The following is a 55,078-nucleotide window of genomic DNA, read 5'->3' as shown; positions in this document are numbered from 1 at the left end:
TGCCGAGGTGGTCGTCGAGGAATTTCTGGACGGCGAAGAAGCAAGCTTCTTCTGCATTTGCGATGGCAAGACGGCATTGCCGCTTGGCTCGGCGCAGGATCACAAGCGCGTGGGCGACGGTGACACCGGCCCCAATACAGGCGGCATGGGTGCCTATGCACCTGCCCCGGTCATGACGCAGGAAATCGTTGAACGCACGATGCGTGAACTGATCGAACCGACCATGCGCGGCATGGCGGAAATCGGCGCGCCGTTCTCCGGCATCCTGTTCCTCGGTCTGATGATCGGCAAGGACGGCCCAAAGCTGATCGAGTACAACACCCGTTTCGGTGATCCGGAATGCCAGGTACTGATGATGCGCCTCAACAGCGACCTTCTCGCGCTCATCAATGCTGCCGTGGACGGCAAGCTGGATGAAGTTTCGCTCGGCTGGAAGGATCAGCCAGCGCTGACGGTGGTGATGGCTGCGGAAGGCTATCCCTCCAATGTGAAGAAGGGCAGCGTCATCCGTGGCCTCGACAAGCTCGAAGGCATCGATGGCGTCAAGGTTTTCCATGCTGGAACGGCGCAGAAGGACGGCAACATTATTGCCAATGGCGGGCGCGTGCTGAATGTCACGGCCATCGCCGGCACGGTCGCCGAAGCGCAAGCACGCGCATATGAAGCCGTGAAGCGCATCGACTGGCCGGAAGGCTTCTACCGCTCCGATATCGGCTGGCGTGCCGTGGAGCGGGAGCGTTCAGGCAAATAAGCAGCCCGGCACGACTGAGGCCCGCGAGGTATCGCGGGCGCAGGTGGGTCTTTTTCTTCATCTAATATGTCGTGGCGGTTGGAAATCCGTGAAACGAGACACCGCCGATTATTCATCCTCTCTCGAAATAACGTCCGTCACCTCAATGATACGATACATTGCTGGCTTGCCGCCAACGGACCTTATTTCCACATTTACTTGAAAAATACATTGAAGTGGATTGGTTTCTAAATCTAATACAGCTCGTTTTGCAGGTTCTTGTGCAAACTGTAATTTCACTGGCCTCGGGGATATTGTTTCTACAATCCCTCTATCGCCCGATTTAGATGAAACATCATTCTTAACCTGCTCCAACACCATCAGTTGATCAGTTAGGATTTGGGATGATGGAAGCTGTGGACCAAGATACTTAGCAACTCCGTTTTGTACGGCATTAGCTTCAAGCCCCCCAATATTGAAGCTTTGATAGACGTTTACAACTCCGCCTTCCATCACGGTCATATTTAGTTGCGATCCAAAATCCTTTGCGACCGGCTCAACAAACTGCGCGATTTGTTTCGCTTGCTTTATACTTGGATCAAATTTTGTTTTACTTTCATCCTTACCTAAAAAATACCCTACCAAATCATTTGCATTAGCCACAAATCCAGCCAAAACTGCTTTGTGCTCTAATATCCATTCGGCCTGCTCTGCCAGAGCAACCATATCAGCGATTAGACTGCCAGACTTAATTTCTTTTACGTAAAGTTTTAGATTATCTCGCTGTGGATCACCCGTGGTTTGATTAGCGTAGTCTTTAAAATAATCTCCTAATGCCATAAAACTGGCAGTCAAATCCAAAAGTTCAACTGGCTTCGAATTGCGAAATTCAATTCTCAATATTGTTTCATCTTTTTCCATTGCAGTCCCCTAAGCTTAGAATCAAAGAAGCTTACTTTTCTTATTCTGCCAAGCTTCATTCTTCGTCCGTTCGAGGTTGCACCTTCAATATTGACGTTTACGTAATAAGCCGGTAGCTCTTATATGGGACAGCCGTTTGGCGCCTGCCGGAATGCGAACAGCGCCGATGCAGGAGGCTTCTGAGGAGAAGCCAACAAATCATATTTGGAGGAAAGATGTATCGCGCGCCGGTTTCTGAAATTTCCCATACGCTGATGAAGGTTGCAGGGCTGGAAAAAGCCCTCGATGACAACCGCTTCCCTGAATTTTCCGCCGATCTTGCCGCTGCCATTCTGGAAGAAGCCGGCAAGTTTGCCGCAGAGCGCGTCGAGCCTTTGCGCATCACCGGCGACAAGCACGGCGCGACCGTCAAGGACGGCGTTGTCACGACCGCGCCGGGCTGGAAAGAGCTTTACCGCGACTGGATCGAAGGCGGCTGGAACTCGCTGACCGGCACGCCGGAATATGGCGGCCAGGGCCTGCCTATGACGATGTCGGTGGCTGTCAGCGAAATGTGGAACTCCGGCACGCTGGCCTTCGCCATCGCCCCGACACTGACCATGGGCGCGGTCGAAGCGCTCGAAAAGCATGCCTCGAAGGAATTGAAGGACGTCTATCTCGAAAAGCTCATCAGCGGCGAGTGGATGGGCACGATGAACCTGACCGAGCCGCAGGCCGGTTCCGATCTCGGCGCACTTCGCACCCGTGCCGAACGCGCCGGCGATGGCACTTACCGCATTTTCGGCCAGAAGATTTTCATCACCTATGGCGAGCATGACCTGACCGACAATATCGTGCATCTGGTGCTGGCACGCCTGCCCGATGCCCCGGCTGGCACCAAGGGCATTTCGCTGTTCCTCGTGCCGAAATTCCTCGTCAACGCAGACGGTTCGCTCGGACGCCGCAACGATCTGTTCTGCTCCGGCCTCGAACACAAGATGGGCATCCATGCCTCGCCAACCTGCACCATGATCTATGGGGACGGTTTCGTTAAAGGTGAGGAACAGGGTGCCGTCGGCTATCTGATCGGCGAGGAAAATCGTGGACTGGCCTGCATGTTCACCATGATGAACAATGCCCGCCTTCTGGTTGGCATTCAGGGCGTCGGCGTTGCCGAAGCGGCTTACCAGCAGGCGCTCAGCTATGCCAAGGAGCGCAAACAGGGCCGCGCCATCGGCGCTGATCCGAAGCAAGGCATGACCCCGATCATCGAGCATCCCGATGTGAGCCGCATGTTGCTCACCATGAAGGCGCTGACGCAGATTGCCCGCTCCATCACCTATTCCTGCGCCCATGCCATCGACATGAGCCATGCGACGGATGGCGCAGACCAGCAGTTCTGGTCAGACCGCGCGGGGCTGCTGACGCCGCTCGCCAAGAGTTTTGCCACCGATGCAGGTGTGGATGTCGCTTCGCTGGGCGTCCAGATTCATGGCGGCATGGGCTTCATCGAAGAGACGGGCGCAGCACAGTTGCTGCGCGATGCCCGCATCACCCCGATCTATGAAGGCACCAACGGGATCCAGGCCATCGACCTTGTGGTGCGCAAGCTGCCGCTTGGGCAAGGTGAACACATCAAGGGCTTTCTTGAAGAATTGCAGGCAGATGCCGACAAGGCCAGTGCATCCAATCGCCCGGAACTAGGCGAAACCGGCGCGCGTCTCTCCAAGGCGATCGCGCAGGCCCGCGAGGCCACCGAATGGTTGCAGAAGGCCGTGGCGGATGGTCAGCTTGAGGCAGCCCTTGCCGGGGCCACGCCTTACCAGCGCCTCTTGTCGCTCGTTTCAGGCGGTGCCTATCTGGCGCGGGCAGCGCTTGCCGGTGACGACAGCGGACGTGCGGTCCTGAGCCGCTTCTTCGCGGAAAACATGCTCGCCGAAGTTTCCTCCCTGAAGGATACCGTCATAACCGGCGCCGCCAGCCTTGCCGCCGCCAAATCTGCGCTGGAGGCGTAAGCATGAGCGAACATATCCTGATCGAGCGCACAGGCGCGATCCAGATCATCCGTCTCAACCGGGCCGACAAGAAGAACGCCATCACGCGCGCCATGTATGCGACCATGGCAAAAGCGCTCAAGGATGGCGACGCCGATGACGCGGTGCGTGTGCATGTGTTTCTTGGCGTGCCGGGTGCGTTCTCGTCCGGCAACGACATGCAGGATTTCATGGTTGCGGCATCGGGCGGCGACCTTGGCAACGAGGTTCTGGATTTTCTGAACGCTCTTGCCAGCGCGAAGAAGCCAATCGTTTCCGGCGTCGACGGACTTGCCATCGGCATCGGCACGACCATCCACCTGCATTGTGACCTGACATTTGCAACACCGCACGCCTTGTTCCGCACGCCATTCGTCGATCTCGGCCTTGTGCCGGAAGCTGCGTCCAGCCTGCTCGCCCCACCGCTGATGGGACACCAGAAGGCTTTTGCGTTGTTGGCGCTTGGCCATGGTTTCACTGCGGAAGCCGCACAGGAAGCCGGTATCGTCTATCGGGTCGTAGCCGACGATGCGCTGGAAGCGGAAGTGATGAAGGCGGCGGAAGAAATAGCCGCCAAGCCTCCGCAGGCCATGCAGATTGCCCGCGCGCTGATACGCATGCCCGCCGAAAAAGTTTCCGAGCGCATCGCGCGCGAGGCCAGACATTTTGCCGAACGGCTTACCTCGGATGAGGCTCGCGAGGCTGTCATGGCATTTCTGAGCCGGAAAAAATAAACCCGGACGTTTCTTTTACGGGCGCATCTTTTCCGAAAAGGGTTCCACCTTTCGGGATGCGCCCCAAGAACATCCGGGGGCTTCTTGGAGGTCAGCCAAAGTTATTAGCTTGCCGCATTTGCCTCACGCAAAACCGCTTCACACTTTTGCTGGAAATGCTCTATTTCAGTTCCGCGCAATGATTTCCTTGCCCGAGATCACCAGACGGACGCCAAGCGTGCCCGTCTTGCGGCGAGCGAGAAAACGCGGGCGGCGACGGCGCGGCTCCTGTCCCTGGCGGCGCGCCTGCGGCTGGCCGGTGCGAACAGCGCCGGTGCTTTCATAAAGCGGGCGGGCAACACCGTCTTCCTCAACCAGCATCATCGGCAGATTGAAGCTTGCGGCCCATGCGCGCCAGTCGGCGGCAACGTCGGTCAGGTCATGCGCGACAAGCAGGGGAACGGAAAGCTGCGGATCTTCGTGCATCAGCTCCAGCGTCACCGTGATTTCGCCGAACTCATCTTCCACTGCGCGGGCGGCAACGCCCAGAAATGCGTTGGCAGGAAGCGCGATCGACATTGGCAGGCCACTTGAAGGCAGAACCTGCCGGATCACCGCGCCGCGCTCGTTGATGGTGAAGGTAACGTCGCTGCTGCCGTCGCGGGTCGCATAGGTCACGACCTGCGGAAAATGAAACGGATCGAGCCGCAATTCCCGTCCTGCCCAATCGGGCTTCAGTCCCTTGCTCATCATTTTCGACGCCTCTGTCTCTCTGTCTTATGTCCGGTTTCCCGGTTGGGCTTTTGCCCTTGTTGAGACGGAGAATAGGCGCGGTTTATTACCGATGGGCTTAATGAGTTAAGTTAACTTTTCCTTGGCTTCGGCTTTGGTTATCAGAATGCAACCATGTGTAAGAATTCGGAAATTCTTCTGAATAAGCGTTTACTAAAAGAAACGGGCGGTTAACACCGCCCGTCTTGTTTCCGTAATAATGCGGACCTTACAGAACCTTGCCGGGGTTCATGATGCCTGCCGGATCGAAGGCCGCCTTGATGCGGCGCATCAGGTCGAGCGCAACATCCTGCTTGAAGAAGGCGAGTTCCTCACGCTTGAGCTGGCCAATGCCGTGTTCCGCCGAGATCGACCCCGTATAGCTCGCAACGATTGTGTGAATACGATGGTTCAGTTCGTGCCAGCGCGCCAGGAAGGCTTCCTTGTCGGCATCCACCGGCTGCGAAACATTGTAATGCAAATTGCCGTCGCCGATATGCCCGAAACAGACGATGCGCGCACCGGGGATCATTTTCAGCGTCGCGGCATTGGCCTCATGGATGAAGGCGGGGATGGAAGCGACCGGCACGGAAATATCGTGCTTGATCGAGCCGCCCTCGGGCTTCTGCGCCCAGGACATTTCCTCGCGCATCTTCCAGAAGGATTGCGCCTGCGCCACGCTTTCACCGATGGCGGCATCCTGAATGATGTCGTTCTCGAAAGCTTCGGTGAGGATCGTTTCCAGCGTCGCACGCGCATCCTCTTCCGAGCGGGAAGAGGAAATATCGATCAGCACATACCAGTCATGCGGGCTTTCAAGCGGATCGCGCACGCCATCGACATGACGCACGGTAAATTCCACGCCGACGCGCGGCATCAATTCGAAGCCGGTCAGCGAGGGGCCCGCATGTTCGGTGGCAAGCTGGAACAGGCGCAGCACGTCTTCCGGGCTGCGCAGGCCCGCATAAGCCACGCCCTTGCCCTTCGGCTGGGGGAAGATTTTCAGAACCGCCGCCGTGATGACGCCGAGCGTGCCTTCCGAGCCCACGAACAGGTCTTTCAGGTCGTAGCCGGTATTGTCCTTCTTGACGTAGCGGAGATCATTCAAAACCTCGCCGGTCGGCAGCACGACTTCGAGGCCGAGGCAAAGCTCGCGCATATTGCCATAGGCAAGCACTGCCGTGCCGCCAGCATTGGAGCCAAGATTGCCGCCAATCTGGCACGAGCCTTCCGCACCCAGCGACAGCGGAAACAGGCGACCGGCTTTTTCCACGGCGTCCTGAAGGTTTTTCAGGATCACGCCCGCTTCGAGCGTTACCAGATTGCCAACCGTATCAAGATTGCGGATGCGGTTCATGCGGCCCAGCGAAAGAATGATGGCCGTGCCGCTTTCATCGGGCTGCTGCCCGCCCACGAGACCGGTATTTCCGCCCTGCGGCACCACCGGTGTCTTCGTTTCGCTGGCAAGCTTCATGATGGCTGCGACTTCTTCCGTCGAGCCCGGGCGAAGGACCAGCGGTGTGCGGCCATGATAGAGATCGCGCTGCTCGATGAGATAAGCGGCGAGATCTTCCGGCGCGGTCAGCGCATTCTTTTCGCCCACGATGGCGGAGAAACGTTCGATCAGAGCGGTGTCCAGCATAGTCTGTCTCTTGAATTCAAAGGGAGGATTAACGCGGGGCCGCCGCGCGTTTCAAACGGTCGTTGATGGCCTCGCCGAGACCGTCAAAAGGGATGGGTTCGACAGCGATGGTGGCGGCACCTGTCGCGTCCAGCCTGCGCATGAAATCGAACAGATTGGCCGCTGCCTCGCGCAAATTGCCATCGGCGCTCAGGTTCAAGATCGTTGCCGCGCCTTCTGCACCAGCCACGCGCTGCGGGCCGAAGGCAAGCAGCACCTCACCCGGCTGCACCGAACCAACATCGAGCCGCATCGCCGCGTCAGGCGCATAATGCGATGCCATCATGCCCGGTGCCTGAATTGCGGAAGTGTGGTCGGCACGGACCAGCTTTTCGCCAATCACAGCCTCGATTTCTTCCGCAGCCAGCCCGCCCGGACGCAGCAGATGCACCCTGTTGCCGTCAACCTTGACGATGGTGGATTCAACCCCGACGCCACAAGGACCTGCATCAAGGATAAGGTCCAGCCTGTTGCCGAGATCGCCCGCGACTGCGCTCGCGCTCGTCGGGCTGATGCGGCCCGAGGTGTTGGCGCTTGGCGCAGCCACCGGGCTGTCGAGCCCCTCGATGATATCGCGTACGCGGCCAAGCGGCATACGGATGGCGAGGGTTTGCAGCCCTGCGGTCACGAGAGGATGAATTGGCCGACCCGCATCCTGCCGGTCTTTCAGGGGCAGCACGATGGTGAGCGGCCCCGGCCAGAACATTTCGGCAAGCTTGCGTGACAGAGCGTCGAAAGTGACATAGCGCTCGGCCATGGCAATGCCGCTTACATGGGCAATCAGCGGATTGAACTGCGGGCGTCCCTTGGCCGCGAAGATGCCGGCCACGCCCTCGCCGTTGGACGCGTCTGCGGCAAGGCCATAGACTGTCTCGGTCGGAATGGCGACGAGACCACCGCGCCGCAGCACTTCCACTGCGCGCAGGACCGCCTCATCATCGAATTTGACTATATCGGACACTGGTTTTCCGCCTCTCGGGCGTCCCAAGTTAAGCCCGTTCTGCCTACACAAGCTGAGGCCCCTGCGCAAGCAAGCTCCGCCTCTCTCCGGGCACAATCACGGGAAGACGATCATGATTGCGCATGAAAAATTCCGTTTTGTTAGGTTTTTCAGGGCATGGTGCGTTTATTCATGCGTGAGGTGAATAATGTTATCGCGATTTATCGCTATTTCGCTAATGGCCGTCGGACTGCCCGCAATTGCGTTCGCCAACGGAAGCGAAGGCGCGCCGTCGACCTATCAGGTCGGCTCCATCGACTATATCGGCTATGACACGATCGGGGCCAACGGCCTGCCGGTCTGTGGCCCCTGCGCGGAAAAACACGCCGCCGAACTCGACGCACAGAAGGCAATCGAGGCACGCCGCAAGCGCGCCCGCGCCTATATGGCCCGCATGCAAGGCCAGCCCGTCCCGGATGACCTGCTAGAGCCCGCCGCCACGCCAGCGGAGGATTTCGACCCCGCCAAACCGGTGCGGGTGGTTGGCGACGCCTGGGCAGCGGCATCGGGTGAAACCGATCTCGGTTCCCTCGAACTCAGACCCGGTTTGAAATAAGCAGGACGCACGACGGGCGTTGTACGTTTTCCCTCAGCCCTTCGAGACGCCTCCCTTCGACAAGCTCAGGGAGGCTCCTCAGGATGAGGGAAAATGGAGCCGCACGTGGCTGATTATCAGCCAGCGATTTTCGAGAAATCCGCCACCTTGCCGGTTGCCGCACGGATCTGGTCGAGCAATGCCAGACGATTGGCGCGGACATTTTCGTCCTCGTCGTTCACCAGCACCTTTTCAAAGAACGTATCGACAGGACCGCGCAGCTTGGCGAGCGCCAGCATCGCGCCGTTGAAATCTTCACGGGAAATGGCAGCTTCGGCATCCTTCGAAGCCAGAGTGACGGCTTCAAACAGTGCCTTTTCTTCCGCCTCACGCAACAGAGCCGGGTCAACGTGGTCGGCGACCTTCGTACCCTTCTTTTCCTCGGCAGCGAGAATGTTGGCGGCGCGCTTGGTGCCTGCCAGCAGGTTCTTGCCGTCTTCCTCGTTGATGAAGACGATCAGCGCTCCCAGACGGCGGGCGACCAGCAGCAGATTGTCGGCTTCCGGCGACAGCACCGCGTCGATGGCGTCGTAACGCGCGCCTTCTTCCTTCAGATGCACCTTGAAACGGTCGTGGAAGAAGGACAGAAGATCGGCCAGCACTGGTTCGGAAGATGCTTCCGCCTCGGCACGAGCCTGCTTTTCATAGCTGGCCAATGCGTTGTCCACGTCCTGCTCGCCGTCGACATCGCCGGAATTTTCCGCAGCGAGCCTGGCTTCAAATTCACGAAGCTTACGCTGCACCTGACCTTCTTTCAGCGCGGCAAAGGCCGAACGGAAGAGCGGTAGCAGCGGGAATTTCCATTCCTGCGACAGCAGGAGACGGATCACGCCCAGTGCTGCACGGCGAAGCGCGTAAGGGTCTTTCGAGCCGGTGGGCTTTTCATCAATCGCCCAGAAGCCGACCAACGTATCGAGCTTGTCGGCAAGCGCGACGGCGACCGAAACCGGGTTCTTCGGCACAACATCAGACGGGCCTTGCGGCTTGTAATGTTCTTCAATGGCTGCGGCAACGGCCTCGTTTTCGCCCTGAAGAGCCGCATATTTGCGGCCCATCGCGCCCTGAAGCTCAGGGAATTCGCCGACAACTTCCGTCTGGAGATCGGCCTTGGCGAGCACGGCTGCGCGAGTGGCAAGCTTTGGATCGGCACCCACCAGCGGCGCAATCTGGGCAGCCAGTTCGCGAATGCGTTCGACGCGCTGCCCTTGCGTGCCAAGCTTGGCATGGAAGGTCACATTCAGGCTATCCAGACGCGCCATGCGCTGATCAAGCGGCTTCTTCAGGTCGAGACCGAACTTCTGTGCTGAAGCGGCCAGCTTGTCGAGGTCGGGCAGATCATGCTGGTCGGTGTGCCAGAAATAGAGCGCATCCGATAGGCGCGCGCGCACCACCTTGCCGTTGCCATAGGCGATTTCCGTGCCGCCGTCGCGGGCTGCGATGTTCGACACCAGAATGAATTTGTTGGAAAGGGCTTCCGTTTCGCCCTGCTTGCGGGTGACGAAGCATTTCTGGTTGGCGCGGATGGTGAGGCGGATGACTTCCGGCGGGATGGCCAGAAATTCTTCCTCGAACTCGCCCATCAGCACGACCGGCCATTCGACGAGACCAGACACTTCTTCCAGAAGTCCCTCGTCTTCGACCAGCTCAAGGCCGGAAGCGAAGGCGAGATTATGCGCGTCCTGCGAAATGATTTCCTTGCGGCGTTCGGCATCGAGAACCACGAAAGCCTTTTCGAGCTTTTCGACATAATCCTCGAAACGGCGCACCTTGATCCCCTGACCATCGCTCAGGAAACGATGACCGTAGGTGACATTGCCCGACCTGATGCCATCGACATCGAAATCGATAACCACGGTTTCCTCTGTTTCAGGGCCGAAAGTGCAAAGGATCGACTGCAGCGGACGCACCCAACGAAGCGAACCGGGCTTGGCAGAAGCCGCACCCCAGCGCATGGATTTCGGCCATGGGAAATTGCGGATCGTGTGCGGCACCAGTTCGGCGACGATTTCTTCCGCAGCACGGCCCGGCTTCGTCAGATGGGCGACGTAGAAATCGCCCTTCTTCGGGTCGGAATGCACGTGCGCCTGCGATACATCGCTCAGGCCTGCCTTGCGCAGAAAGCCCTGAATGGCCTGTTCGGGTGCTGTGACCGACGGGCCCTTGATGTCCTCGTGCACGTCCTTGGAACGCACGGTAAGGCCACGAATATCAAGCGCCAGACGGCGCGGCGTCCAGTAGGCGGTCGCCGCTTCGTAAGTTAAACCAGCTTCCACCAGACCATCGGTAATCATCTTTTTCAGATCACCGGCAGCCTTGCGCTGCATGCGGGCCGGAATTTCCTCGGAAAAGAGTTCGAGCAGTAGATCAGGCATCACAGAGCCTCATTCTTGTAATTAAAGCCGCCTGCATCGGTGAGCAGAAATGCCTCGCCGCACTGACGCGCAAGATTGCGCACGCGCAAGATGTAGCTCTGGCGCTCGGTGACCGAGATCACGCCGCGCGCATCCATCAGATTGAAGACGTGGGATGCCTTGATGCACTGATCGTAGGCCGGGAAAACGCTCTTGTGCATTTTATGATTGGCGTCAGGTGCCGGAGCACCAGCCTTCAGAATGGCCTCGCACTCGCGCTCCGCATCGATAAAATGCTGATGCAAGGCCTCGGTATTGGCCATTTCGAAATTGTAGCGGGAATATTCCTGCTCGGCTTGCAGGAACACTTCGCCATAGGTGACCTTCTCGTCGCCTTCGAGACCATTGAAGTTGAGGTCGTAGACATTGTCCACGCCCTGCACATACATGGCGAGGCGTTCGAGACCATAGGTCAGCTCACCGGAAACCGGCGAGCATTCAATGCCGCAGACCTGCTGAAAGTAAGTGAACTGCGACACTTCCATGCCGTCGCACCAGCATTCCCAGCCAAGGCCCCATGCGCCAAGCGTCGGGCTTTCCCAGTCGTCCTCCACGAAGCGCACGTCATGCAGCGTCGGGTCGAGACCGATCGCGCGCAACGAACCGAGATAAAGATCCTGGAGGTTCGGCGGCGACGGCTTGATGATCACCTGATACTGGTAATAGTGCTGGAGACGGTTGGGATTTTCACCATAGCGTCCGTCCTTCGGACGGCGCGACGGCTGCACATAGGCAGCCCTCCACGGCTTCGGCCCCAGCGAGCGCAGCGTCGTTGCCGGGTGGAACGTACCCGCGCCCACTTCCATGTCGTATGGCTGCAGAATGGCGCAACCGTGTTCCGCCCAATAGTTATGGAGCGTCAGGATCAAACCCTGAAAGGAACGGGTGGGATGCATATGTGCTGGCAACGTACTGGACACGGGGTCGGGCCTCGTAATTGAAATGATGGCCCGGTCTAATTTGTCAGCACGGCAGGGTCAAGCATGACATTTGATCGCTGAAAGCGCCAGACAGGCAAACATTGCGGCACCGGGCCAGACCGGACATATGCAATCGCCCAAACATAATAACGTTCTTTATCATTAAAACGGAAATTAAATATACAAAATAACATACTAATAGTTGCTTATTTAAATCGCACATGAATCTTGATAAACGGCACTTGCAATTTTGGAATCAACAGGTTTTCATGTGACTTGGAATAAGCCAGTAGTAGTAAAATCGAATAATTTATTATATAATATTGCATCTGCACGCAATGCAGAATGGTTTCTGCTTAAGCACTGGCCTTTGTTTGAGCCTTCGGATTTGGACGAGGTATTGTTGTCATGCCTGTTGAGCTGGCCGGAGAATGCCGCAGCAGAGCAGCGCGCCAGAGTAAAATTCATCCGGGCTTGCGCCAATGCCGGCATTCTGGCTGCTGGTATTGCGAATGGTGGCGACGTCCCTCAACACATCGTCGCCACGAAAATGAGACCCGCTGCTAGCGGTCAGCCCGACGTCTGTCTCCCGCTTTCCGCTTTGAAACGCGCGCCTAAGAACAGGAAGCGATTTCGATCAAGACGCGCCTCGCAACGAAGAGTGAAAGCGCTGTGCACCGCCGCCTATGCGACGGCGCAGCAATTCTCAATCCGCAGCAGGCTTGTCTTCGGCAGGCTTTTCCGTCTTGGCCGATGATTGGCCCGCGACATCGGGCAGCCCCTTCTTGAGCTTTTCCTCAATCTTGACCAGTTCTTCGGGTTCGGGCTTGCCTGCAATTGCATGGTTCCACTGGAACGTCGCTTCCAGAAGCCGCCCGACGCGCCAGTAAGCGTCACCCATGTGATCATTGATCGTCGGATCTTCCGGGCGAAGCTTGACCGCCTTTTCCAGTTCGATCACCGCTTCCGGATAGCGTCCGAGCATGTAGTAGGCCCAGCCGAGCGAGTCGACGATATAACCGTCCTGCGGTCGCAGTTCGACCGCCTTCTTGATCATGCCCAGCGCTTCATCGAGATTCTCGCCGCGGTCGACCCAGGAATAACCGAGATAATTCAGGACCTGCGGCTGGTCGGGATAAAGCTCAAGCGCCTTGCGGAAATTGGGCTCCGCCTTGTCCCATTCCTTCAGGCGTTCATAGGCAATGCCGCGCTGATAAAAGACCGGCCAGTCCTTGCGTTCCGGCGTCTTTATCTGTTGGACGGCAGCATCATAAATTTTCGCCGCGTCGGCGAAATTCTTGTCCTGCGCATAGACGCCGCCGAGCGCCAGATAGGTGCGCATGTCGGTCTTGTCGCGTTCCAGCAGTATCTTGAGCTGCTTGATGGCTTCCGCCGACTGGCTGTTTTCGGCCAGATTGAGCGCGCGCTGCATTTCGGCATCGCGGCGGTAAGGCGATTTTTCCGGCACGCGGCCATAATATTCGATGGCCTTTTCCGGCTGGCGCAATTTCGCGGAAATATCGCCCAGCTGATAAAGGGTCGCATCATTATCCGGGCGCAGCGGCAGCGACATCTGCAGATACAGCTTGGCGAACGCTTCCGCGCCGCTGCGGTTGATCGCGGTTCCAAGCGTATAGAGCGCCTCGGCGGCACCTTCCTGCGCGGTCTTGATCAGGCGTCCGTATTTCTCGCCAGCCTCGATCTTTTCGCGCATTTCGGTGATCGTCATGCGACCGTTCAGAAGCTCTTCGGCATCTTTCAAAATCTTGATCGCGCCTTCCTTGTCGCCCTGGCGGAGCTTGAAGGAGGCATAGGCCATGACGATGCGCTCATATGTATCGGGCGCAGCACTTCCGCCCGGCCGGTCGTCGACTGCCTGTTGGTAGAAATCACGCGCTTCCTGCTTCTGACCGGCAAGATCGGCTATCAGCGCGGAATTATAGGTGCGGAACAAGCCGTACCATTCCGGCCCCTGCATCTTCTGGATATCGGCGAGCGCCTGTTTCGGATTGCCCTGCCCGACCTTCACCCATGCGCTCATGAAGCCGGTCGAAAGACGATCCATATCGGATTGCAGGGACAGCATCAGAAGCGGACCGACCTTGCGATATTGCTTGCGATTGATCGCATCGATGGCCAGCGCCACGCGGGAAAACCGCTCTATGTCGGGAACATTCTTCAGTTCTTCCGCCAGAGGCAGCGCGTCGTTGAACCGGCCTTCGGTCAGCAAAACCAGCAGCAGGTCCTGCTTGATCTGCGCATTGCCCGGATCGAAGGCCATGGCCTGACGGTAGAAATCCACGGCAGCGGCGAGATTGTTGTCGGATTCGGCCGTGCGTGCGGCAAGATATGCCCCGGCGAACGAACCGGCGCGGACAGGGGGCGATGCAGGATCGGTTGTCGCCTTGGCCAAAGCGCCGCTTGTCGGGATTGCAATTCCCGCCAGAAGCGAGAGCAGCAAACCATAAAGCGGGCGGTATTTCGATCCTTGCCGCATAAAGCCCTATCCTCTTCTCAAATCCCTGTGACAGATACCGGCAAGCAAACCACAAAAGCTCCGAAGTGCCGGGCACGCTGTCTCCTTGCCGGAAAAGGCACCCCAAGCATGGCCTTTTTGGGATGGCGGGGCAAGAAAAGCATCCGTGATAGAATGCTTTTCCGAGTATTCTTGGCCTGCAAGGATGCTGGCCGGTCAGTTCACGCGGCTGATGCAGAAATCGATGACTTCGATCAGCGCGTCCTTCTGCGGCGTCGCTTTCAAAGGCGCCAGGGCGTCGCGGGCGATCTCGCCGAAATGGCGCGCGCGCTGCACCGTGTCGGCAATCGCGCCGTGCTTCGTCATCAGGCCGATGGCCTTCTGCAAGGATGCGTCGTCGCTTGCGCCCTCTTCGATCGCGTGTTTCCAGAAAGCGCGCTCATCGTCGGTGCCGCGGCGATAGCTCAATATAACCGGAAGCGTAATCTTGCCTTCGCGGAAATCGTCGCCGGTATTCTTGCCGAGATCGGCTGCTGAACCGCCGTAATCGAGCGCGTCATCGACGAGCTGGAAGGCAAGGCCGAGATTGAGGCCGTAGTCGCGCAAGGCTGCGCGATCCGCCGGCCGCGCGCCAGCGATGATCGGGCCGACTTCACCCGCAGCCGAAAACAGCGCCGCAGTCTTGGCCTTGATGACCGCCAGATATTCGTCCTCGGTTGTTTCCATGTTCTTGGCGGCGGCAAGCTGCATCACTTCGCCTTCGGCGATCACCGAGGCCGAGGTCGCCAGAACGTCCAGCGCGTCGAGCGAGCCGACATCGACCATCATCTTGAAGGCCTGACCCAGAAGGAAATCGCCGACGAGAACGCTCGCCTGATTGCCCCAGATCATGCGCGCCGTGCTTTTGCCGCGACGCAGATCGCTTTCATCGACCACATCGTCATGCAGAAGCGTTGCGGTGTGCATGAACTCCACGGCAGTGGCGAGACGCACATGGCCGTCGCCTTCATAGCCGAACATGCGGGCGGCTGCGAGCGTCATCATGGGACGCAGGCGCTTGCCGCCGGAGGAAATCAGATGATTGGCAACTTCCGGTATCATTTCGACATCGGACCCGGCGCGGGAAAGGATCATCTCGTTCACCCGCGCCATATCGGCTTTCGTCAGATCGACGAGCGGCTGAACCGATCCTTCCTGTTTCTTTTTACCGTCCAGATTCAGAACCAAACCCAATGCCATTTCTCCTAGCTGCCCGGCCACATTATTGAAACGGACCGGATTGCTCAAGTCGCAACTGGCCCCACAGCGCCCCCAAAGCGCTCCCGAGCGTTACTATTCCGACGCCTGTTCACCATTGAAGGAAGCTGTTGTCAATGCGGTGCATTCGCTACAAAGTGTTCACATGATCGAACTTATCCGTACGAATGATTCCGTTCTGCTGTCCTTTGCCGAAGCCTTGATGAAAGAGGCCGGCATCGCTTATTTCATCGCAGACACGAATATGAGCATCATTGAAGGTTCTCTCGGCGTTTTGCCGCGCCGCCTTCTGGTCAGCGATGACCAGGTTGAGGAAGCACGGCAAATCCTGATCGATGCCAAGATTGAACACGAACTGCGCGATCAATGAATCCGGAAACCGAAAATGACGCAGGTGAAACCCTCGATGTGTTCCATCGTGGGGCATTTCACCTCGTCCAGCCCGCATTGAAGGGCCATCGCTCCGGTGTGGATGCGATGATTCTGGCCAGCGCGGTTCCGAACGGCTTTGCCGGACGCGTTGCCGATCTTGGCAGCGGCGCGGGTGCTGCCGGGCTTGCCGTCGCCTCCCGCTGCGCGGGCGCCACTGTCACCCTTGTCGAGCGCTCCGCTTTCATGGCCGGTTTTGCCCGCAAGAGCATCGACCATCCGCTGAATGCGGCTCTGGCCGACCGCGTCAATGTAATCGAAGCCGATGTGGCCCTGAGAGGCAAGGCGCGCATCGCCGCCGGACTTGCCGACAACAGCTTCGATTTCGCCATCATGAACCCGCCCTTCAACGAAGCGCGGGATCGCAGCACGCCCGACCCCCTGAAGGCGGAAGCGCATGTCATGCCCGAAGGCATGTTCGAACAATGGGTGCGCACTGCGGCAGCAATCGTGAACCCCGGCGGCGGCATCGCCATCATCGCGCGGCCGGGTTCCATCTCTCCCATTCTCGAGGCCCTGTCGGGACGGTTCGGCGGCCTGAGAATCGTTCCGGTCCAGCCGCGCCCGGACGCGGCAGCAATCCGTATCGTCGTGACAGGAATACGAGGAAGCCGCGCCGGTCTCTCGCTGATGCCCGCACTTGTTCTGCACGGAAGCGAGGGACATGGCTTCACGCCGCGCGCCGATGGCATCAATAACGGGCTCGACGCCCTCGTTTAGAGCGGTTCCGGTTGGAGCGGGACAAGCCATCCATCCAGTGAACGATTTGCCTGCGCAGGCGCTTCGCATCTCTGCTGGAAAATGCACTAACTCCTCGGTTGCGCCAGCACGACCAGATTGCGGTCCGGGTCGCGCAATCGCAGAATCATCATATAGTCGGCTGCTTCGATATTGCCGGGGCGAATCCCGTCGAATGAAAGCCGCGCATGTTCGGCGCGCACATCGCCCACGATCAGTGTCAGCGTGCCGTGTCCGGCATCGGTCGGATTCTGGTAGAGCTGGAAGCCTGCGGAGGGGCCGTGATGCCATTCCGCCAGCCCCTGCATCGGCCGCGCATCCGGGTTACGGTCGAAGATCGTGGCAAACCATTCGGTACTGCGCTCGAGTTCGGAACAACTTAATTGGGCAACAATAGTTGTGAGCACCATCGTGGTCTCCTCCCGGATCGGATAACACGGCAGCATTTCATAAGTTCCGGCGGCCCGGACCCGCCGATTTCGGACAATGGGGGGCGATTTTGATTGAAACCGTGGATTCCAGCCAATATCTCTAAACCGCGATTTTCGTTCTGCGGCTCCCCGCCGCCCTTTTCCGAAAAAGCGAAACAACAAACGACAGAGCAGGCAACGGGAACCAATGAATCACAACTCAAACAACAGCCGCCCCGTATCAATCATGCGGCGCTTTCTGGATAGCGAATCTGCGGGTGGCATCAGCCTCATGGTGGCGGCAGCGCTCGCGCTCATCGTGGCGAACTCTCCGTTCGCGCACGTCTATTTCGAAGCGCTGCACCTCTATATCGGTCCGCTCAGCCTTTCTCACTGGATCAACGATGCCTTGATGGCGGTGTTCTTCCTTCTCGTGGGCCTGGAAATCAAACGCGAGTTTCTCGACGGACAGCTGGCAAGCTGGCCAAACCGCATGCTGCCCGGCATTGCCGCCGCTGGCGGCGTCATCCTGCCAGCCATCATCTTCTCGGCGCTCAACTGGCATGATCCCGTCAAGCTGCGCGGCTGGGCCGTGCCCTCCGCAACAGACATCGCCTTTGCGCTTGGCGTTCTGTCGCTCCTGGGATCACGGGTTCCCTCGAGCCTCAAGGTGTTTCTGGCGACGCTTGCAATTCTGGATGATCTTGCGGCTGTCGTCATCATCGCCATTTTCTACACGGCCGAAATCTCCATGCCCTATCTCGGCGGAGCTTTTGCCGCCGCCATCGTCCTGCTCATCATGAACCGGATGGGCGTGATGAAGCTTTTGCCCTACCTGATCGGCGGCGCGGTGCTGTGGTTCTTCGTGCTCAATTCCGGCGTTCATGCAACGGTCGCGGGCGTGGTGACGGCACTGATGATCCCGCTGAAACCTGCCCCCGGAAAGCCTGACGACATGTCGTCGCCGCTGCATGTGCTGGAACATGCGCTGGCCAAGCCCGTCGCTTTCATCATCGTGCCGGTTTTCGGCTTCGCCAATGCGGGCATATCCTTTGCCGGCCTCGACGCTTCGGTCATGCGGGATACGCTTACGCTTGGCATCATGCTTGGCCTCTTCATCGGCAAGCAGCTTGGCGTCTTCGGGGCGGCCTGGCTCGCGATCAAGACCGGTCTTGCGCAAAAGCCGCTTGGCGCCACGTGGACGCAGCTTTACGGTGTGGCGATCTTGTGCGGAATCGGCTTCACGATGAGCATCTTTATCGGCCTCCTCTCCTTCCCTTCCGACCTCATGCAGGCGGAGACCAAGATCGGCGTCCTGGCAGGCTCGGGCCTGTCGGCGATCTGCGGCTATATCCTGCTGCGGCTGGTCACCAGGCCGAAAAGCGCCTGACGAAACAAATACCGCCGCCCGGAAACAAATTTCCGGGCGGTTTTCTTTGTGTTTCCCATATTGCTCCCTACATTGCGGCTGAGAGATTTCAGTTCAGGAGTTTGCCTTGCCCGGTTTATTGACGCGTCTTGTTCCGCGCCGCTTCCGCCCGGTTTCCATCGAGATACCAGTCGTGCGACTGCATGGCGCCATCATGTCCGGAGGCTCGGCGTTCCGCCCGTCGCTTTCCATAGCGTCGACGGCAGCGATCCTAGAAAAAGCGTTCACCGACAAGGAAGCGCCCGCCGTCGCCATTTCGCTCAACTCGCCGGGCGGTTCGCCAGTGCAATCCCGTCTGATCTACCGGCGTATCCGTGATCTTGCCGCCGAACATCAGAAGAAGGTTTTCATCTTCGTCGAGGATGTCGCCGCCTCGGGCGGCTATATGATCGCGCTGGCCGGTGACGAGATCATCGCCGATCCGTCATCGATCGTCGGTTCTATCGGTGTCGTATCGGCCTCATTCGGCTTCCCCGAGCTTTTGAAGAAGATCGGCGTGGAACGCCGCGTCTATACGGCAGGCTCCAACAAGGTGACGCTCGATCCTTTCCAGCCGGAAAAGAAGGCAGACATCGAGCGGCTGAAATCCTTGCAGCTTGAAATCCACGAAACCTTTATCGACATGGTGAAGGAACGCCGCGGAGCCAAGCTTGCGGAAGACCAGGATCTGTTCACGGGGCTGTTCTGGACCGGCATCAAGGCACAACAGCTTGGCCTGATCGATGGGCTGGGCGATATGCGCAGCTTCCTGCGCAAGACCTATGGCGACAAGGTCAAGCTGAAGCTGGTTGAGCAGAAGCGCAGCCTTTTGGGACGCAAGGTTCCCGGCGTTGACATGGCGCTCGGAAATCTTGATCCGGCTTCCATTGCCGCGCATCTTGGCGACGGCCTGCTTTCCGTGGCAGAGGAAAAGGCGCTCTGGGCGCGTTACGGGCTTTGAAGAATAGTGGGAAAAACAACGCTCCGGCGAAAAACACCGTCGATTTTCCCACCAATGCTTTGAATTCCTTCGTTTCACCATGATATGGTGTCAGAAAGCGGGGCGGGCCGCTTCCCGCCCCTCCATGAACATTCGGGAACATCCGGCGTTTCGGCCTTCGCGATCCGGCAATCCGATGCGCAACCTTAAGGACTTGAGGCCATGCCCCAGCTCATTTTTCTGCTGCTGATCATCGCCGCCGCCTGGTACGGCTACCGCTCGTTCAAGCGTGAAGCCTCGCGCGTATCACAGCGTGTGCGTCAGGCGGAAAAGGAAGCGCAGAACCGGGCTCACGGCACGTTGGTGCAGGACCCCAAAACCGGCGAATATTACGTCAAGAAGGACTGACCTTTCCTTCACGAACAATTGCCGACGAAGCGATGCGATCGCCGTGTTTTCTCGTGTCACGGTCCACCAGCAGAAATGACCCTTTTTCCGAAAACCGAAACACGTGCCGATGCCGGTTCCGCGCCTTCGGTGACGCGCCTGGCTCCCGCCAAGATCAACCTCGCGCTGCATGTGACGGGGCGTCGTGCCGACGGCTATCATCTGCTCGACATGCTGGTGGTCTTTGCCCGCTTCGGCGACGTCATCCGTATCGAACCTGCTGAAGTGGACAGTTTTACGGTCTGCGGTCCTTTTGCCACGGGCATACCGCTCGACGGCGGCAATCTGGTTCTCAAGGCGCGCGAGGCGCTGCGCCAGCAGACACAGCGGGCTTTACCGCCCGTAGCCATCCATCTGGAAAAAAACCTGCCGATTGCTTCCGGCATCGGCGGCGGATCGAGTGACGCAGCCGCCACCCTGCTCGCACTTGATGAGCTATGGGGCCTCGATCTCGGTTTCGAGAAACTGGCCGCGATCGGCCTCGATCTTGGCGCGGACCTGCCCATGTGCCTGCATGGCGCATCGAAGGGGACGCCACTTGCCGCGCGCGGCATCGGCGAAGACCTGACTCCGGTTGCCGGTTTCCCGGCCTTGCCCATGCTGCTCGTCAATGACGGAACAGCCGTTGCGACCCCGGATGTCTTTCGCGCGCTCGAAAAGCGCGACCATCCGACGCTGGCACTTGCCTCCCACCCGGATATCGGACCTCTTTGCGCTTATCTGCAGACGACCCGCAACGATCTCCTTTCCCCTGCATTGAAACTCGCACCACGGATCGGTGACAAGCTCGAACTTCTTCGCCAGAGCGGATCGCTTTACGCACAGATGTCCGGTTCCGGTGCGACGTGCTACGCCATCTACGAAGACATTGCCGCCACCGAACGGGCAGCCGAACACCTCTCAACCGAAAGACCGGACTGGTTCGTCGTCGCGACCCAAAGCGTCCCCTCTCCCAAGAATAATTTCTGACCCCCATCGGGTGTGAAACCCTTCAAAATCGCCTGATTGTTCACTCTCATTGGACAATATATTGGGACAGACTGTTCGTGCTTTTTGAACAAAAGGTCTTCTACAACAGTTTTGTGAAGGCTGATATATAACACAATATATTGAATTTATTATATAATTTAGAATTATCCGTTCTGATTTCAAAAAATTGGCTGCACGAATGTGTGATCAAGAAAACATTTTCGTGACTGGAACTTTTGCTCACTGTCACCCATTTCAGCTGCATCGGAACGACGAACAAAACGCCGCTCCACTTTCCAAGGAGATAGGAAAAATGAAAAAGATTGTTCTTGCTGCCGCTGCCCTTGCTCTTACCGCCGGTGCCGCCTTTGCAGAAAACCCACGCGTTGGCGAACCTGCCGATCTTTACGCAAACGACCGCACCCCGGTCGCTTCCCAGAAGGTCGACTACACTGCTCCCGCTTCGATCGGCCAGTCCTCGTTCCAGGACGGTTCGGCTCATCGCTTCGGTGACGCATCGCCTTCGAGCTACCAGAACTAAGTCTTTTCCCAAGACTTGACGACTTGACGCAGGGCGTCGTCAGTGGCCTCCCAGCCGATGACGCCCGGTAAATTCCGGAGCTGGATATTCCTCCCAACCGTCCAGCTTCACCCAGTTATCTCCCCGATGGATGGCATGGTCGCCACCCGGGAGCCCCGGAAAGGCTTCTATGCCATCCGAAGGGGCGGTTTGTTTCAATGCATTTGTGCGACGCCGAATGTGTCCATTTGACCGCAAAATGCTTCAGAAGGATTATGAAAATGAAGAAGTTTGCTCTTGCTGCCGTTGCCGTTGCCCTTAGCGCCGGTGCTGCTTTCGCTGAAAACCCGCATGTCGGCGAACCGGCCGATCTTTATGCAAATGACCGCACGCCGGTTGCAACGCAGAGCCAGAAGCTCGACTACACGGCTCCTGCCTCGATCCAGAAGGCTCCGGTCTATGAGAACGGCTCGGCTCATCGCTTCGGCGACGCTTCGCCGTCCAGCTACGAGAACTAATCCAGACAGCATGTCTGTTGAAAAAGGCGAAGCTTCAGGCTTCGCCTTTTTGTTTGTTCAGGCTTCGTCGGGCGGCAGTATGGAATGTTTGAGCCGGACCGGCTTCAAACGCTGCGGAAGCTGTGCGAACGACACGCCGTCGAGCAACAGCGGCTTTACGACATCAAGGCGAACCAGCAGTCCGGCATCAAGCGTCGCCTTGTGGCCGAAGACTTTGCGGACCGCCCCGAACCCGCCATCTTCCGGCAGCGAAAAACGCGCGGCACCACCGCCATGCTCCATGTGTCGGCGGAGAACTTCCTCCCACCCCTCCTGCGGAATGGAACCGGGCCTCAGCAGCAGCACCCATGGCGTGCGGATTTCATCGAGCGCGGTCTCGATATCCATTTCCGCATGGAACGCACAGCCGGCACCCAGCGCGACCAGGGCGGTCTCATCCGACGAGCCCCTGTCGATGACCGACACACGTCGCAGCAACCCCTCCACGACCGCCGGCACCAAAGCCGAAAGCGTGTGAGCCAGCGCTCTCTCGGAATTCAGGGTTTCTATGACGACTGACAACATGCCCGCTTCATATATCAAGAATGGGTGAGCGGAAAGCTGACACTTTTATGTTCTTGATTTGTTCTAATTCTTGTTATAGGAATAGATTCATCAGAACAGAGTCGCATGGCAGCACGGCACGCACCGTAGAACAGCTCCCGATCTTTGAAGGACGCTGTCCCGGCTGGGTTTCGTCGTGACCCTACAAAGCCAGATGTTTCCATGCAGGGAGACGAAGATGGAAGTGATCCAGCAGGCAGATATCATCAAGCAGGCCGACAGGGCTGCCTTCGGTAGCGGGCGCGCGGATCACGCCAATGCGGTGATCGGCGAGGCCGGATTGCGCATCGATCACGCCCGCAGGCGCGGACGGGGAGCGGGCATCAATCCGACCGGGCGCTTCGAGCCGACCACGCGCCACGACTTCGACGATGGCTGGACTACGCTTGAGGAGCTGCCGCCGTTCAAGACCGACGTGCAGATCGAAAAGCCGCGGACGATCATCACCCGCAATGATTCACCTGACATCAGTTTCGACCGCTCGATCAATCCCTATCGCGGCTGCGAGCATGGCTGCATCTATTGCTTTGCCCGCCCGACCCACAGCTACATGGGACTTTCTGCCGGTCTCGATTTCGAATCCCGTCTCTTTGCCAAGCCGGATGCCCCGCGTCTCCTGGAGCGCGAACTGGCCAAGCCCGGTTACCAGCCGAAGACCATCGCCATCGGCACCAATACGGACCCTTATCAGCCGGTCGAAAAGAAGTGGCGTATCATGCGCGAAATTCTTGAAGTGCTGGAGGCCGCCAATCATCCGGTCGGCATCGTGACGAAATCCGCTCTGGTTGTGCGGGATATCGATATTCTTGGCCGCATGGCCGAGAAAGGACTAGCAAAGGTCGCCTTGTCGGTCACGACGCTCGACGCCCATCTGTCGCGCACGATGGAACCGCGCGCCTCGACGCCGACGCTGCGGCTGCAGGCCATCCGCAAACTGGCCGATGCGGGCATTCCGGCGTCGGTCATGATGGGACCGGTCATCCCCGGCATCAACGATCACGAGATCGAACGCATTCTGGATGCCGCCTATGCACAAGGTGCGCGGGAGGCAGGCTATGTTCTGCTGCGCCTGCCGCTCGAAGTCGCGCCCTTGTTCAAGGACTGGCTGCTGCGCAATTATCCGGATCGCTACCGCCACGTCATGTCGCTGGTGCGTTCCATGCGCGACGGCAAGGATTATGATGCCGAATGGGGCAAGCGCATGCGCGGCACGGGTCCATATGCATGGCAGATCGGCCGCCGTTTCGAAATCACCGCGCGCAAGCTCGGCTTCAATGCACGCCGCCTTCAGTTGCGCAACGATCTGTTCGAGCCGGTCGAAAAGGGAGGCAAGCAGCTGTCGCTGTTCTAGAGAATTTCCAGCAAAAGCGTGTGCCGGTTTTGCGTTTGATAAGGCGATAAAACAAATAGCCGGAGCGGTTCCCGCGTTTCTCTGTGAGGGAATCGCTGTGGAAAAACACCCAAAGGGGCAGCCTGTCCCCGCGTCGCTTTTCAACCTCTTCGACCTGCCAGTTGCCTGTTTAATTTCCGTCTGATTGTCCTTCAGACGGAGGGGCCGCCTGCTTTCACGCCACCATCCTCAAGCAGGGCCCTTGCGGAGAATCGGAAGCAATGCGAGCATTGCCGCCAAATGAAACGCTCGGCTTCTGATTCTCCGCTCCTCTTTGACATCCCGATCGCGCCTGACTTCTCGGAAGAGAAAAGGCTGCTTTCGCGTGGTTTGAAACATATCGTCGGCATAGATGAAGCCGGACGCGGTCCCCTTGCCGGGCCGGTGGTTGCCGCTGCCGTCGTGCTCGATATCGACAATCTCCCGGACGGGCTGGACGATTCCAAGCGGCTTACAGCTGCGAGACGCGAAGCGCTCTACGAAATCATTCTGGCGAAGGCCATCACCGTTTCGGTTGCAAGCCTCAGCGCCCGCAGCATCGACGGAAGCGATATCAGGAAGGCCGCGCTGGAAGCCATGCGGCGCGCTTCCATCGGGCTGACCCTGCGTCCATGTCACGCGCTGATCGATGGCCGCGATGTGCCGCCGGGGCTTGCTTGTCCCGGTTCGGCGCTTGTCAAAGGGGATCAGCGCTCCATTTCGATCGCTGCGGCTTCCATCGTTGCCAAGGTAACGCGGGACCGCATGATGATCCGGGCCGGGGCAGCGCACCCACCCTACGGGCTGGAAATTCATGCGGGCTATGCCACCGAAAGGCACCGTGCGGCCATCGAGACGGCGGGGCCCGTGCCCGGCATCCACCGCTACACCTTCGCCCCCATCAAAGATCGCTTCGGCGTTTAAACCGTCGCCAGCCTGGCAGCAAAGCCGAACAGCAGCGCTGCAAAGCCCCAACGCTGGACCGACTGTATGGCCGGATAACGTTTGAACAGGGTTCCGAGCGATGAGCCTGTGAAGGCATAGAGCGTATCGAACAACAATCCGACCGTGGTCATGACGCCGCCCAGAACCGCGAATTGCAGCGCTATACTGCCATTTCCCGGATGGACGAACTGCGGCAACAGGACGGAACAGAACAGCAGCGCTTTTGGGTTGAGCAGATTGGTGAGAAGGCCCTTGCGGGCCGAAGCCAGATAGGACCGCCGTTCACGGACACCGCCAACCGCATCCACTGTCGGCAGAGGATGGCGGATGATCCCTATGGCAAGCCAGACGAGATAACAGGCGCTGACGATCCGCACGCACTGGAACGCCACCGGAAAGGCATGCAGAAGCGCCGCCAAACCGAGCGCGGCAAGGGCCACATGGCACGTGCGTGCGATTGCGAGGCCAGCGGCGGTTGCCAGCGCATGGGCCCTGCCCTGCGCTGCGCCGGTCTGGAGCAGCAGAAGCATGTCCGGCCCCGGAATAAGAAATGCAGCAGCAAGTGCGCCCGCGTATAACCACATCTCGCTCATCACTATCGCCTGTAAGGATCATGCCAAATTGGCCGCGACGCAGAGGCTCATCGAAAATGATGCCGATTGCGAAGCAGTTGCAGGTCGCAGACTAGCCGGGGATGAAGGCGCATGTCCTTGCGAATTGTGGCGCAATGCTTTCTCTTTTTGATATAATCAGCCAACAGATCAACTCAAGTTGCCGGATCATGCCAAAACTTAAGCTAGACGCCATTGACCGCAAGATACTGACGGCACTTCAGGAAGATGCCCGCCTCTCCAATGTCCAACTGGCCGAGAAAATCGGCCTTTCGCCCTCTCCCTGCCTGCGGCGCGTCAAGATGCTCGAAAAGGCGGGCGTCATCCGGGGCTATCATGCAGCACTGGATCGCAATGCGGTCGGACTTGGCCTGACTGTCTTCGTCGGCATTCGCGTGGAGCGCCATCACGAGGAAACGGCGACCGCGTTCCGTACCTCCGTGCAGAACCTGCCCGAGGTGTTCTCCTGTCATCTCGTATCCGGGGAATCTGATTTTCTGTTGCAGGTCGTGGTGGCCGATCTCGCAGCCTATGAACGGTTTCTATCCGGCACGCTGCTGCGCCTTCCGGGCGTGATCGACATTCGGAGCAATTTTGCTATCCAGACGGTCAAATCGCAGGGAGAACTGCCGCTTGCGCATCTGACCGAGAACGAAGACTGACTGCACTTCTGTCCATCGGAGCCTGTCATGCCAGACATCGTCAATGCGGTTCTCCTCGGGTCCCAAGGCATTCTTCTGGGCCGTCGCAGCCCGGATCGTCGGGCCTACCCGAACCGGTGGAGTTTTCCGGGCGGACATGTCGAGGCCGGGGAAGACCTTGATTGCGCGCTGCAACGAGAAATCCACGAGGAACTTGGACTGACGCTCCGCTCGTTTTCCTTCCTCACGACGATAGAGATCGCAATACCGGCAGCTTCATTCCATCTCTATACCGTTACCGCATGGGACGGCCAGCCTGCCATTCGCGACCGGGAGCACACCGAGCTGCGATGGTTCACGCCGCAGGAAGCAGAGGCATTGGCTGACCTTGCGCTCGAAGAGTACCGCCCGTGGTTCCGCAGATTGGGAGGGACGGAAACCGGCCCCGGATCCGACCGGTTTTAAAAGCCGTTTCTCGACATAAAACAAAAACGCCGCCCTTTGGAGGCGGCGTTTTTCTGAAAATTATATGAGCCGTGATCAGTTCAAGTTCGTCTTGACCTGAGACAAGGCATCCTTGAACAGGTTGCCTGCAACCTTTGCATCGACCTTTTCGGCAACGATCTTGCCGGCTGCGGCGACTGCGAGGTCGACTGCCGATGCGCGGACCGCGTTGATGGCATCGACTTCAGCCGTTGCGATCTTCTGCTCGGCAAGCTTGTTGCGGCGTGCAACATATTCTTCCGTCGCGCGCTTGGCGTCTTCGAGAAGCGCCTTGGCTTCACGTTCGGCGGAAGCAACGATATCGCTTGCTTCCTTTTCGGCTTCCTTGCGCTTGCGATGATATTCGGCCAGCAGCTGCTGGGCTTCTTCGCGAAGCGTGCGTGCTTCTTCCAGCTCGTTCTTGATGCGGTCAGCGCGCTCGTCGAGCGACCGGCCGACCATGCCCGGAACCTTCAGATAGGCGAGGATCGCCAGAAAGATGATGAGGCCAATCAGTGCCCAGAATGTAGCGTCCATTGTCCTCTCCTCAGGCGTTGGCGGCCTTGACGGCTGCTGTTACCGATGCCTTGTCGGCCTTGGTGCCCAGAAGCTGCTCGACGATCTCTGCCGTGGTTTCCTCGGCAATGTTGCCGACGTCGTTCATGGCCTTGGCCTTGATCGCGGCGATGCGTTCTTCGGCTTCCTTGAGCTTGCCTTCGAGGGCTGCTTCGGCGGAAGCGCGTTCTGCGTCGGCTTCGCCCTTGCCCTTTTCGCGTGCGGCTTCTGCAATCGAAGCAGCCTTGGTGCGGGCCTGGGCCAGTTCCTGCTCATAGGCAGCGATAGCGTTGTCGGCATCCTGCTTGAGGCGGGCTGCCTGCTCGAGATCCTGAGCGATGCGGTCGCGACGGGTTTCGATCACGCCGCCGATGCGCGGCAGAACCACGCGCGACATGAACAGATAGAAAAGCCCGAAGGTGATCGCCAGCCACAGGAGCTGCGAAGCGTAATGGGTGGAATCAAACGGCGGGAATACGCCGCTGCCGTGTCCGGCATCGTGAGCGACCCCGGTTTCGGTGTGCACAGCATCGGCTGCGCCGTGCTCGCCAGCAGCAGGTGCCGGTTGCGATTCGGTGGCGGTTTGGGCAAACGCCGTGGACACGAACATCCAGATTTCCCCTTTAATCCAGCACGATCCGATCCCGATGGAGAAAGACCATGCCTTACTCAGACGACATATGCAAAGGCCAGCCGCGCCTGCATCTTCCAGCGGAACACGACCTCAAGGACCATGTTCCAAAAGCTGCTTCGCGGCCAGCCCGTTTCTTGCGACCGTTGATTAGACGGCGAAGAGGAGCAGAAGCGCGATGAGCAGCGAGAAGATGCCCAGAGCTTCCGTAACGGCGAAACCGAACACCAGACGGCCGAACTGGCTGTCAGCAGCGGACGGGTTGCGCAGAGCGCCGGAGAGGTAGTTGCCGAAGATATTGCCGAGGCCGAGAGCCGTACCGGCCATACCGAAACAGGCGAGACCGGCGCCGATGTACTTTGCTGCTTCCGCTTCCATGTTAAGCTCCTTCTGGATTGAATATAAGCGCGGATTTCAGTTCTGGCGGTCGCCCGCCGGCTTGAACTCAGTGTCCCGGATGTACAGCGTCGTTGATGTACATGCAGGTGAGAACGGTAAACACGTAGGCCTGCAGGAAGGCTACGAGGAATTCGAGTGCGGTGATCGCAACCGTCATGATCAGCGGCAGGACAGCGCCGCCGATGCCGATCGGGCCGAGGGCTGCCAGCGAGACGACGAAGCCCGCAAAAACCTTGAGCGTGATGTGACCGGCAAGCATGTTCGCAAAGAGACGAACCGAGAGGCTGATCGGACGCGACAGGAACGAGATGATTTCAATGGCGACAACCAGCGGCACGATGATGCCGGGAACGCCGCTCGGCACGAACAGCTTGAGGAAGCCGAAGCCGTGCTTGAAGAAACCGTAGATGATGACCGTTCCGATGACCAGAACGGCAAGGGCGAAGGTCACGATGATCTGGCTCGTAACCGTATAGAAATACGGGAAGAGACCGAGAAAGTTTGCGACCAGAACGAACATGAACAACGAGAAGACGAAGGGGAAGAACTTCATGCCCTTCGATCCTGCTGAATCCCGCAGGCTGGTGGCCACGAATTCGTAGGCCATTTCCGAAACCGACTGAAGACGGGTCGGGATCAGGCCACGGCCCGAAGACGTCAGATAAAGAAAGCCCGAAGCGACCACGACGGTTGCGACCATGAAGGCCGAAACGTTCGTGAACGACAGGTCAACACCGCCTACGTCGATGGGAATCCACCGGGAAACCTGGAACTGATGGATCGGATCGTTCGCCACCTTAACCTCGTCTGTCTTCCCTGCCCGAAGGCAATTTGGCCTGCCCGAAGGCACTTCGCTTGCCCGAAGGCAACGTTGCTTGCCCAAGGGCGTTTCAGTCTCGGACCAGAAGGCCCACTTGTTCACTCACACTTGAACGAACTTTACCGTGAAGCCCGTCAAGCCCTATTTCTTGTCGTTCTTTTCCGCGCTAGATTTGAGGTTGCCCTGTTCGGCAACATATCCAGCGGAACGAAGCACGTTGAGGACGCCCGCACCGAAGCCCAGAAGGAGAAATACGATCAATCCCCAGGGCGACGTACCGGCGACACGATCGATGAACCAGCCTATCAGCGCACCGACCAGAACCCCTGCGATGAACTCGCTGGAAATCTTCATGGCCTGCGCAACCGAACTTGCAGTCGCCGATCGCTCATCCTCGGAAGCCGGCTGCTTGAACACACCTTTTTTGGCCAGTTCGGCCTCCAGGCGATTCAGGCGCTGATCCAGCTCCCCGGAACCGGGCTCATTCCTCGCATTCTTGATCGCACCGGATGGCTTTCCGGGTTCAGTCCCGCGCGCCATTGGCAGCTCCTTTTTTCAAGAAATACGAGGATTTCAATCCCATTTCCAAGTTGCGCGCAACATATTGACACGCCGTCCGCTAGTCAAGGCGGTGCAGGCATTGGTCCAGAAGGTTTTTTATCCAGTAATCTCAATTACTTAGATATTGGTGCGACTCATTTTCCGACCAAAGAACCAGATTGGCCACATTATTGGCCAAAAAAACGGAATCGATTTTGGAGGATCGCGCCATATTCGGGTCCGCTCCAAAGCCGGTTATATGCGCCTGTTCGGGCTTTTAGTCCGCTAACAAAAACGTGAGTTTGAACGCGCCGATCCCGTTACTGCCGCAGACAGGATACTCAGCTCCACCCGCCGCCATAGGTCCGATAGAAAACGTGAAGGCCGATCTTGGTGACCTTCTTCATGGTCGGCGCCCAGAACGGACGAACATAGGTCGCGTGATAATGGGTGGCGGAGCCGACTTCCGGCAGCCATATCTGACCGGCGGAGACAGTCTTTGCCACCTGCTGGGCCATGCGCCATTGCGGCATTTCGGTTACGCGGTGTTTCTGGCCGTCGCAGGCAAACGAAAACTGGCAGGCATTGAGCCAGTCGCGGTTCTGGTACACCACGCCGCAGATCGTTCCCGGATAGGCGGGATTGCGCACGCGGTTGAGGACGACCTGGGCGACCGCGACCTGTCCCTTCACCGTTTCGCCCCGGGCTTCATAATAGACGGCTTCGGCAAGGCACTTCTGTTCGCTCTTGCTGAACGCTGACGGCGGCAGCGGCGTCGCGGCCCATTCATGATCCTGTTCGCTGATAGGCGGCACGAAGCGCCCTTCGTCCGGCTGCGGCTTCAGGATGCTTTCGAAAGGCGATGTCTTGCCGTAGTCCGGCGTCGCAGGCGCATAACCAAGGGCCAGCACATCCGGCTGGTCATTGGTAATGAGCTTGGCAAGCTGGGTCGGCATTTCGGCGCGCGGCTTCGGCGGCTGGACCGCATGGAACGCCATGGTGATGGCGACTTCCTTGCCTTCCAGCTTGCTGGAGAAAGCCATTTTCGCGTCCGTCTTTTCAGGCGGACGCGTGATCATGCTGATCTTTTCAAACATGCTGCCGGCTGTGAAGGCCTTGGCCGGCGCCTTGGGCTTTACAGAGACGAGACGGCCCGTCTTGTCGGCGCGATGGATGCGGTTTTCATCGGGGTTCGGATCGTCCGGGCCGAGCTTTGCCGTCTTGCGCCCGCCCGACAGCGCAACGCGGCCTATGCCCGGCACCTCGATGCCGTTGTTGGCGATGCTGCCCGTCACGGTCGTTGCATCTACGAAGGGCATTTCGGCCTGATGGACGGAGCCGACCGGCGCCTTGGCGACGAAGGCAGTCCAGCGGTGCGTTCCCATGTCGGCCGACGGCACGAGGCTTGCCATGTCCTGAAAGGCAATCGCATTGGAATTGAAGAGATAGGTAATGGCAGCCAGGACCAGCGGCACCATACGGTGCGGTTTATGGACTGTCTGGCGAGGCTTTGCGCGGACGGCGTAATAGCGCCCCTCTTCCGGGCAATAGCCCGTGACAGGGTAATGCCACACCGGCTCGGCAACGGCCTTCCTTCGACCAAACAGCGCTCGTAAAGATACAAGACGCACCGCACACTCCACTCACACTGACTGAACCATGCCGGTGATAACGGAGTATTAACCTTGTCCTGTGGGTTGGGGACACGCTTGCAGCTCTGGCGAATACAGTCATTATCAGCAGCGCGTTAACCATGAACGAATATGGTTAATGCGGGGTTTAAGCGAATTCCGCTTTACAGATTGCGGAAAGCTACGGTGAGGAGGTGCATCATGGATAAGGTCACGGGCGGCTGCCTGTGCGGCAATGTACGCTTCGAAGCGGCGGGACAGCCGTACCGGGTCGGCGTCTGCCATTGCCTCGATTGTCGCAAGCATCATGGCGCGCTGTTTCATGCCTCGGCGATATTTCCCGAGACTGCGGTTACGGTCGAGGGAGAAACCGGCGACTATGCGGGACGGCATTTTTGCCCGCGCTGCGGGTCGTCCGTTTTCGGCCACAGCGGCGATGAGATCGAAATCAACCTCGGTTCGCTCGATGCGCCGGATCAGTTCAAGCCGACCTATGAACTCTGGACCATCCGCCGCGAAAGCTGGCTGCCGCCTTTCCCAGACATGCATGGCTATGAACGCGACCGCGATGGGTCGAGCCGGTTCGAGGAGGGAATTTATGGAGACGCTTGAAAATCGGAATTATCGCGCTGGCTTTTTTCTGAGGGGAATGATGAACACACGCTTTTCGCCTGCCTGTGCCGCAGTTCTGCTTGCTGTTGCGTTGGCTCTTCCGGCAGGGAGTGCCTTTGCCAGATCCGCCTGCGCTGGCGTGACGACCACGCTCACCAAACAGCAGAAAACAGACTACAGGTCGCTCATCGCACAAAGTCTCGGCAAGAAAGTCAAACCGGCTTCCATCAACATCGAGAGCTTCATGCAATATGACAACTGGTCTGTCGTCTATGCGGATGTTCCGGTCGCTGATCCCGGCTATTTCTTCTTCGATCTTTCCGGCAAGTCGCCCAAACTGAAGGACGTCTGGGGCGGGATGGCTGAAAGAGACGAGATGCCCGATCTGGTCAAATGGGCTGAAAAGCTCGGCGCCAACAAGGAAATTGCTGCCTGTTTTGCCGATACGGCAACTGCTCCTTGAGTTATGCAATGACTTCACAGACCATGTTCGACTTGTGAAAGCCCCAATCATCTGTGAAAAGCGGGCAGATACTGACCTGTTCAAAGCGAGCACCATGTTCAAGAAAACTCTCTTCGCCGTGGTGCTCATCGCCATCGCATTATTCGGCTATACGAAGGTCATGGCCAGGATAAGCCTGGCCGAACCTCCGCTTGCCGCACCGTCCGAACAACAGGCCGATGCGATCAGGGTTGAAAAGGCTAACCGCCAGATGACGCTGTTGCGCAACGGCAGAACAATCGGCACCTATCGCATATCGCTCGGCAGCAACGGCGATGGCGGTCACAAACAGCGCGAAGGCGATGAAAAGACGCCGGAAGGGCATTACGTCATCGACTGGCGCAACCCGCGCTCAATGGCGCATCTGAGCCTGCATATTTCCTATCCCAACGAAAACGACAAACAGGCCGCAGCGGCTGCCGGTCATGCACCGGGTGGCAATATCATGATCCACGGCCTGCCGAATGGCTGGGGCTGGCTGGCATCGGCACACCGGCTCTGGGACTGGACCGATGGCTGCATTGCCGTCACCGATGCGGAAATGCGTGACATATGGGCAAGAGTTCCGACCGGAACGCCGATAGAAATTCTGCCCTGACGGCCAGTGACCCATCGCTAGCCTTCCAGACTGCCTCTAGCATTTCCTGTTTTCACTGAATCACTGGAAATGCTCTATCGTTTCTCTTTACGCATGTCTCCCCGAACCGGTTCGCATTTTCGGGAGACATACTCTAGCTCTTCACAGACCAGCGTTCGATATCCGTGCTCTGCCCGATCAGTGCGAGGCCGTTGGCAATGGAATCGAACTGGTTGGAGCTTGTCACCTCGGCATCGGGAAAGCGGCTTTCAAACACGGTGCGGATGACCGGCACGAACGACGTGCCGCCAGTGAGGAAAACCCGGTCGATAGACGAGGTTTCCAGCTCCGCTTTTTCGACCGCCTGCTGCACCGAGTTTTCGATCTGGCGCACATCGTCCGCGATCCAGTTTTCGAAATCATTGCGGGTAATGTCGGAACGGATTTCAAAATCATCCGCCTTGAAGTGCAGTTCCGACATGCGCTGCGATGAAAGCCGCACTTTCAGGTCCGATACGGCGCGATAGATTTCGTAGCCATAATCGTTCTCGATCAGGTTGATGAAATGTTCGAGCGGCTTGGGGTCAACCGCTTGCCGGGCCAGTTCGTCCAGATCGCGAATGGTGGCCGGAGAGTTCATCAGGAACAGCGTGTTCCAGCGGGCAAAATTTGCATAATAATGGTTCGGCACAGTCAGCCTCTTGCCGAAGGACTGATATTCCGTCCCTTTTCCAAGCAGCGGCGACACGGCATTGTCGATAATGCGGTAATCGAACGTGTCGCCGGCAATACCGACACCCGTCTGGCTGAGCGGCGTGAAACTCAGGCCTTGCCTGCCCACGTCGAACCGCACGATGGAAAAGTCGCTGGTGCCGCCACCAAAGTCGGCCACCAGAACGGTGGACGCGGCCGTCAGTTCCTGCGCATAAAAATAAGCGGCGGCGACAGGCTCATAGACATAATGAATGTCGGTGAAGCCGAATGCCCGGAACGCCTTTTCATAGCGCTGCATGGCCAGCGCTTCATCGGGCGAAGCGCCTGCAAAGATCACCGGCCTGCCGATGACCACGCGATTGCCCTTTGGCGGCAGGCGGTCGCCCAGCCGCGCGGCAACCGTTTCGAGGAAAGTGGTCAGAATATCCTCGAACTTGAAGCGCTTGCCGAAAACCGGCGTGTCGGTGAAGGATTTCGATGCCGCGAATGTCTTGAACGATTGCAGCATGCGCGTGGAGTGCGGCGCGTTGACGAATACGTCCATCGCCCATGGCCCACTTTCGACGGTGCGCTCGCCGGTTTCACGATCCTGCCAGAAGCAGAGAACCGAACGGTAGCCGGTAATATCAACCCCATCCTTCGGCACACTGAGAACCGCCGTCGTGCCATCGGCTGCGGCAACGGAAAGAACCGTGTTGGTCGTGCCAAAATCGATGCCCAATGTCACGCCGTCAAATGGGCTCTGGTCAGCCTTCGTCATCACTGCACCTTTTTTGGAGGAAATCGGGGAGCGGGCGGACTAACAGAGGAAAGCGTTTGGCTCAAGCCGATATAGAGTGCATCCCGAAAAGTGAGAACCGCCTACGCAGGGAAATCAGTCCACTGGACTGATTTCTGATCCTGCTTCGATCGGATAAGATGCGCGATAAAACAAACAGATAGAGCATCTCCAACGATTCATGAAAAACAGGAAATGCTCTAGATAAAAAAGCCCGGATCGCTCCGGGCTTTTTTTACTTCTTCTTTTTGGCGCGGCCTGCGAACGGATTGTCCGAGGTACGCAAGGAAAGCCTGATCGGCACGCCCGGCATGTCGAAGGTTTCGCGCAGGCCGTTGATGAGATAGCGCACATAGGATTGCGGCATCGCATCGGGGCGCGAGCAGGACACAACGAAGCCCGGCGGGCGGGTCTTTACCTGCGTCATATACTTGACCTTGAGGCGGCGGCCCGAAACTGCCGGCGGCGGCTGATGCGCGATGACGCCTGCCAGCCAGCGGTTGAGACGCCCGGTCGAAACACGGCGGTTCCAGATTTCGTGGGTCTTGACGACATTCTCCATGAGCTTGTCGATGCCCTGCCCGCGCTCGCCGGAAATCGGCACAGCACGCAGCCCACGCACCTGCGGTAGCAGGCGGGCCGTCTTTTCGTAAAGATCGGCCAGAACCATCTGGCGGTCTTCGATCAAATCCCATTTGTTGAATGCGATGATCGGCGCACGGCCCTCACGGATGATGAGATCGGCGATCTGCAAATCCTGCTTCTCGAACGGGATGGTCGCATCGAGCACGATGATCACCACTTCCGCAAAACGGATCGCGCGCAGGCCGTCGGCAACCGACAGCTTTTCAAGCTTTTCCTGCACGCGCGACTTGCGGCGCAGGCCAGCCGTATCGAACAGCTTGATTTTGCGGTCACGCCATTCCCAATCGACCGAGATCGAGTCACGCGTGATGCCTGCTTCCGGTCCGGTCAGCAGGCGGTCTTCGCCCAGCATGGTGTTGATGAGCGTGGACTTGCCGGCATTCGGACGTCCGACGATGGCGATGCGCATCGGCTTGGTCGCATCATAGGCCGGGATTTCTTCTTCATCCGGGTCTTCGATGTCGTCGCCGATCAGTTCACCGACAACCTTCGGCGTGAAAACCTCGTCCTCGGCTTCCTCTTCCTTCTCGTCGGCAAAGACGCGCTCCTCGCCCAAAAGCTCGACAATCGCGTCGCGCAGGTCGGGCATGCCCTGACCGTGCTCGGCGGAGATCGGGCATGGTTCGCCGAGGCCAAGCTGGAAAGCATCATACATGCCGGATTGCGCGCCGCGCGCTTCCGCCTTGTTGGCAACCAGCACGACCGGCTTGCCGGAACGGCGCACCACTTCGGCAAAGGTGCTGTCGGTCGGCGTCAGGCCGTTCTTGGCATCGATGACGAACAGAATAACGTCGGCTTCCTGAATGGCAGCCTCGGTCTGGGCGCGCATCCGCGCTTCCAGGCTGTCATTGGCAGCTTCTTCAAGACCCGCCGTATCGATAACCTGAAACTTCAGATCGTAGAGCTTGGCATCGTGGATGCGCCGGTCGCGCGTGACGCCCGGCAGGTCATCGACCAGCGCCAGCTTGCGGCCGACGAGGCGATTGAACAGCGTGGACTTGCCGACATTGGGACGCCCGACGATGGCGACTGTAAAACCCATGGAAGAAGATAACTCCAAAACTTGCGAATTTATGTGCTTTGCGCGTCAGGCACCTTGACGCCTGCGCTGCGCATCAGATCGAGCATCGTGTTGGACCGCTGGCGGATATTGGCCGGGGCCAGACTGTCATTGGCGATCTGCTGGAACAGCTTGACCGCATCGTCGAAACGTTCGGCCTTCCATGCGGCCAGGCCCAGGGCCTCCCGCGCGCTGGAGCGCATCGGATTGCCGTCAGCGGAAAGCGTTTCCACGCGCTTGGCCACGTCGTCATAGGAACCGCTGTCGACCAGCAGATAGCCGGCGCGCAGGCGCGCGACATCGCGCAGCGGCGCAGGCACGGCAGTGTCGGCGGCAACGTCGTCGAAAGCCTTCACGGCACCGGCGGCATCACCCTTGTCGGCGATGACCGATGCGGCGCGAAGACGCGCCAGCACCGGATAGGAGCCATAGCCGGCCTTTTCCAGATCGGCGAGTGCGGCGAGCGCCTCGTCGTTCTTGCCTTCCGAGGCGAGATCCAGCGCGGCCAGGAACTTGTCGCCGGAAGCGGAAGCCTTGCTGTCGGTCCAGTGCTGATAGCCGACCCAGCCAGCCGTCCCCAGAACGATGGCCACGGCGGCGCCGATCACCAGCGGACCGAAATTCCGCCAGACCTGCTTTGCCCGTTCCGAACGGATTTCCTCGTTTACCTCGCGAATGAAACTGTCGTCTGCCATGGACCTGCCACTAAAGCCAAATTGATGTTCGATATTTATGCGTTCTGGCGCTTTTAGTCGGAATTCGCGCCAGATGTAAGACCCGTATGCGAAATAAGCCAACACATGCGTTACAAAGTGCATTCCGGTCCGACAATCGCCTTATTCAAGAACTAGCCACAGAGTTTCCGGAACTGTTTCCCCTCCCCCTCGTTTAGTGGTCCATGCGCTTTCTATCCCCCCGCCCTTTTCTGTTTTCAGCCCTTGCTCTTTCCACCTGCGCCGCGCAGGCGGAGCCGGTGCCCGCAAAGCCGCAATATGTGCTGATCTCCTTCGACGGTGCCCATGACAATGCGCTGTGGACCCGCTCGCGCGAACTGGCGAAGAAGAACAACGCCCACTTCACCTATTTCCTGTCCTGCGTCTTCCTGATGACCAGACAGGACAGGCGCGATTACCAGCCGCCGCACAAGCGGGCGGGTTCGTCCAATGTCGGCTTTGCGCTCAGCCGCGATGAAGTCGTCGCGCGTCTTGGCAATATCTGGCAGGCGCATCTGGAGGGAAACGAGATTGCCAGCCATGGCTGCGGCCATTTCGACGGCACTGACTGGTCGACCGCCGACTGGGACAAGGAGATCAGGGAATTTCGCCGCATCACCGCCGACGCCTACAGGAATAACGGCATCGATGGCGAGCCGGAAGGCTGGCGCGACCTCGCGCTGAAGGGCATAAACGGCTTCCGCGCGCCCTATCTCGCTGCGTCGAAGCCGGTGCAGGACGCGCTCAAGGCAAACGGCTTTCGCTATCAGGCATCCTCCGTCACCCGCGGCCCGGAAGCGCCGATCATCGCCGGTCAGTTCGCTTCATTCGGATTGCCGCTTGTCCCGGAAGGCCCGTCGCAGCGTCCCATCGTGGCGATGGACTATAATCTCTATGTCCGCCACTCCAAGGGCAAGGAAGCGCCGCAGCAATCGACAGCTTTCGAGGAACGGGCCTACAAGGCGTTCCGGGCGGCGTTTGACAAGCAATATGCGGGCGAGCGCATTCCGCTTCAGCTCGGCTTTCATTTCGTGCTGATGAATGACGGCGCCTACTGGCGCGCCATGGAACGGCTGGTGACGGAAATCTGCACCAGGCCGGATGTCAAATGCACGACCTATCGCGATTATCTGGACAGTCTCGACAGGGAGACTGTCCACGCAGGCCAGAACAGGTCCTAACCTCAGGCCGAAGGCACTGTTTCCAGATCTCCGCGATCCGCCGATGGCAACGGCTCGTCATGGATAGTCGCCTCGAAAGCCCTCAGTCGCTTGTAGATCGACAACAGCTCGATGATCGTCGTCCACGATTTGACGAGATACTGGAACGATTCCTGTACCTGCGAAAATACATTGATAATCTGGTTCATCAGGCCGAGCGTCAGCTTTCCAGCCACGATGGACGGTATGAGGATCAGGGTCGCGAAAATATTGTCGGCCTGTAGATAGAAAATGCGGGCAACGTTGAAATAGACATAGTGGAAATAGAGCCGGAAATAATTGTGCCGGACGTTGCGGAACAATTCGGCCATTGTGACTGGCCCGGCGCGATCGTCATGATCTTCACCATAGACGAGTTCCTTGCGGTAAGCCGCTTCCACGCGCTGGTTGTTGAACTCCAGTCCCGGCAGCTTGATGCCGACCAGCGCCAGCAGACCGGTCCCGAAGGCAGCCCAGAAAACAGCCGCCCATACAAGCGCATGCGGTATTGTGCCGACAACCGGCAACTCGGTGATTTTCTCGGAAAAGCTGAACAGGACCGGCAGAAAGGCGATCAGCGTCAAAATAGCTTTCACCAGATTGACACCGAGCTGTTCCAGCGTCGTTGAAAAGCGCATCGTATCTTCCTGCACACGCTGTGCAGCGCCTTCGATGGAACGCAGTTTCGGCCAGTACCTGACGTAATAGTCATTCATCGCCGTGCGCCATCGGAAGATATAATGGCTGACGAAGAAGAGGCTCAGAACGCTGACCGTAACGCCAATAAAGGCAATCTTGGCAAACGTGACCAGCCCCCAGTAGAAATCGGCCGCGCTGACGGCGCCGGGTGTTGTCAGCGCCTTCTGTATCATGTCGTAGAACGGCCCATACCAGGCATTGACCGCCACGCTGACCTGCACGCCGAAATAGGTGGTGAACAGGATCAGCGCCGACCCGAGTATCGACCAGCGCTGCCAGGGATGCGGCGAAAACCACGCCCAGAACAGATAGAAGGCGAATATCATCACCGCGAAATAGATATAGAACCAGAGAAACGGCGCCGACCAGAAGATGCTTGCGCCGATAATCGGCGCGGCGTCGGGCGCCAGCGGCGGCAGGCCGAACACTGCGCCCAGCCGTTCTCCTCCCTCGTACCAGCCGATTATCGCCAGCAGGCACCAGATTACGACGGACCAGAAGAACAGTTTCGGACGGGGGAAAAACGACACAAACACCGGGTTACATCCAACTCCTGAGGAATTATCCTCATAAGAAGCCGGTCCTTGTGCGTTTACCAGTTAAATTCCTGTAAGGTTTTCAACCCGCTGTCCGGGCGGCGCGTCCCGCCACGATGCCAAGCACCGCGACGACCACCAGCGAGAGCGCCGCGGCCAGACTTGCCGACGTGAACGAACCGGAGCGCTGCGCCATGAAGCCTGCCACCAGCGGGCCGACGATCTGGCCGATGCTGAAGCAGACGGTCATCCGCGCCAGAGCGCGTTTCGGTGAAGACGGTGCGAGCGTGCGGGCAATCTGCAATCCAAACGCCGTCAATGCCATGAAGGTCATGCCCAGAAGCGCACCGCCCACCAATGGACCGAGTGGCGGCGCCAGAACCACGCTGGCCGCGACGCCCACCGCCTCAAGGGTGGCCGTCAGGGCAAATGCGTTGAAGAGGCCGAATTTACGGGCTGCGGGAGCCCACAGCCAGATGGAGGGCGCTGCCATCAGGCCGGTCACCACCCACACAGCCGCTTCCATCAGCGGACCGCCATCGGTCGCGCGCACGATTGCAATGAGGAATGTGGCCGTGATCACATAACCGAAGCCGAAGATGCCATAGGCCAATGCCAGCGCATTGAAGGCGAGGCTTTTGGGAAGCGGCGGTTCGCGCGTGCCGCTGTTTCCGCCGACCGGACCTTCCCGGACGAAAGCTGCGACCAGAACGGCCATCACAATGGTGAGAATGGCAGCGCCGATCCAGTCGGCCCGCCAGTCGAGCCCGGCAAGGCGGATCAGCGCCACCAGAACGGCAGAAAGCGCAATGCCACTGCCGACGCCGCCGAAATGCAGGGCTCCAAGCCCGGCCCTTTCCGCCGCCGTGACATGACTGAGCACGATTGCCGTGCACAGGATCATCGTCACCGCGCTTATGAAACCGGCCGCAAAGCGGATGATGGAAAACAGCCAGACGCCGTCAAAAAGCGCCATGGCGGCGCAGAGCAAACCGCTGATTATCAGGCCCGCGATCACGCTTGCCCGTTCAATGCCCGCAGACCAGCCATAACCGGCCACGACCGCCCCCAGCAGGTAGCCGATATAGTTTGCCGATGCGATGAACCCCGCATCGGCGGCAGTGAAGCCGATATCGGCCATCATCCCGGGCAGGATCGGCGTATAGATGAAACGCCCGATCCCCATGGCGGCAGCCATGGCAAGAAACCCGCCGAAAGCATAGCGAACGGCGGTGCGATGGTGTGAAGATGCGGGCTTGGTCATTTGCAGGGAGGTCTCGGTCATTGGCGGCAAAATAAGCTTCATTCATCCAGGGACAATTGAATTTTTCTGATCGGATCGATCACACGGATTGACGCTGAAGCCGCTCCCGATCTCCGAAACCCGACGACAGAGTTGGATTTGAACTCTGCCGGAGCAGAACTACAATAGATCTATTGCACTCTCTTGATGGAGGATCAGGATGAACAGGTCGAAATTCTGTCTTTGGGCGACCTTGACGTTCGCCACCGCGGGAGCCGTTCAGGCACAGGAACTGAAGACCATGGATGATGTGGGCAGCGCGCTGAACGCATGCTGGACCGCGCCTGCGGGCAGCAAGAATTCAGCCGTGACCCTCAGCTTCAGCTTCAAGCGCAATGGCAGCCTGATGGGGCCGCCCCGCCCCAGTGCGATCAACGTTCAGGGGGATGACAAGGCGAAAAAGGCATTCGTGAACGCTGCTATCGACGCGGTTGAAAAATGCACGCCGCTGAAACTTGCGCCCTCGCTCGCAGAGGGTATCGGCGGGAATGTCTTCACGATGCAGTTTCATTCGGCGGATTGATCGATGCCAGACAAGGCGGTTGCCAGGCGTCTGCTGGAAGATCACGTCGCACCATACGATGATCCCATCGCCTTCACACGAGGCCAGACGGTATCCCTGACCGGAAAGGCCGCAATCTGGGACGGCTACCGGTGGCTGTGGGCCGTGGGAGCGGATGGTCGCGCGGGGTGGATTCCCGATAACAGCATCATGGTCAAGGATGATACGGTCATCACTCTGCGCGACTACTCGGCGATGGAACTGACCTGCAACAAAGGGACCATCCTCCACGTCATCGAAGAAACGCATGGATGGGCATGGTGCAGTGCGTCCTATGGATTCTTCGGTTGGGTGCCGGCGAACAAACTTGCCTGACATTCCCCCCGTTTTGAGCGAGCGAAAAGTTTCTCTTGCGAATCACATAAGTGCGTGCTTATGTGACGGCATGAATGAGAGCGATATATTCAACGATGTTTTCAGGGCGCTTGCCGATCCGACCCGCCGGATGATCTTCGAGAAGCTGGCATCCGGCAGCATGAATGCCAGCGCGTTGCGGGAAGGGATGGAGATCAGCCAGCCCGCCATGTCGCAGCATCTGGCGGTGTTGCGCGGCGCGGGACTGGTGCGTGAGGAACGTGAGGGGCGCTTCGTCAATTATGAAGTCGATCCGAACGGACTGACCCTCATCGCCAACTGGCTTGCCAAATACCGCGCCTACTGGCCGGAACGTATCGATGCTCTCAAAACCTTGCTGAAGGATATGGACCAATGACCGACCGGCAGGAAGAACACCGCGAAAAAGCGATAGAGCTGGAATATGAGCTGGATGCCGCGCCCCAGAAAGTCTGGCGCGCGATCAGCATTCCGGAATTTCGCGAAAGCTGGCTTCCATCCGAGGCACTGGCCGACCCGGAACCTGCGTCCTGCAAGCCCGGCGAGGAGATCAGCTACCGGATGCGGGAAAGCGAGCCGCCCTTTCTGGAAAGCATGGTGACGTTCCGCATCGTGCCGGGCATTTCCGGCGGCACCTGTCTGCGCGTCATCCACGAATTGAACGACGCGCGGGTGAAACATGCCGCACCGGTTGCCGCCAACAGCAACCGGATGCCGGTCATGCGCGCAGCCTGAAGCACCCACATCCTGATTTTGGAAGAGAGGAGTTCGCCATGCGCGAAACGATGCAACTCGTCCCTATGGTCGTCGAACAGTCGAGCCGCGGCGAAAGGTCGTTCGATATCTATTCGCGCCTGCTGCGCGAGCGGATCATCTTTCTCAATGGCGAAGTGAACGACACCGTATCCGCGCTGATCTGCGCGCAATTGCTGTTTCTGGAAGCCGAAAATTCCAAGCAGCCGATCAATCTCTATATCAACTCGCCGGGCGGCGTCGTGACCAGCGGCCTCGCGATCTATGACACGATGCGCTATGTCCGCGCGCCGGTGCACACGCTCTGCATGGGCACGGCCCGTTCCATGGGTTCCTTCCTGCTGATGGCGGGGGAGCCCGGCCATCGCGCCGCCCTTCCCAATGCGAACCTGCTTGTTCACCAGCCTTCGGGCGGCTTTCAGGGGCAGGCATCGGACATTTTCATCCATGCCGAGGAAGCCCAGCGAACCAAGCGGCTGATGACGCGTCTTTACGCCGAACATTGCGGCCGCACCTATGAAGAGGTGGAACGCGCGCTTGACCGCGATAATTTCATGACTGCGGAAGCGGGTCTCGAATGGGGATTGATCGACCGCATTCTGGAACGGCGGGAAGTTGCGGCGGCCTGAGAAGCAGGGCCTTCTGTCGCCAGCAGCGTTGTATATGTCCGCCGGGAACAGTATCAACACCGGATGGATAGAAATCACGCAGCAATCCCCGAAGAAGCGGCAAAGGCCCTGATCGTCCTGCAGGAATGCCTGGGCTCATCCTTGCAGGCCGTATATCTGCATGGCTCCGCCGTGAATGGCGGCCTTCGCCCCAACAGCGACGTCGACCTGCTGGCAGTCTGCGACCGGAATCCGGCACCTGAAACCAGCGCGCTTCTCGTTGACCGGCTGATGCAGATATCGGGCCGGCACCCGGTCGCCCCGGGAATGCCCCGATGCCTGGAGGTGATGATCTTTCTGCGGCAGGACCTCGCCGCTTCTCGCTATCCTGCGCGGTGCGCCTTCATCTATGGAGAATGGCTGCGTGACGAATTCGAGGCCGGGATCGTGCCGCAGGCCCATACCGACCCCGAATATACACTGGTGCTCGCGCAAGCCGGCCAAGAAGCAATAAGCCTTGTCGGCCCCACGCGTGAGCATCTTCTGCCATCCGTGCCGCATGGAGATGTGCGACGGGCGATTGCCGATGCCCTGCCCGCCCTTATCGGCAACCTTGCAGGCGACGAGCGCAATGTCCTGCTGACGCTGGCGCGGATGTGGTACACGCTCGAAACCGGAACATTCGCGCCGAAGGACGCCGCCGCCGAATGGGCGCTGCCGCTTGTTTCCTCCGAAACCGCCGCAGCCCTTGCGCTCGCGCAGGCGGCCTATCGGGGCGCGGCTGTTGACGACTGGCAAAGCCATCCCCTGCTCGCAGGGCAGGCGGCTGACGAACTGGCACATCAGGTGCGGCTGCTTTTCTGAAAATCTTCAGGCCGCGGCCTCATCCTTCTGCCGCTGCGCAGGCACCGGAACGCTGTCGGGAATATCCGAATGCAGGAAGTGCAGAAGCGTGTCCTGAACCGACGACAGCCGGTGCGCGCAATCGCGCCAGCCAAACGGAATATCCTTCGGCATGGACGGAATCCGGCGCGGCTCCTGCCCTTCCTCCAGTTCGCAATTGGCAATGACTACCTGCAAGGCTTCCATCAACCAAGGCGGCGGCGGCGCCTCCTTCTTGCGCAGCGCATTGCCCAGCGCTTCACCGAACAGCAGCGCCGATGCGTAAAGACGGATGCCGCGCCGATCATAGCGGCCCGCCATTTCCGTGACCTCGCGCGCCACCAGCCGCCCGCGCAGCGACCAGCGCGCATTGCTGCGGGCCAGTGCGATGCCATCGCCCAATGCGATCACCGCCCGGTGGGCCGAGGTAAACTGGTTGATCGCACTTTGCGCCCGCACCGGGTCCTGCTTTTCCAGCGCCACGGCCGATTGTTTCAGGCCCTTTGCCAGCCGGTCGAGCAGGCCGCGAGCGGCCTTGTCGATGAGAAGCAACGGGCTCGGTGTCATCAAGATCTGACTGAACAGCAAGCCCACGCCCGCACCGACCAGAACATCGACCAGTCGCGTCACGCCTGCGACCTGCGGCCCCATGGCGAGAACCAGAATCGCCGAAACGCCCGACTGGATGGCGATTGCAGGCGCCATGCCGAAAGAGGTTGCCAGCACCATGGCAACGAAAGTCACGATGCTGGTGTGGAATACCGGAACGGTTTCGGGCAGAAGCAGCGAAAGCTCCCCGACCAGCACGCCCGTCGTGACGCCGACGACCACGCCGATCGCCTGCTTGCCGTGGTTGGGCAGGTTCGGCGCCAGACAGATCACCGCCGTCACCATGGCGAAAACGGGTTTCGGCTGGTCCAGAAGCAGCTGGCAGATCAGCCATGCGACGCCGCCTGCAAAGGAAGCGATCAGGGAATCGCGCCAGCTCGCAGACCATTGCTGAACGACCTTCTTCGCGCGCTGCCGCATCGATTTCTCCATCTGCTTACCGGCAGCTATCTATGGCAGCATTTTCCCGCCTCAAGGCTTGAAGAAGTTTTCGTACTGGTCCGGCTTGAAACCGACCGTCAGCTCTCCATCCCTGTCGAGAACCGGGCGCTTGACCATGGAAGGCTGCGCCAGCATCAGTGCCCGCGCCCTGCCCGCGTCAACGTTCTGGCGTTCTTCCTCCGGCAGTTTGCGAAACGTCGTTCCGGCGCGGTTGAGCAGCTGCTCCCACGGAACGCTTTTCAGAAAGCGGTCGAGCGTTTCGCCGTCCAGCCCATCCTTCTTGTAATCGTGGAACGCGTAGTCGATGCCATGGTCTTCAAGCCAGGTGCGCGCCTTCTTCATGGTGTCGCAGTTCTTGATACCGTAGATGGTCACGCTCATATCCGACTCCTTTGATCGCTTAGAGCGTGATGTTTTCAGGTTGAACCATTATCCCGCTCCAAACTTTTTGTTTGAGCATGTTTTTATCCGAAAACCGGTTCACACTTTTCGGAATCACGCTCCAGCCGCGATCAAAGGCGATCGAAACGCCGGTTTCAACCTCTATCTGGAATCGTGAAAGATTATGCCCAGCGTATGCCGCTGGCCGGAACGGATGCGGCTGACGCCGTGCCGCATCTTGACGCGATAATCCCCGCGCGTGCCCTGCATCGGACGGTCATTGACCGCGAAGACCACGCCGTCGCCCTGCCGGAGCGGCACGACCTCGGCCCGGCTCTGCATGCGCGGGCGCTGTTCGGTCAGGACGAATTCGCCGCCCGTAAAATCCTTCTCCGGCTCGGACAGCAAAATCGCCACCTGCAACGGAAAGGCGATATCGCCGTAAATATCCTGATGCAGGCAATTATAGTCGCCCTCGACATATTGCAGGATGAGGGGTGTCGGGCGCGTCTGCCCTGCCGCGTGGCACCGCTCCAGGAACGCATCATGGGTGGGCGGAAACCGGACATCCGATCCCAGTCTCTCGCTCCACCGATTGGCGATAGGAGCCAACTGAAAATAGAGCTTCTGGCGCAGATTCCAAATTAAGGCAGGAATGGGATTCGCGTAATATTTGTATTCTCCGCGCCCAAAACCGTGTTTTCGCATCGAAATCACCGTTCGAAATGCGGCCAAGGTGTGATAACCTGCGGCAATCTCGTGGCAATCCTGTGGCGAAATTATGTTTTCGAGGATTGTGGCACCGAACTGGTCGAGTTCGGCGCCGATTTTTTGCCAGTCATAGGCGGGAATGTTCTGGCCCTGCATGGGTTCATTTTTGATCATGCCTGGCCCTCCCGCTTCAGGAGATCGCGCTTGCGCTCGACCCCCCAGCGATAGCCGGAAAGGCCGCCATCGTTGCGCACCACGCGGTGGCACGGAACCGCGACCGCGATCTTGTTCGCCGCGCAGGCCTGCGCCACTGCACGCACCGATTTCGGTGCGCCGATGCGCTGGGCAATTTCTGTATAACTTACTGTTTTACCGACAGGAATTTCTCGCAAGGCCTGCCAGACGCGTTGCTGGAACGCGGTTCCCTGCAGATCAAGCGGCAGGTCGAGCCCGATGCGCGGCGCTTCGACGAAACCGACCACCTCGGCAACCATATCCTCGAAATCGCGGTCCGCACCGATGAGATTGGCCTGCGGAAAACGCTTTTCCAGGTCACGGATCAGTTCTTCCGGGTCATCGCCCATCAAAATGGCGCAGACGCCCTTGTCGCTCGCCGCCACCAGCACCGCGCCCAGCGTCGACTGGCCGATGGCAAAACGGATATCGGCATTCTTGCCGCCCTGCTTGTAAGCCTTTGGAGTCATTCCCAAAATCCCATCCGAAGCCTCATAGAAGCGGCTGCTGGAATTGTAACCGGCATCATAGATGGCGTCGGTTACGCGGATTTCCGGCGCATCGAGCGCCGCCCGCATCTTCCGCGCGCGATGCGCATCCGCATAGGCTTTCGGGGTCAGTCCCGTGAACTCCTTGAATATGCGATGGAAATGGGCCGGGCTCGCCTTTACCGAAGCCGCTATTTCTTCAAGGGATGGCACTTCTTCCGCCGTTTCGATGAAACGGCAGGCAGAGGCTACCATTTCGGCATAGCGGGTGCTGTTCTGCGTCGCCAGCGTTTCGGACAGATGCGGCTTGCAGCGCATGCATGGCCGGAACCCGGCGCGTTCGGCATCCTCGCAACCGTCGAAGAACTGCACGTTCTCGTGCTTTCCGCGCCGCGACGGGCAGGACGGTCGGCAATAGACGCCGGTGGTGCGCACAGCATAGACAAATGCCCCGTCCGACGCCTTGTCGCGGTCGAGCACCTTCTGCCAGCGGCTTTCATCGGGGTCGTGGGTCTTCATGGTCATAAGGTTCATGTCCGTATTCCTTCAATATGAGCATGAAGGAAGGCTAATGCCACCGCGTCGAAGCTACACTCCGCTGCTTGCTTTCAAATTCGAAACGGCGCCGTTGCACAGTCTGTTCACAAATAAGGAACATGCAAGCTTCCAGCTTTTATACCATGATATGAAAGGTAAACAGGGAGAAGACCATGACGACAATCGGCTTCATCATCGATGGCAAGGAAACACCATCCGCTTCCGGCAAGACATTCGACCGCAAGGACCCCGTCACCGGAAAAGTCGCCACTACAGCGCCTGCGGCCAGCCTTGCCGATGTCGATGCGGTTGCGAAATCTGCCGCGAAAGCCTTTGAAAGCTGGTCGGAAACCGGGCCGGGCGAGCGTCGTGCACTGCTGAACAAGGCGGCTGACCTGATGGAAAGCCGCGCCGATGAATTCATCCGCCTCATGTTGGAAGAAACCGGCGCAACCGCGCCTTGGTCGGGCTTCAACGTCCATCTCGGCGCCGGTGTGCTGCGCGAAGCGGCAGCGCTCACCACGCAGATCACCGGCGAGATCATCCCTTCGGACAAGCCCGGCATCGTTTCCATGGCAGTGCGCCAGCCGGTTGGCGTGGTGCTTGGCATGGCGCCATGGAATGCGCCGGTCATTCTGGGCGTGCGCGCCGTTGCAGCCGCCCTCGCCTGCGGCAACACGGTTATCCTGCGGTCGTCCGAATCCTGCCCCGGCGTTCATCACCTGATCGTCAAGACACTCAACGATGCTGGCTTCCCCGCCGGTGTGGTCAATGTGATTTCCAATGCCCCTGAGGACGCGCCGGAAATTGTGGCGGCCCTTGTTGCTCATCCGTCCATCCGCCGCATCAACTTCACCGGCTCCACCCATGTCGGCAAGATCATCGCCAAACAGGCCGCGGAGCATCTGAAGCCCGTGCTGCTGGAACTGGGGGGCAAGGCGCCCTTCATCGTGCTGGAGGATGCCGATCTCGATCAGGCGGTCGATGCGGCAGCTTTTGGCGCTTTCATGAATCAGGGCCAGATCTGCATGTCCACGGAACGCTTTATCGTGCATGAGAAGGTGGCGGATGTCTTTGCGGAAAAACTTGCCGCCAAGGCAAGATCACTACCCGCTGGCGATCCGCGCGGCAATGTCGTGCTCGGTTCGCTGGTCGATCTCAAATCCGCCGAGCGCATGGATGCGCTCATCCAGGATGCCGTGTCGAAAGGCGGCAAGGTTCTGGCGGGCGGCAAGCGTGAAGGCTCCATCGTTGAGGCGACGGTCATCGATCACGTGACGTCCGACATGAACATTTACACGCAGGAATCCTTCGGGCCGGTGAAACCTATCATCCGCGTCAGGGATGCCGAAGAGGCGATCCGCGTGGCCAACGACACCGAATATGGCCTTTCATCCGCGATCTTCAGCCAGGATGTGAAAAGGGCGCTGGCGCTTTCAAAAAAGCTTGCGACCGGCATCTGCCACATCAATGGCCCGACGGTCGCAGACGAAGCGCAGATGCCCTTCGGCGGCGTGAAATCTTCCGGCTATGGCCGTTTCGGCGGAAAGGCCGTCATCAACGAATTTACCGACCTGCGCTGGATCACCATCGAGGGCCCGCAGCATTATCCGTTTTGAACGAGAAGGGGCGGAGCTTTCAACTCCGCCCTTTCATCATCGGTGTCCGTTCAAGACTTTCGCGCTTCCTTGATCGCATCGATCAGCTCCGGCTCCTTCATCACTCCGCCATAGAGCTTGGTGCCGATGACGAAGGAAGGCGTGCCACCGAAATTGAAGGCTTCGCCCTGATCCATATTGCGCTCAAGAATGGCATTGATGCGCTTGGAATCAGCCTTATAGGCCGCATTGAGCTTCGCCGGATCGAGTCCGCCCTTTTTCAGCGCCGCATCCACCTGTTCCGGCGTAAGGCGACCGGGCGTCGCCATCAACGCTTCCATCGCCTTTACATAGTTGCCGGATTTTTCCGCCGCCAGAACGAGGCGCGCGGCATAGGCGGACGTGTCGCCGAAGATGATCCAGTCCTTCATGACAAGGCGCACATTGCCGTCATTCCTGACCACGCGCATCAGTTCGGCATGCCCCTTCTTGCAGTAAGGGCACTGGTAATCGAAATATTCGACAATGGTGACATTGCCGTTAGGATTGCCCAGAACCGGGATTTCCTTGTCGTAGAGTACTTCCGCAACCGTCGGAACACGCTGGGCGAGGCTCTCGCCGCCCGAAATCGCTATCGTTGCGGCGCCCGCCGCCGTTGCGGCCAGTATCTGACGACGATTCATCATGAGCTTGCTCCTTTGCCCGACTTTGCTTCAGACTGGGATTTATCCAACACCACGACACGCGCACCGGCGCTGGCGCGCTTGTAGAGATCGAGTATGTCCTGATTGTAGAGGCGGATGCAGCCGGACGACGCAGCCTTGCCGACGGACCATGGCTCGTTGGTGCCGTGAATGCGGTAAAGCGTGTCCTTGCCATCGCGATAGAGATAGAGCGCACGGGCACCGAGCGGGTTGCGGATGCCACCTTCGAGGCCATTGGCGTATTTTGCGTAATGCTCCGGATTGCGTTTGATCATGTTGGCTGTCGGCGTCCAGCGCGGCCATTGCGACTTGTAGGCAACCTTGGCATCGCCTGAGAAGGTCAGTCCGGCGCGACCGACCCCCACCGAATAACGGATTGCCTTGCCGCCCGGCTGCACGAGATAGAGATAGCGCGCATAGGGATCAACCACGATCGTGCCCACCGGCTCGTTCGTGGCATAGTCAACTTCCCGACGCAGATTGCGATCCGCGATCTTACTGACATCAAGTGCGGGAATGAGATTGCCGCGGTCGTTCACCGCGCCATACATGGTCTCATATTCACTCTTCGCCGTCTGCATTTCCGGCGCAGGCTGGCTCACGGGTTCGGCTGCAACAGGCTCGGGCCTGAAGGCCACCGGCTGCGGCATGGTGACGGCGATGGGCCGCTCCGCAGATGCGGTCGTGCATGCCGCGGCAACAAAAGGCAGACAGGCCACCACGGCCATCCGCAGCAGTGATTTCCGCGCGTTCTGTTTGTGAATCGATACAGTCAATTCTCTTGCCCCCGGGCCATCTTGAAATCCTTACATCCTTTGTCGCCGGAGCATTCTCCAGAACTATTGGAAATGCTCTATCTCTTTGTCTTTACGCATTATCCAACGCAAAACCGCTTCGCACTTTTGCTGGAAATGCTCTAGTCAGCGCTCACAAGACCGACCGAACGTTCGATGGAAGCGGTCGTGATATCGCCCACCAGTCTGGTTCCCTCCGGTTCCTTGCTGATGCGATTGAAGAAGATCATCGTCGGCGGCCCGGCCACGCCGAGCTTTGCCATCAGGTCGGCATTGCCCGCTGTGAGCTCGGAAATATCCGCCTTGACAAGCTGGTAACCTTCCAGCGCCTTCTTCACGCCAGCGTCGGGCAAAACCCGGCGCTCCACGGTGGAACAGCTTACGCACCAGTCCGCCGTGAAATAGACAAGCGTCGGCTTGTCGCCGCGCGCCTCGCCAAGTTTCTCCTGAAGGGAAGAAACAGTCTCGACCGGCGCAAATTGCAGCGCGGCCAGATTCTGGTTGCCGCCACGGTTACCGAATGCGGCCAGCGGTTGCAACGGGTCTTTTCCGCCCGAAGCCACGCCGAGCATCAAAATGACGCCGTAGACGAATGCCGCCGTGCCGATGGTGCGGGCGACAACGCTGCGTCCCGGAATTTTGAGGAATGCGAAACTTGCGGTCCCGAAAAGCAGGAGCGCCCACAGCACCATATCGACACCCGGCGGCAGAAGGGGAGCCGCCATGAAGATCGCGGTCGCGAGAAAACCGAAGCCGAAGATCTGCTTTACCGTTTCCATCCATGCGCCTGCGCGCGGAAGCGTGCCAGCGCCAAGCGTGGCGAAGGCAATGAGCGGCAATCCCTTGCCGATGCCGAGCGCAAAGAGCGCGGAAGCGCCAAGCGCGACATTGGCAGTCTGCGCGATATAGATAAGCGCGCCTGCAAGTGGCGCCGTAACGCAAGGGCCGACGATCAGCACGGACGAAAAGCCGAGAATGGCAGCCGACCGCTTCGAGCCTGTCCGCTGCTGGCCATGGGGACCAGTCCGCGACGAAATCGCGCTGACCCATGAATTGGGAAGCTGTATCTGGAAGAGGCCGAACATGGAGAGCGCGAGCAGCACGAATAATCCTGCCAGCACGAGTGCCGTCCATTTCGATTGCAGCACCATCTGCAGGTTCTGTCCCGACCAGCCTGCGATTGCGCCGACCACGGCAAAACCCAGCGCCAGGCTGACGACATAGGTGGCGGAAAGCACGAAGCCGCGTTTTGCGGTCAGCTTCTCCCCTTCACGCGCCAGCGTTCCGGCAAGGATGGGGTAGATGGGAAAGACGCAAGGGGTGAAAGCAAGCAGCACGCCGAAAGCCAGAAATGCCGCGATCACCAGCCCGGTGCCGCCACGATCCACCAGCCCCTCGACCATGCCCTTTTCGGGTGCAAGGGCAAATGCCGCCTTTGGTGGAGCGGCTGGCACCGCAGCCGGTGTGAAGGTCGGTGTGAAGGTCGGCGTCTGCGCCAGCAGCTTGGCCTTTTGGCCCTTCTCGCTCGAAACTGCGAGCGTGACCGGATCGACCGTCCTGGTTTCCGGGCGGTAGCAGATGCCGTCTTCCTGACAGCCCTGATAGGTGAGTTCCAGCGGCTCTGTATCCGCCTTCACGCTTGCCGTGGCGTGGGTGTAATAGACTTCAAGCCGCCCGAAATTCGGGTCGTCCTTTGGCTGTCCGGGCTGCGTGTCGACGGCAAGCGGATTTCCCTGCCCGTCCTTCGCCGCTATATGGTCGCGATAAAGATAATAACCGTCCGCGATCTGCCAGTTGAGTACCAGCCGGCCATCCGTGTCCTTCAATACGCTCAGGCGGAATGCCTGATCGACCGGCAGCGGGTTTGCCGCCGAGGCCGGGGCGAGTACGAGGAACAAACCGATGAACAAGCTGGCGAGGCCCGCAAGGAGACGCATTACGATTTTCCGCATAATTCGATTCGGACAAATTGATTATGTTGCAAATGGCGAATGTCCCCGCCACCTTAAGGCAGCCTTAAGCTGGCGCAGGGAAAAGCCCGTGCGGGGTTAAACACCAATAAAGGCAGAAACAGGAACTCATGCGCATACTCGTGGTGGAAGACGACACGATCCTTCTCGACGGACTGACTGTAGGGCTTGGGCTTGCCGGTTTCACCGTGGATGCCGTGTCGAACTGCTGCGACGCGGAAGCAGCGCTTGCCGCGCAGAACTATAACGCGGTGGTGCTCGACCTGATGCTGCCCGATGGCTCGGGCCTCGACATTCTGAAATCCATGCGGCGCGGACGCGACGAGACGCCGGTTCTGCTGCTGACCGCGCGCGATCAGGTGCCCGAGCGCATTGCGGGGCTCGATGCCGGTGCGGACGATTATGTCGGCAAACCCTTCGACCTGCATGAGCTTGCGGCCCGCGTGCGCGCCGTCGCCCGGCGCGGCGCAGGACGCGCCAATGCCCTGCTTGAATGGCGCGGCGTGGAACTGGACCCGGCGGAGATGTCCGTGCGCTTCCATGGCGAACCCGTGCGGCTGACCCGGCGCGAATTCTCGATCCTGCGCACCTTGATGGAGCGGCCCGCCGCCACCTTCTCCAAATCCTCGCTGGAGGAAGCGCTTTACGGCTGGCAGGAGGAAGTGGAGAGCAACGCGGTGGAGGTGCATATCCACCACCTGCGCTCCAAGCTTGGCTCCGATTATATCGAAACCGTGCGCGGGGTCGGTTACCGGCTGGCGGGAGCAAGGACATGAATTCCATTCGCAGCCGTCTCACCGGCATCCTGATCGGCGTCACCTGCGTCGTCTGGCTTTTCGCGGTCGTGTGGATCCATATCAGCACCCAGTCACAGCTTGAAAAGGTGCTCGATGCGCGCCTCATGGAAGCCGCGCGGATGGTCAACTCGCTTTTGACAGACCATCGGGTCGCGGTTGGCCCGGATGGAGATGGCGGGCAATTGTCGTTGAAGCCGATGCCCGATTTTCCGCTCTATGACCGGCAGCTTTTCTGCCAGATATGGGCTCTCGACGGCAAGCTTGTGGGACGTTCCGAAAGCGCGCCCGGCGTGCGGCTCACCAATATCGCGAACGGCTTTTCGGATACGGAAGTTGCGGGCGACCGCTGGCGCGTGTTCGCGGTGGAAAATACCCAGCTCGGCCTGCGCGTCATGGTCGGCGACAGCCTGAGCGTTCGCGAAAGGCTGGTGCAGAATGTCGTGACCGGGCTTGTGCTGCCCGCGCTGTTGATGCTGCCCGTTCTGGCGCTCATGATCTGGTTGTGCGTAAGGCGCGGTCTCGATCCTCTGAGCCGTCTTGCATCCGTGCTTTCAAAGCGCCAGGCGCAGGATTTGCGGCCGCTTCCCGAACACAACCTGCCCAAAGAGATTGCGCCTGCCGTCACCGCGCTGAACGGGCTTTTCCAACGCGTCGAGGAGGCGCGCGAGCGTGAGCGCAATTTCGCGATCTTTGCCGCGCATGAACTGAAGACGCCGCTCGCCGGATTGAAGACGCAGGCGCAGATTGCCGAAAGCGCAAAGGACGAAACGATGCGCGCCAATGCGGTGCGCCAGATCGCGGCGGGGGTCGACCGCACCACCCGTCTCACCAATCAGCTTCTCGACCTCGCCGCACTCGAGACCGGAGACGACATTGAAGCACCGGCATGCGAACCGGCGTGCCAGCTTCTCGTTGCGGTGTCCACCGACATGCGGATGCTTGCGGCGCAGCGCGGCGTTTCCATCGAACTGCCGGGCAACATGCCGCTGGTACAATTGCCCTTCCCGCACCTCTTCACGCTAGCCGCGCGCAACCTGATCGAAAACGCCGTCAACCACTCGCCCGGCAACGGCACCGTGCGCTGCCGCCTTGAAGCCGCAGGCGACAAGCTCAAGCTGGTCGTCGAGGATGACGGGCCCGGCATTCCCGAAAGCGAAATGCCGCACGTGACCGAGCGTTTCTTCCGCGGCGCAAATCGCAATGAAACCGGCAGCGGCCTTGGGCTTCCCATCGTGAAAATGGCGGTGGAGCGTATGGGCGGCGAATTGCACCTGCAAAACCGCCCGCAAGGGGGCTTAAGCGCGTCGATCATCGTGCCGGGCACCGTCGTCGGATGACGGCCATCTGAAACAGAACCACGGCGCGCATCGAACAAGGCTCATTCCCCTGCTTTCAGGCGTTTGAGCCCGTGTCTTTGATTTAGATCAATGACACCTGCTCCCCGAGCGCAGATAGCGAACCTATCGCTATTGCTGCCTCATCCGAGGCGGCTCTTGTCATGCGCTGCGAGGGGATTTCATGAACTACGCCGCTGGAACAGTCCTTTCCGGTCTGGGGGCACTTTTTGCTGTGCTTCTGGCCGGATTTTCCCATGATGAGCTGTTCAGAACCCATATGTGGATTCTGTTCGCTACACTGGCCATCTTCACCATTCTTCTGATGCGGAATGCCAATTACGGCCTGACGCCCAAAAAGGTCGACCAGTCCGCCTATATGGACGGCCCAATCCGCTACGGCGTCATCGCAACGGTTTTCTGGGGCGTGACCGGTTTTCTGGTCGGCGTCGTCATCGCCGCGCAGCTCGCCTTTCCCGATCTCAATCTGGAACCCTATCTGAACTTCGGCCGCCTGCGCCCGCTGCACACATCTGCGGTGATTTTCGCGTTCGGCGGCAATGCGCTGATTGCATCGTCCTTCTATGTCGTGCAGCGTACCTGTCGCGCCCGCCTCATCGGCGGCGATCTGGCATGGTTCGTGTTCTGGGGCTACCAGCTTTTCATCGTGATGGCCGCGACCGGCTATCTGCTCGGCATCACGCAGAGCCGTGAATATGCGGAACCGGAATGGTATGTCGACATCTGGCTCACCATCGTCTGGGTCGCCTATCTGGTCGTCTTCCTCGGCACGATCCTGAAGCGCAAGGAGCCGCATATCTATGTGGCGAACTGGTTCTACCTGTCCTTCATCATCACCATCGCCATGCTGCATATCGTCAACAACCTGGCGATCCCTGTCTCGTTCCTC

General features: G+C 59.0%; 59 protein-coding genes (2 of these 59 running past the window's edge). 30 read left to right on the top strand and 29 right to left on the bottom strand.

The window, feature by feature from the left end; genetic code table 11:
• Positions 1-751, top strand: partial view of a phosphoribosylamine--glycine ligase gene (purD, locus tag JNC63_RS08230; RefSeq protein ID WP_006470656.1) — the 3' portion only. The gene continues 533 nt to the left of window position 1, outside the view; the window shows 751 of its 1,284 coding nt (coding positions 534-1,284); its start codon lies beyond the left edge, outside the window; the stop codon is at positions 749-751.
• A 108-nt stretch (positions 752-859) separates the two neighbouring features.
• Here the strand turns inward: purD and JNC63_RS08225 are convergent, their stop codons facing one another.
• Positions 860-1,651 carry a hypothetical protein gene (locus tag JNC63_RS08225; RefSeq protein WP_006470655.1) on the bottom strand — a complete coding sequence of 264 codons (792 nt, stop codon included), beginning with the start codon at positions 1,649-1,651 and terminating at the stop codon, positions 860-862.
• Between the two features lie 215 nt (positions 1,652-1,866).
• On the opposite strand from JNC63_RS08225, the gene JNC63_RS08220 reads away from it, so the two are divergent.
• Both JNC63_RS08220 and JNC63_RS08215 read left to right on the top strand, forming a co-directional pair.
• Complete coding sequence (locus tag JNC63_RS08220; protein ID WP_006470654.1) at positions 1,867-3,645, top strand: acyl-CoA dehydrogenase family protein; 1,779 nt, start codon at positions 1,867-1,869, stop codon at positions 3,643-3,645.
• Between the two features lie 2 nt (positions 3,646-3,647).
• Positions 3,648-4,397, top strand: coding sequence for a crotonase/enoyl-CoA hydratase family protein (locus JNC63_RS08215; RefSeq protein WP_006470653.1), 750 nt, complete (start codon positions 3,648-3,650; stop codon positions 4,395-4,397).
• A 165-nt stretch (positions 4,398-4,562) separates the two neighbouring features.
• On the opposite strand, the gene JNC63_RS08210 is transcribed toward JNC63_RS08215, so the two are convergent.
• The 3 genes from JNC63_RS08210 to JNC63_RS08200 all read right to left on the bottom strand — a co-directional run bounded on the left by JNC63_RS08210 (position 4,563) and on the right by JNC63_RS08200 (position 7,789).
• On the bottom strand, positions 4,563-5,129 hold the full coding sequence (locus JNC63_RS08210; protein ID WP_006470652.1) for a DUF6101 family protein: 567 nt from the start codon (positions 5,127-5,129) through the stop codon (positions 4,563-4,565).
• Between the two features lie 247 nt (positions 5,130-5,376).
• Complete coding sequence (locus JNC63_RS08205) at positions 5,377-6,789, bottom strand: FAD-binding oxidoreductase (protein ID WP_022567720.1); 1,413 nt, start codon at positions 6,787-6,789, stop codon at positions 5,377-5,379.
• Between the two features lie 28 nt (positions 6,790-6,817).
• Positions 6,818-7,789 carry an L-threonylcarbamoyladenylate synthase gene (locus JNC63_RS08200; RefSeq protein ID WP_021586159.1) on the bottom strand — a complete coding sequence of 324 codons (972 nt, stop codon included), beginning with the start codon at positions 7,787-7,789 and terminating at the stop codon, positions 6,818-6,820.
• 187 nt (positions 7,790-7,976) lie between these two features.
• Between JNC63_RS08200 and JNC63_RS08195 the strand changes: the two genes are divergently transcribed.
• The gene (locus JNC63_RS08195) at positions 7,977-8,384 is read left to right on the top strand and encodes a hypothetical protein (protein ID WP_031346462.1); all 408 of its coding nucleotides are present in this window, start codon (positions 7,977-7,979) and stop codon (positions 8,382-8,384) included.
• Positions 8,385-8,500: 116 nt separating this feature from the next.
• Here JNC63_RS08195 and glyS read toward each other — a convergent pair whose 3' ends face one another.
• The 4 genes from glyS to JNC63_RS08175 form a co-directional block, all read right to left on the bottom strand.
• A complete protein-coding gene (glyS, locus tag JNC63_RS08190) occupies positions 8,501-10,795 on the bottom strand; it encodes a glycine--tRNA ligase subunit beta (protein ID WP_374846213.1) in 2,295 nt (764 codons plus the stop codon).
• Positions 10,795-11,730 (bottom strand): glycine--tRNA ligase subunit alpha, encoded by a 936-nt coding sequence (locus JNC63_RS08185; protein ID WP_006470647.1) that lies wholly within the window; start codon positions 11,728-11,730, stop codon positions 10,795-10,797. Before JNC63_RS08185 ends, glyS begins: the two co-directional genes overlap by 1 nt.
• 730 nt (positions 11,731-12,460) lie before the next feature.
• On the bottom strand, positions 12,461-14,251 hold the full coding sequence (locus JNC63_RS08180) for a tetratricopeptide repeat protein (protein WP_006470646.1): 1,791 nt from the start codon (positions 14,249-14,251) through the stop codon (positions 12,461-12,463).
• 195 nt (positions 14,252-14,446) lie between these two features.
• Entirely contained in the window at positions 14,447-15,463 is a 1,017-nt protein-coding gene (locus JNC63_RS08175) for a polyprenyl synthetase family protein (protein WP_006470645.1), read from the bottom strand.
• A gap of 169 nt (positions 15,464-15,632) precedes the next feature.
• Between JNC63_RS08175 and JNC63_RS08170 the strand changes: the two genes are divergently transcribed.
• Entirely contained in the window at positions 15,633-15,857 is a 225-nt protein-coding gene (locus tag JNC63_RS08170; RefSeq protein WP_025089683.1) for a putative signal transducing protein, read from the top strand.
• Positions 15,854-16,636: a tRNA1(Val) (adenine(37)-N6)-methyltransferase gene (locus JNC63_RS08165; protein ID WP_021586163.1), complete on the top strand. Its 783-nt coding sequence runs from the start codon at positions 15,854-15,856 to the stop codon at positions 16,634-16,636. Before JNC63_RS08170 ends, JNC63_RS08165 begins: the two co-directional genes overlap by 4 nt.
• 86 nt (positions 16,637-16,722) lie before the next feature.
• On the opposite strand, the gene JNC63_RS08160 is transcribed toward JNC63_RS08165, so the two are convergent.
• Positions 16,723-17,064, bottom strand: a complete 342-nt coding sequence (locus JNC63_RS08160; RefSeq protein ID WP_006473374.1) for a VOC family protein — start codon at positions 17,062-17,064, stop codon at positions 16,723-16,725.
• A 208-nt stretch (positions 17,065-17,272) separates the two neighbouring features.
• Between JNC63_RS08160 and nhaA the strand changes: the two genes are divergently transcribed.
• The 6 genes from nhaA to JNC63_RS08130 all read left to right on the top strand — a co-directional run bounded on the left by nhaA (position 17,273) and on the right by JNC63_RS08130 (position 21,866).
• Positions 17,273-18,454, top strand: a complete 1,182-nt coding sequence (gene nhaA, locus JNC63_RS08155) for a Na+/H+ antiporter NhaA (RefSeq protein ID WP_006473373.1) — start codon at positions 17,273-17,275, stop codon at positions 18,452-18,454.
• 106 nt (positions 18,455-18,560) lie between these two features.
• Positions 18,561-19,433 carry a S49 family peptidase gene (locus JNC63_RS08150; protein ID WP_006473372.1) on the top strand — a complete coding sequence of 291 codons (873 nt, stop codon included), beginning with the start codon at positions 18,561-18,563 and terminating at the stop codon, positions 19,431-19,433.
• A 201-nt stretch (positions 19,434-19,634) separates the two neighbouring features.
• Complete coding sequence (locus JNC63_RS08145) at positions 19,635-19,820, top strand: membrane protein (RefSeq protein WP_006466164.1); 186 nt, start codon at positions 19,635-19,637, stop codon at positions 19,818-19,820.
• 75 nt (positions 19,821-19,895) lie between these two features.
• Positions 19,896-20,828 (top strand): 4-(cytidine 5'-diphospho)-2-C-methyl-D-erythritol kinase, encoded by a 933-nt coding sequence (locus JNC63_RS08140; protein ID WP_006473371.1) that lies wholly within the window; start codon positions 19,896-19,898, stop codon positions 20,826-20,828.
• 313 nt (positions 20,829-21,141) lie between these two features.
• Positions 21,142-21,369, top strand: a complete 228-nt coding sequence (locus tag JNC63_RS08135) for a hypothetical protein (RefSeq protein WP_006473370.1) — start codon at positions 21,142-21,144, stop codon at positions 21,367-21,369.
• A 260-nt stretch (positions 21,370-21,629) separates the two neighbouring features.
• Positions 21,630-21,866: a hypothetical protein gene (locus JNC63_RS08130; RefSeq protein ID WP_006473369.1), complete on the top strand. Its 237-nt coding sequence runs from the start codon at positions 21,630-21,632 to the stop codon at positions 21,864-21,866.
• Between the two features lie 57 nt (positions 21,867-21,923).
• Here the strand turns inward: JNC63_RS08130 and JNC63_RS08125 are convergent, their stop codons facing one another.
• Positions 21,924-22,430: a glycosyltransferase family protein gene (locus tag JNC63_RS08125; protein WP_006472836.1), complete on the bottom strand. Its 507-nt coding sequence runs from the start codon at positions 22,428-22,430 to the stop codon at positions 21,924-21,926.
• Between the two features lie 217 nt (positions 22,431-22,647).
• Here JNC63_RS08125 and JNC63_RS08120 point away from each other — a divergent pair, with 217 nt between their 5' ends.
• Positions 22,648-23,820, top strand: coding sequence for a PA0069 family radical SAM protein (locus tag JNC63_RS08120; RefSeq protein WP_063881935.1), 1,173 nt, complete (start codon positions 22,648-22,650; stop codon positions 23,818-23,820).
• A gap of 279 nt (positions 23,821-24,099) precedes the next feature.
• Positions 24,100-24,762 (top strand): ribonuclease HII, encoded by a 663-nt coding sequence (gene rnhB / locus JNC63_RS08115; protein ID WP_006472838.1) that lies wholly within the window; start codon positions 24,100-24,102, stop codon positions 24,760-24,762.
• Here rnhB and JNC63_RS08110 read toward each other — a convergent pair.
• Positions 24,759-25,376 (bottom strand): LysE family translocator, encoded by a 618-nt coding sequence (locus tag JNC63_RS08110; protein ID WP_006472839.1) that lies wholly within the window; start codon positions 25,374-25,376, stop codon positions 24,759-24,761. The two genes, rnhB and JNC63_RS08110, sit on opposite strands and share 4 nt — an antisense overlap.
• A gap of 188 nt (positions 25,377-25,564) precedes the next feature.
• On the opposite strand from JNC63_RS08110, the gene JNC63_RS08105 reads away from it, so the two are divergent.
• Both JNC63_RS08105 and JNC63_RS08100 read left to right on the top strand, forming a co-directional pair.
• On the top strand, positions 25,565-26,056 hold the full coding sequence (locus JNC63_RS08105; protein WP_025089690.1) for an Lrp/AsnC family transcriptional regulator: 492 nt from the start codon (positions 25,565-25,567) through the stop codon (positions 26,054-26,056).
• Between the two features lie 27 nt (positions 26,057-26,083).
• Positions 26,084-26,500, top strand: coding sequence for an NUDIX domain-containing protein (locus JNC63_RS08100; protein ID WP_063881931.1), 417 nt, complete (start codon positions 26,084-26,086; stop codon positions 26,498-26,500).
• A gap of 75 nt (positions 26,501-26,575) precedes the next feature.
• Here JNC63_RS08100 and JNC63_RS08095 read toward each other — a convergent pair whose 3' ends face one another.
• From JNC63_RS08095 to JNC63_RS08070, 6 genes are all read right to left on the bottom strand, one after another.
• A complete protein-coding gene (locus tag JNC63_RS08095; RefSeq protein WP_006466156.1) occupies positions 26,576-27,055 on the bottom strand; it encodes a F0F1 ATP synthase subunit B in 480 nt (159 codons plus the stop codon).
• A gap of 10 nt (positions 27,056-27,065) precedes the next feature.
• Positions 27,066-27,683 carry a F0F1 ATP synthase subunit B gene (locus JNC63_RS08090; RefSeq protein WP_006472927.1) on the bottom strand — a complete coding sequence of 206 codons (618 nt, stop codon included), beginning with the start codon at positions 27,681-27,683 and terminating at the stop codon, positions 27,066-27,068.
• A gap of 171 nt (positions 27,684-27,854) precedes the next feature.
• Positions 27,855-28,082: a F0F1 ATP synthase subunit C gene (locus JNC63_RS08085; RefSeq protein ID WP_006466154.1), complete on the bottom strand. Its 228-nt coding sequence runs from the start codon at positions 28,080-28,082 to the stop codon at positions 27,855-27,857.
• Between the two features lie 67 nt (positions 28,083-28,149).
• A complete protein-coding gene (locus JNC63_RS08080; RefSeq protein ID WP_006472926.1) occupies positions 28,150-28,899 on the bottom strand; it encodes a F0F1 ATP synthase subunit A in 750 nt (249 codons plus the stop codon).
• Between the two features lie 165 nt (positions 28,900-29,064).
• Complete coding sequence (locus JNC63_RS08075) at positions 29,065-29,463, bottom strand: AtpZ/AtpI family protein (protein WP_022567542.1); 399 nt, start codon at positions 29,461-29,463, stop codon at positions 29,065-29,067.
• A 341-nt stretch (positions 29,464-29,804) separates the two neighbouring features.
• Positions 29,805-31,094, bottom strand: a complete 1,290-nt coding sequence (locus JNC63_RS08070) for a cell wall hydrolase (protein WP_006472924.1) — start codon at positions 31,092-31,094, stop codon at positions 29,805-29,807.
• A 201-nt stretch (positions 31,095-31,295) separates the two neighbouring features.
• Between JNC63_RS08070 and JNC63_RS08065 the strand changes: the two genes are divergently transcribed.
• From JNC63_RS08065 to JNC63_RS08055, 3 genes are all read left to right on the top strand, one after another.
• A complete protein-coding gene (locus tag JNC63_RS08065) occupies positions 31,296-31,706 on the top strand; it encodes a GFA family protein (protein ID WP_022567543.1) in 411 nt (136 codons plus the stop codon).
• A 40-nt stretch (positions 31,707-31,746) separates the two neighbouring features.
• Entirely contained in the window at positions 31,747-32,169 is a 423-nt protein-coding gene (locus JNC63_RS08060; protein ID WP_042744024.1) for a hypothetical protein, read from the top strand.
• A gap of 94 nt (positions 32,170-32,263) precedes the next feature.
• On the top strand, positions 32,264-32,806 hold the full coding sequence (locus tag JNC63_RS08055; protein ID WP_022567545.1) for a L,D-transpeptidase family protein: 543 nt from the start codon (positions 32,264-32,266) through the stop codon (positions 32,804-32,806).
• 133 nt (positions 32,807-32,939) lie between these two features.
• Here JNC63_RS08055 and JNC63_RS08050 read toward each other — a convergent pair whose 3' ends face one another.
• The 3 genes from JNC63_RS08050 to JNC63_RS08040 form a co-directional block, all read right to left on the bottom strand.
• On the bottom strand, positions 32,940-34,259 hold the full coding sequence (locus JNC63_RS08050) for an Hsp70 family protein (RefSeq protein ID WP_063881929.1): 1,320 nt from the start codon (positions 34,257-34,259) through the stop codon (positions 32,940-32,942).
• A 253-nt stretch (positions 34,260-34,512) separates the two neighbouring features.
• Positions 34,513-35,964, bottom strand: coding sequence for a ribosome biogenesis GTPase Der (gene der, locus JNC63_RS08045; RefSeq protein WP_021586174.1), 1,452 nt, complete (start codon positions 35,962-35,964; stop codon positions 34,513-34,515).
• A gap of 29 nt (positions 35,965-35,993) precedes the next feature.
• The gene (locus JNC63_RS08040; RefSeq protein WP_022570227.1) at positions 35,994-36,677 is read right to left on the bottom strand and encodes a tetratricopeptide repeat protein; all 684 of its coding nucleotides are present in this window, start codon (positions 36,675-36,677) and stop codon (positions 35,994-35,996) included.
• Between the two features lie 203 nt (positions 36,678-36,880).
• Here JNC63_RS08040 and JNC63_RS08035 point away from each other — a divergent pair, with 203 nt between their 5' ends.
• Positions 36,881-37,876 (top strand): polysaccharide deacetylase family protein, encoded by a 996-nt coding sequence (locus JNC63_RS08035; RefSeq protein WP_063881926.1) that lies wholly within the window; start codon positions 36,881-36,883, stop codon positions 37,874-37,876.
• 2 nt (positions 37,877-37,878) lie between these two features.
• Here JNC63_RS08035 and sbmA read toward each other — a convergent pair whose 3' ends face one another.
• On the bottom strand, positions 37,879-39,129 hold the full coding sequence (gene sbmA / locus JNC63_RS08030) for a peptide antibiotic transporter SbmA (RefSeq protein WP_022570229.1): 1,251 nt from the start codon (positions 39,127-39,129) through the stop codon (positions 37,879-37,881).
• Between the two features lie 82 nt (positions 39,130-39,211).
• A complete protein-coding gene (locus tag JNC63_RS08025) occupies positions 39,212-40,393 on the bottom strand; it encodes a YbfB/YjiJ family MFS transporter (protein WP_006472918.1) in 1,182 nt (393 codons plus the stop codon).
• A 199-nt stretch (positions 40,394-40,592) separates the two neighbouring features.
• On the opposite strand from JNC63_RS08025, the gene tolA reads away from it, so the two are divergent.
• The 6 genes from tolA (at position 40,593) to ant(9)-Ic (ending at position 43,552) form a co-directional block, all read left to right on the top strand.
• Positions 40,593-40,955 carry a cell envelope integrity protein TolA gene (tolA, locus tag JNC63_RS08020; protein ID WP_021586178.1) on the top strand — a complete coding sequence of 121 codons (363 nt, stop codon included), beginning with the start codon at positions 40,593-40,595 and terminating at the stop codon, positions 40,953-40,955.
• 3 nt (positions 40,956-40,958) lie between these two features.
• Complete coding sequence (locus JNC63_RS08015) at positions 40,959-41,309, top strand: SH3 domain-containing protein (RefSeq protein WP_063881924.1); 351 nt, start codon at positions 40,959-40,961, stop codon at positions 41,307-41,309.
• Positions 41,310-41,379: 70 nt separating this feature from the next.
• Complete coding sequence (locus JNC63_RS08010) at positions 41,380-41,706, top strand: ArsR/SmtB family transcription factor (RefSeq protein WP_063881922.1); 327 nt, start codon at positions 41,380-41,382, stop codon at positions 41,704-41,706.
• The gene (locus JNC63_RS08005; RefSeq protein WP_063881920.1) at positions 41,703-42,062 is read left to right on the top strand and encodes an SRPBCC family protein; all 360 of its coding nucleotides are present in this window, start codon (positions 41,703-41,705) and stop codon (positions 42,060-42,062) included. Before JNC63_RS08010 ends, JNC63_RS08005 begins: the two co-directional genes overlap by 4 nt.
• Before the next feature lie 38 nt (positions 42,063-42,100).
• Entirely contained in the window at positions 42,101-42,709 is a 609-nt protein-coding gene (locus JNC63_RS08000) for an ATP-dependent Clp protease proteolytic subunit (protein WP_006472915.1), read from the top strand.
• Between the two features lie 63 nt (positions 42,710-42,772).
• Entirely contained in the window at positions 42,773-43,552 is a 780-nt protein-coding gene (gene ant(9)-Ic / locus JNC63_RS07995; RefSeq protein ID WP_063881918.1) for an aminoglycoside nucleotidyltransferase ANT(9)-Ic, read from the top strand.
• Between the two features lie 6 nt (positions 43,553-43,558).
• Here the strand turns inward: ant(9)-Ic and JNC63_RS07990 are convergent, their stop codons facing one another.
• The 4 genes from JNC63_RS07990 to ada form a co-directional block, all read right to left on the bottom strand.
• Positions 43,559-44,599, bottom strand: coding sequence for an FUSC family protein (locus JNC63_RS07990; protein WP_039852851.1), 1,041 nt, complete (start codon positions 44,597-44,599; stop codon positions 43,559-43,561).
• A 51-nt stretch (positions 44,600-44,650) separates the two neighbouring features.
• Positions 44,651-45,001, bottom strand: coding sequence for an ArsC family reductase (locus JNC63_RS07985; RefSeq protein ID WP_063881916.1), 351 nt, complete (start codon positions 44,999-45,001; stop codon positions 44,651-44,653).
• A 162-nt stretch (positions 45,002-45,163) separates the two neighbouring features.
• Positions 45,164-45,886, bottom strand: a complete 723-nt coding sequence (locus JNC63_RS07980; protein ID WP_063881915.1) for a 2OG-Fe(II) oxygenase — start codon at positions 45,884-45,886, stop codon at positions 45,164-45,166.
• Positions 45,883-46,968, bottom strand: coding sequence for a bifunctional DNA-binding transcriptional regulator/O6-methylguanine-DNA methyltransferase Ada (ada, locus tag JNC63_RS07975; RefSeq protein ID WP_063881913.1), 1,086 nt, complete (start codon positions 46,966-46,968; stop codon positions 45,883-45,885). The genes JNC63_RS07980 and ada overlap by 4 nt, the downstream gene beginning before the upstream one ends.
• 176 nt (positions 46,969-47,144) lie before the next feature.
• Between ada and JNC63_RS07970 the strand changes: the two genes are divergently transcribed.
• A complete protein-coding gene (locus tag JNC63_RS07970; RefSeq protein ID WP_021586188.1) occupies positions 47,145-48,590 on the top strand; it encodes an aldehyde dehydrogenase in 1,446 nt (481 codons plus the stop codon).
• A 50-nt stretch (positions 48,591-48,640) separates the two neighbouring features.
• Here the strand turns inward: JNC63_RS07970 and JNC63_RS07965 are convergent, their stop codons facing one another.
• From JNC63_RS07965 to dsbD, 3 genes are all read right to left on the bottom strand, one after another.
• On the bottom strand, positions 48,641-49,255 hold the full coding sequence (locus JNC63_RS07965) for a DsbA family protein (RefSeq protein ID WP_374846208.1): 615 nt from the start codon (positions 49,253-49,255) through the stop codon (positions 48,641-48,643).
• Positions 49,252-50,001: a L,D-transpeptidase gene (locus JNC63_RS07960; protein ID WP_021586190.1), complete on the bottom strand. Its 750-nt coding sequence runs from the start codon at positions 49,999-50,001 to the stop codon at positions 49,252-49,254. The genes JNC63_RS07965 and JNC63_RS07960 overlap by 4 nt, the downstream gene beginning before the upstream one ends.
• 188 nt (positions 50,002-50,189) lie before the next feature.
• Positions 50,190-52,004, bottom strand: coding sequence for a protein-disulfide reductase DsbD (gene dsbD / locus JNC63_RS07955; protein ID WP_112701019.1), 1,815 nt, complete (start codon positions 52,002-52,004; stop codon positions 50,190-50,192).
• 143 nt (positions 52,005-52,147) lie between these two features.
• Between dsbD and JNC63_RS07950 the strand changes: the two genes are divergently transcribed.
• From JNC63_RS07950 to ccoN, 3 genes are all read left to right on the top strand, one after another.
• Positions 52,148-52,813: a response regulator gene (locus tag JNC63_RS07950; protein WP_021586193.1), complete on the top strand. Its 666-nt coding sequence runs from the start codon at positions 52,148-52,150 to the stop codon at positions 52,811-52,813.
• Positions 52,810-54,171, top strand: a complete 1,362-nt coding sequence (locus tag JNC63_RS07945; protein ID WP_025089700.1) for an ATP-binding protein — start codon at positions 52,810-52,812, stop codon at positions 54,169-54,171. Before JNC63_RS07950 ends, JNC63_RS07945 begins: the two co-directional genes overlap by 4 nt.
• Positions 54,172-54,352: 181 nt before the next feature.
• Positions 54,353-55,078, top strand: the start of a protein-coding gene (ccoN, locus tag JNC63_RS07940; protein ID WP_006466124.1) for a cytochrome-c oxidase, cbb3-type subunit I. It continues 900 nt past the right edge of the window; 726 of the gene's 1,626 nt are visible here — the first part of the coding sequence; the start codon lies at positions 54,353-54,355; the stop codon falls past the right edge of the window.

This window comes from Brucella ciceri (genome assembly GCF_041930145.1).
Classification (GTDB): domain Bacteria; phylum Pseudomonadota; class Alphaproteobacteria; order Rhizobiales; family Rhizobiaceae; genus Brucella; species Brucella intermedia.
Note: the sequence above shows the minus strand (reverse complement) of the source record. Positions and strands in the feature narration are given on the sequence as shown.

Excerpts from the sequence above, each read along its gene's own strand:
- JNC63_RS08130 (WP_006473369.1), top strand. The coding sequence starts at position 21,630 with ATGAAGAAGTTTGCTCTTGCTGCCGTTGCCGTTGCCCTTAGCGCCGGT.
- JNC63_RS07945 (WP_025089700.1), top strand. The coding sequence starts at position 52,810 with ATGAATTCCATTCGCAGCCGTCTCACCGGCATCCTGATCGGCGTCACC.
- JNC63_RS08215 (WP_006470653.1), top strand. The coding sequence starts at position 3,648 with ATGAGCGAACATATCCTGATCGAGCGCACAGGCGCGATCCAGATCATC.
- nhaA (WP_006473373.1), top strand. The coding sequence starts at position 17,273 with ATGAATCACAACTCAAACAACAGCCGCCCCGTATCAATCATGCGGCGC.
- JNC63_RS08145 (WP_006466164.1), top strand. The coding sequence starts at position 19,635 with ATGCCCCAGCTCATTTTTCTGCTGCTGATCATCGCCGCCGCCTGGTAC.
- JNC63_RS08040 (WP_022570227.1), bottom strand. The coding sequence starts at position 36,677 with ATGGCAGACGACAGTTTCATTCGCGAGGTAAACGAGGAAATCCGTTCG.
- JNC63_RS08170 (WP_025089683.1), top strand. The coding sequence starts at position 15,633 with ATGATCGAACTTATCCGTACGAATGATTCCGTTCTGCTGTCCTTTGCC.
- JNC63_RS07980 (WP_063881915.1), bottom strand. The coding sequence starts at position 45,886 with ATGATCAAAAATGAACCCATGCAGGGCCAGAACATTCCCGCCTATGAC.
- JNC63_RS07990 (WP_039852851.1), bottom strand. The coding sequence starts at position 44,599 with ATGCGGCAGCGCGCGAAGAAGGTCGTTCAGCAATGGTCTGCGAGCTGG.
- JNC63_RS08220 (WP_006470654.1), top strand. The coding sequence starts at position 1,867 with ATGTATCGCGCGCCGGTTTCTGAAATTTCCCATACGCTGATGAAGGTT.
- dsbD (WP_112701019.1), bottom strand. The coding sequence starts at position 52,004 with ATGCGTCTCCTTGCGGGCCTCGCCAGCTTGTTCATCGGTTTGTTCCTC.
- JNC63_RS08060 (WP_042744024.1), top strand. The coding sequence starts at position 31,747 with ATGAACACACGCTTTTCGCCTGCCTGTGCCGCAGTTCTGCTTGCTGTT.
- JNC63_RS08210 (WP_006470652.1), bottom strand. The coding sequence starts at position 5,129 with ATGATGAGCAAGGGACTGAAGCCCGATTGGGCAGGACGGGAATTGCGG.
- JNC63_RS07950 (WP_021586193.1), top strand. The coding sequence starts at position 52,148 with ATGCGCATACTCGTGGTGGAAGACGACACGATCCTTCTCGACGGACTG.
- JNC63_RS08140 (WP_006473371.1), top strand. The coding sequence starts at position 19,896 with ATGACCCTTTTTCCGAAAACCGAAACACGTGCCGATGCCGGTTCCGCG.
- JNC63_RS08110 (WP_006472839.1), bottom strand. The coding sequence starts at position 25,376 with ATGAGCGAGATGTGGTTATACGCGGGCGCACTTGCTGCTGCATTTCTT.
- JNC63_RS08195 (WP_031346462.1), top strand. The coding sequence starts at position 7,977 with ATGTTATCGCGATTTATCGCTATTTCGCTAATGGCCGTCGGACTGCCC.
- JNC63_RS08050 (WP_063881929.1), bottom strand. The coding sequence starts at position 34,259 with ATGACGAAGGCTGACCAGAGCCCATTTGACGGCGTGACATTGGGCATC.
- JNC63_RS08185 (WP_006470647.1), bottom strand. The coding sequence starts at position 11,730 with ATGCATCCCACCCGTTCCTTTCAGGGTTTGATCCTGACGCTCCATAAC.
- JNC63_RS07960 (WP_021586190.1), bottom strand. The coding sequence starts at position 50,001 with ATGGCCGTGGTGGCCTGTCTGCCTTTTGTTGCCGCGGCATGCACGACC.
- JNC63_RS08135 (WP_006473370.1), top strand. The coding sequence starts at position 21,142 with ATGAAAAAGATTGTTCTTGCTGCCGCTGCCCTTGCTCTTACCGCCGGT.
- tolA (WP_021586178.1), top strand. The coding sequence starts at position 40,593 with ATGAACAGGTCGAAATTCTGTCTTTGGGCGACCTTGACGTTCGCCACC.
- JNC63_RS08090 (WP_006472927.1), bottom strand. The coding sequence starts at position 27,683 with ATGTTCGTGTCCACGGCGTTTGCCCAAACCGCCACCGAATCGCAACCG.
- JNC63_RS08085 (WP_006466154.1), bottom strand. The coding sequence starts at position 28,082 with ATGGAAGCGGAAGCAGCAAAGTACATCGGCGCCGGTCTCGCCTGTTTC.
- der (WP_021586174.1), bottom strand. The coding sequence starts at position 35,964 with ATGGGTTTTACAGTCGCCATCGTCGGGCGTCCCAATGTCGGCAAGTCC.
- JNC63_RS07965 (WP_374846208.1), bottom strand. The coding sequence starts at position 49,255 with ATGATGAATCGTCGTCAGATACTGGCCGCAACGGCGGCGGGCGCCGCA.
- JNC63_RS08180 (WP_006470646.1), bottom strand. The coding sequence starts at position 14,251 with ATGCGGCAAGGATCGAAATACCGCCCGCTTTATGGTTTGCTGCTCTCG.
- JNC63_RS08000 (WP_006472915.1), top strand. The coding sequence starts at position 42,101 with ATGCGCGAAACGATGCAACTCGTCCCTATGGTCGTCGAACAGTCGAGC.
- JNC63_RS08120 (WP_063881935.1), top strand. The coding sequence starts at position 22,648 with ATGGAAGTGATCCAGCAGGCAGATATCATCAAGCAGGCCGACAGGGCT.
- JNC63_RS08035 (WP_063881926.1), top strand. The coding sequence starts at position 36,881 with ATGCGCTTTCTATCCCCCCGCCCTTTTCTGTTTTCAGCCCTTGCTCTT.
- JNC63_RS08010 (WP_063881922.1), top strand. The coding sequence starts at position 41,380 with ATGAATGAGAGCGATATATTCAACGATGTTTTCAGGGCGCTTGCCGAT.
- JNC63_RS08100 (WP_063881931.1), top strand. The coding sequence starts at position 26,084 with ATGCCAGACATCGTCAATGCGGTTCTCCTCGGGTCCCAAGGCATTCTT.
- ada (WP_063881913.1), bottom strand. The coding sequence starts at position 46,968 with ATGAACCTTATGACCATGAAGACCCACGACCCCGATGAAAGCCGCTGG.
- JNC63_RS08105 (WP_025089690.1), top strand. The coding sequence starts at position 25,565 with ATGCCAAAACTTAAGCTAGACGCCATTGACCGCAAGATACTGACGGCA.
- JNC63_RS08075 (WP_022567542.1), bottom strand. The coding sequence starts at position 29,463 with ATGGCGCGCGGGACTGAACCCGGAAAGCCATCCGGTGCGATCAAGAAT.
- JNC63_RS08165 (WP_021586163.1), top strand. The coding sequence starts at position 15,854 with ATGAATCCGGAAACCGAAAATGACGCAGGTGAAACCCTCGATGTGTTC.
- JNC63_RS08160 (WP_006473374.1), bottom strand. The coding sequence starts at position 17,064 with ATGGTGCTCACAACTATTGTTGCCCAATTAAGTTGTTCCGAACTCGAG.
- JNC63_RS07970 (WP_021586188.1), top strand. The coding sequence starts at position 47,145 with ATGACGACAATCGGCTTCATCATCGATGGCAAGGAAACACCATCCGCT.
- rnhB (WP_006472838.1), top strand. The coding sequence starts at position 24,100 with ATGAAACGCTCGGCTTCTGATTCTCCGCTCCTCTTTGACATCCCGATC.
- JNC63_RS08015 (WP_063881924.1), top strand. The coding sequence starts at position 40,959 with ATGCCAGACAAGGCGGTTGCCAGGCGTCTGCTGGAAGATCACGTCGCA.
- JNC63_RS07985 (WP_063881916.1), bottom strand. The coding sequence starts at position 45,001 with ATGAGCGTGACCATCTACGGTATCAAGAACTGCGACACCATGAAGAAG.
- JNC63_RS08005 (WP_063881920.1), top strand. The coding sequence starts at position 41,703 with ATGACCGACCGGCAGGAAGAACACCGCGAAAAAGCGATAGAGCTGGAA.
- JNC63_RS08025 (WP_006472918.1), bottom strand. The coding sequence starts at position 40,393 with ATGACCAAGCCCGCATCTTCACACCATCGCACCGCCGTTCGCTATGCT.
- JNC63_RS08125 (WP_006472836.1), bottom strand. The coding sequence starts at position 22,430 with ATGTTGTCAGTCGTCATAGAAACCCTGAATTCCGAGAGAGCGCTGGCT.
- JNC63_RS08225 (WP_006470655.1), bottom strand. The coding sequence starts at position 1,651 with ATGGAAAAAGATGAAACAATATTGAGAATTGAATTTCGCAATTCGAAG.
- JNC63_RS08055 (WP_022567545.1), top strand. The coding sequence starts at position 32,264 with ATGTTCAAGAAAACTCTCTTCGCCGTGGTGCTCATCGCCATCGCATTA.
- JNC63_RS08095 (WP_006466156.1), bottom strand. The coding sequence starts at position 27,055 with ATGGACGCTACATTCTGGGCACTGATTGGCCTCATCATCTTTCTGGCG.
- glyS (WP_374846213.1), bottom strand. The coding sequence starts at position 10,795 with ATGCCTGATCTACTGCTCGAACTCTTTTCCGAGGAAATTCCGGCCCGC.
- JNC63_RS08205 (WP_022567720.1), bottom strand. The coding sequence starts at position 6,789 with ATGCTGGACACCGCTCTGATCGAACGTTTCTCCGCCATCGTGGGCGAA.
- JNC63_RS08065 (WP_022567543.1), top strand. The coding sequence starts at position 31,296 with ATGGATAAGGTCACGGGCGGCTGCCTGTGCGGCAATGTACGCTTCGAA.